44 protein-coding genes (1 of these 44 only partly in view) are annotated in these 45,103 nt (G+C 60.8%); 39 read left to right on the top strand and 5 right to left on the bottom strand.

Annotation, left to right across the window (positions count from 1 at the left end):
• The 7 genes in view from dnaJ to era are tightly spaced (at most 41 nt apart) and all read left to right on the top strand, a layout consistent with a single transcriptional unit that may run on beyond the window.
• Positions 1–436, top strand: the final stretch of a protein-coding gene (gene dnaJ / locus C2L71_RS04690; RefSeq protein WP_103264607.1) for a molecular chaperone DnaJ. 701 nt of this gene lie to the left of the window's left edge; only the last 436 of its 1,137 coding nucleotides appear in the window; its start codon lies beyond the left edge, outside the window; it ends in the stop codon at positions 434–436.
• A gap of 9 nt (positions 437–445) precedes the next feature.
• Positions 446–1,357 carry an RsmE family RNA methyltransferase gene (locus tag C2L71_RS04695; protein ID WP_103264608.1) on the top strand — a complete coding sequence of 304 codons (912 nt, stop codon included), beginning with the start codon at positions 446–448 and terminating at the stop codon, positions 1,355–1,357.
• Positions 1,357–2,652 (top strand): MiaB/RimO family radical SAM methylthiotransferase, encoded by a 1,296-nt coding sequence (locus tag C2L71_RS04700; protein WP_103264609.1) that lies wholly within the window; start codon positions 1,357–1,359, stop codon positions 2,650–2,652. The genes C2L71_RS04695 and C2L71_RS04700 overlap by 1 nt, the downstream gene beginning before the upstream one ends.
• A 41-nt stretch (positions 2,653–2,693) precedes the next feature.
• Positions 2,694–3,650 (top strand): PhoH family protein, encoded by a 957-nt coding sequence (locus C2L71_RS04705; RefSeq protein ID WP_103264672.1) that lies wholly within the window; start codon positions 2,694–2,696, stop codon positions 3,648–3,650.
• Between the two features lie 5 nt (positions 3,651–3,655).
• Positions 3,656–4,117, top strand: a complete 462-nt coding sequence (ybeY, locus tag C2L71_RS04710; RefSeq protein WP_103264610.1) for an rRNA maturation RNase YbeY — start codon at positions 3,656–3,658, stop codon at positions 4,115–4,117.
• Between the two features lie 21 nt (positions 4,118–4,138).
• Positions 4,139–4,624: a diacylglycerol kinase family protein gene (locus C2L71_RS04715; RefSeq protein WP_103264611.1), complete on the top strand. Its 486-nt coding sequence runs from the start codon at positions 4,139–4,141 to the stop codon at positions 4,622–4,624.
• 13 nt (positions 4,625–4,637) lie between these two features.
• Positions 4,638–5,549, top strand: coding sequence for a GTPase Era (gene era, locus C2L71_RS04720; protein ID WP_103264612.1), 912 nt, complete (start codon positions 4,638–4,640; stop codon positions 5,547–5,549).
• A gap of 148 nt (positions 5,550–5,697) precedes the next feature.
• Here the strand turns inward: era and C2L71_RS04725 are convergent, their stop codons facing one another.
• Positions 5,698–6,870 (bottom strand): CapA family protein, encoded by a 1,173-nt coding sequence (locus C2L71_RS04725; protein ID WP_204600456.1) that lies wholly within the window; start codon positions 6,868–6,870, stop codon positions 5,698–5,700.
• Positions 6,871–7,155: 285 nt separating this feature from the next.
• On the opposite strand from C2L71_RS04725, the gene C2L71_RS04730 reads away from it, so the two are divergent.
• From C2L71_RS04730 to C2L71_RS04740, 3 genes are read left to right on the top strand one after another with little or no spacing between them, the layout of a single operon-like run.
• Positions 7,156–8,751, top strand: coding sequence for a PASTA domain-containing protein (locus C2L71_RS04730; protein WP_103264614.1), 1,596 nt, complete (start codon positions 7,156–7,158; stop codon positions 8,749–8,751).
• Positions 8,752–8,761: 10 nt separating this feature from the next.
• Positions 8,762–9,529 (top strand): DNA repair protein RecO, encoded by a 768-nt coding sequence (gene recO, locus C2L71_RS04735; protein WP_103264615.1) that lies wholly within the window; start codon positions 8,762–8,764, stop codon positions 9,527–9,529.
• Positions 9,530–9,568: 39 nt separating this feature from the next.
• Positions 9,569–9,853, top strand: coding sequence for a TIGR03905 family TSCPD domain-containing protein (locus tag C2L71_RS04740; RefSeq protein ID WP_476729634.1), 285 nt, complete (start codon positions 9,569–9,571; stop codon positions 9,851–9,853).
• On the opposite strand, the gene C2L71_RS04745 is transcribed toward C2L71_RS04740, so the two are convergent.
• Positions 9,838–10,647, bottom strand: coding sequence for a C39 family peptidase (locus C2L71_RS04745; RefSeq protein WP_239926361.1), 810 nt, complete (start codon positions 10,645–10,647; stop codon positions 9,838–9,840). The two genes, C2L71_RS04740 and C2L71_RS04745, sit on opposite strands and share 16 nt — an antisense overlap.
• 203 nt (positions 10,648–10,850) lie before the next feature.
• Here C2L71_RS04745 and C2L71_RS04750 point away from each other — a divergent pair, with 203 nt between their 5' ends.
• From C2L71_RS04750 to hflX, 21 genes are all read left to right on the top strand, one after another.
• Positions 10,851–11,540, top strand: coding sequence for a response regulator transcription factor (locus C2L71_RS04750; RefSeq protein ID WP_103264617.1), 690 nt, complete (start codon positions 10,851–10,853; stop codon positions 11,538–11,540).
• A gap of 20 nt (positions 11,541–11,560) precedes the next feature.
• A complete protein-coding gene (locus C2L71_RS04755; RefSeq protein WP_103264618.1) occupies positions 11,561–12,712 on the top strand; it encodes a sensor histidine kinase in 1,152 nt (383 codons plus the stop codon).
• A 276-nt stretch (positions 12,713–12,988) separates the two neighbouring features.
• Entirely contained in the window at positions 12,989–13,276 is a 288-nt protein-coding gene (gene rpsO / locus C2L71_RS04760; RefSeq protein WP_103264673.1) for a 30S ribosomal protein S15, read from the top strand.
• A gap of 146 nt (positions 13,277–13,422) precedes the next feature.
• Positions 13,423–15,651 carry a polyribonucleotide nucleotidyltransferase gene (pnp, locus tag C2L71_RS04765; RefSeq protein WP_103264619.1) on the top strand — a complete coding sequence of 743 codons (2,229 nt, stop codon included), beginning with the start codon at positions 13,423–13,425 and terminating at the stop codon, positions 15,649–15,651.
• Positions 15,652–15,820: 169 nt separating this feature from the next.
• Positions 15,821–16,597 (top strand): 4-hydroxy-tetrahydrodipicolinate reductase, encoded by a 777-nt coding sequence (gene dapB / locus C2L71_RS04770; RefSeq protein ID WP_103264620.1) that lies wholly within the window; start codon positions 15,821–15,823, stop codon positions 16,595–16,597.
• Positions 16,598–16,683: 86 nt separating this feature from the next.
• Positions 16,684–17,577 (top strand): 4-hydroxy-tetrahydrodipicolinate synthase, encoded by an 894-nt coding sequence (gene dapA / locus C2L71_RS04775; RefSeq protein ID WP_103264621.1) that lies wholly within the window; start codon positions 16,684–16,686, stop codon positions 17,575–17,577.
• A 191-nt stretch (positions 17,578–17,768) separates the two neighbouring features.
• Complete coding sequence (locus C2L71_RS04780) at positions 17,769–19,646, top strand: ribonuclease J (protein WP_103264622.1); 1,878 nt, start codon at positions 17,769–17,771, stop codon at positions 19,644–19,646.
• Positions 19,647–19,742: 96 nt separating this feature from the next.
• The gene (locus C2L71_RS04785) at positions 19,743–22,286 is read left to right on the top strand and encodes an FtsK/SpoIIIE family DNA translocase (RefSeq protein WP_103264623.1); all 2,544 of its coding nucleotides are present in this window, start codon (positions 19,743–19,745) and stop codon (positions 22,284–22,286) included.
• Between the two features lie 13 nt (positions 22,287–22,299).
• Positions 22,300–23,352 carry a helix-turn-helix domain-containing protein gene (locus C2L71_RS04790; protein ID WP_103264674.1) on the top strand — a complete coding sequence of 351 codons (1,053 nt, stop codon included), beginning with the start codon at positions 22,300–22,302 and terminating at the stop codon, positions 23,350–23,352.
• Positions 23,353–23,485: 133 nt separating this feature from the next.
• Positions 23,486–23,983, top strand: a complete 498-nt coding sequence (locus C2L71_RS04795; protein WP_103264624.1) for a YajQ family cyclic di-GMP-binding protein — start codon at positions 23,486–23,488, stop codon at positions 23,981–23,983.
• A gap of 15 nt (positions 23,984–23,998) precedes the next feature.
• The gene (rimO, locus tag C2L71_RS04800) at positions 23,999–25,396 is read left to right on the top strand and encodes a 30S ribosomal protein S12 methylthiotransferase RimO (RefSeq protein WP_103264625.1); all 1,398 of its coding nucleotides are present in this window, start codon (positions 23,999–24,001) and stop codon (positions 25,394–25,396) included.
• A 4-nt stretch (positions 25,397–25,400) separates the two neighbouring features.
• Complete coding sequence (gene pgsA, locus C2L71_RS04805) at positions 25,401–26,654, top strand: CDP-diacylglycerol--glycerol-3-phosphate 3-phosphatidyltransferase (protein ID WP_103264626.1); 1,254 nt, start codon at positions 25,401–25,403, stop codon at positions 26,652–26,654.
• Positions 26,655–26,895: 241 nt separating this feature from the next.
• Positions 26,896–27,954 (top strand): recombinase RecA, encoded by a 1,059-nt coding sequence (gene recA / locus C2L71_RS04810; protein WP_103264627.1) that lies wholly within the window; start codon positions 26,896–26,898, stop codon positions 27,952–27,954.
• A 1-nt stretch (position 27,955) separates the two neighbouring features.
• A complete protein-coding gene (locus C2L71_RS04815; RefSeq protein WP_103264628.1) occupies positions 27,956–28,615 on the top strand; it encodes a regulatory protein RecX in 660 nt (219 codons plus the stop codon).
• Positions 28,616–28,987: 372 nt separating this feature from the next.
• A complete protein-coding gene (gene rny, locus C2L71_RS04820; RefSeq protein WP_103264629.1) occupies positions 28,988–30,520 on the top strand; it encodes a ribonuclease Y in 1,533 nt (510 codons plus the stop codon).
• A gap of 13 nt (positions 30,521–30,533) precedes the next feature.
• Positions 30,534–31,634 (top strand): ATP-binding protein, encoded by a 1,101-nt coding sequence (locus tag C2L71_RS04825; RefSeq protein ID WP_103264630.1) that lies wholly within the window; start codon positions 30,534–30,536, stop codon positions 31,632–31,634.
• Between the two features lie 197 nt (positions 31,635–31,831).
• A complete protein-coding gene (locus C2L71_RS04830; protein WP_103264631.1) occupies positions 31,832–32,176 on the top strand; it encodes a stage V sporulation protein S in 345 nt (114 codons plus the stop codon).
• Positions 32,177–32,183: 7 nt separating this feature from the next.
• Entirely contained in the window at positions 32,184–33,554 is a 1,371-nt protein-coding gene (gene miaB, locus C2L71_RS04835) for a tRNA (N6-isopentenyl adenosine(37)-C2)-methylthiotransferase MiaB (protein WP_103264632.1), read from the top strand.
• Positions 33,555–33,566: 12 nt separating this feature from the next.
• A complete protein-coding gene (miaA, locus tag C2L71_RS04840) occupies positions 33,567–34,547 on the top strand; it encodes a tRNA (adenosine(37)-N6)-dimethylallyltransferase MiaA (RefSeq protein WP_103264633.1) in 981 nt (326 codons plus the stop codon).
• Positions 34,548–35,079: 532 nt separating this feature from the next.
• The gene (locus C2L71_RS12480; RefSeq protein ID WP_103264636.1) at positions 35,080–35,424 is read left to right on the top strand and encodes a diaminopimelate epimerase; all 345 of its coding nucleotides are present in this window, start codon (positions 35,080–35,082) and stop codon (positions 35,422–35,424) included.
• 157 nt (positions 35,425–35,581) lie between these two features.
• A complete protein-coding gene (hflX, locus tag C2L71_RS04860) occupies positions 35,582–36,895 on the top strand; it encodes a GTPase HflX (protein WP_103264637.1) in 1,314 nt (437 codons plus the stop codon).
• 187 nt (positions 36,896–37,082) lie between these two features.
• Here hflX and lexA read toward each other — a convergent pair whose 3' ends face one another.
• Entirely contained in the window at positions 37,083–37,721 is a 639-nt protein-coding gene (gene lexA / locus C2L71_RS04865) for a transcriptional repressor LexA (RefSeq protein ID WP_103264638.1), read from the bottom strand.
• Between the two features lie 124 nt (positions 37,722–37,845).
• Between lexA and C2L71_RS04870 the strand changes: the two genes are divergently transcribed.
• The 8 genes from C2L71_RS04870 (at position 37,846) to ku (ending at position 44,012) form a co-directional block, all read left to right on the top strand.
• The gene (locus C2L71_RS04870) at positions 37,846–38,181 is read left to right on the top strand and encodes a hypothetical protein (RefSeq protein ID WP_103264639.1); all 336 of its coding nucleotides are present in this window, start codon (positions 37,846–37,848) and stop codon (positions 38,179–38,181) included.
• Positions 38,182–38,498: 317 nt separating this feature from the next.
• Positions 38,499–38,945 (top strand): transcriptional regulator NrdR, encoded by a 447-nt coding sequence (nrdR, locus tag C2L71_RS04875; RefSeq protein ID WP_103264640.1) that lies wholly within the window; start codon positions 38,499–38,501, stop codon positions 38,943–38,945.
• Positions 38,945–39,397: a dUTP diphosphatase gene (gene dut, locus C2L71_RS04880; RefSeq protein WP_187143266.1), complete on the top strand. Its 453-nt coding sequence runs from the start codon at positions 38,945–38,947 to the stop codon at positions 39,395–39,397. Before nrdR ends, dut begins: the two co-directional genes overlap by 1 nt.
• Before the next feature lie 225 nt (positions 39,398–39,622).
• Positions 39,623–40,057 (top strand): MerR family transcriptional regulator, encoded by a 435-nt coding sequence (locus C2L71_RS04885; RefSeq protein WP_103264642.1) that lies wholly within the window; start codon positions 39,623–39,625, stop codon positions 40,055–40,057.
• A gap of 145 nt (positions 40,058–40,202) precedes the next feature.
• A complete protein-coding gene (locus tag C2L71_RS04890; RefSeq protein WP_103264643.1) occupies positions 40,203–40,715 on the top strand; it encodes a YybS family protein in 513 nt (170 codons plus the stop codon).
• A gap of 394 nt (positions 40,716–41,109) precedes the next feature.
• Complete coding sequence (locus C2L71_RS04895; protein ID WP_103264644.1) at positions 41,110–42,000, top strand: DUF5996 family protein; 891 nt, start codon at positions 41,110–41,112, stop codon at positions 41,998–42,000.
• A 195-nt stretch (positions 42,001–42,195) separates the two neighbouring features.
• The gene (locus tag C2L71_RS04900) at positions 42,196–42,762 is read left to right on the top strand and encodes a hypothetical protein (RefSeq protein WP_103264645.1); all 567 of its coding nucleotides are present in this window, start codon (positions 42,196–42,198) and stop codon (positions 42,760–42,762) included.
• Positions 42,763–43,157: 395 nt separating this feature from the next.
• On the top strand, positions 43,158–44,012 hold the full coding sequence (gene ku, locus C2L71_RS04905) for a non-homologous end joining protein Ku (RefSeq protein ID WP_103264646.1): 855 nt from the start codon (positions 43,158–43,160) through the stop codon (positions 44,010–44,012).
• A gap of 13 nt (positions 44,013–44,025) precedes the next feature.
• Here the strand turns inward: ku and C2L71_RS04910 are convergent, their stop codons facing one another.
• Both C2L71_RS04910 and C2L71_RS04915 read right to left on the bottom strand, forming a co-directional pair.
• Entirely contained in the window at positions 44,026–44,565 is a 540-nt protein-coding gene (locus tag C2L71_RS04910) for a phosphatase PAP2 family protein (RefSeq protein WP_103264647.1), read from the bottom strand.
• Between the two features lie 9 nt (positions 44,566–44,574).
• The gene (locus tag C2L71_RS04915) at positions 44,575–44,748 is read right to left on the bottom strand and encodes a hypothetical protein (protein WP_204600457.1); all 174 of its coding nucleotides are present in this window, start codon (positions 44,746–44,748) and stop codon (positions 44,575–44,577) included.
• Between the last annotated feature and the right edge of the window lie 355 nt (positions 44,749–45,103).

Genomic DNA, 45,103 nt, shown 5'->3' on the forward strand with positions numbered 1-45,103 from the left:
GCTGCGTCTTTCCGGATTCGGAGAGGCGGGCATGCACGGTGCGCGCCCAGGCGACCTCATTGTAACCTGCCGCATCCAGCCCCACGAGTTCTTCGAGCGCGACGGCGACAACTTGCATGCACGCGCGAACGTCTCCATTGTGCAAGCAGCACTCGGCGCCGAAATCGAACTCGACGGCATTTTCGAGGACGAGAAAGTGCTCGTCCGCATTCCCGAGGGATGCCAGAACGAGCAGGTCGTGCGCGTGAAGGGCTACGGCATGCCGAAGTTCCGCAGCGAATCGCGCGGAGACATGTTCGTGCACGTGAACGTCGTGGTGCCCAAGAAGGTGACGAAGCGTCAGCGCGAGTTGCTGGAGCAGTTGGCCGAGGAGCTGGGCGAGGACGTGGCCAAGGAGCGGACGCCGTTTCAGAAGCTGCGCGACGCGTTCAACTAGCAGGTAGCGATGTCCCTGCAGCATTTTTACCTTGAAGATCAGGTACTAGGTGAAGAGGTCGGCGAAGTGTTCCCGCTGCGCCTCTCGATCGATGACGCGAAGCACGCCCGCGTGCTCCGGCTCGCATCAAAAGAGCATATCGCGGTAATCGATGCGGTTCAGGATTATTTCGAATGCGAGGTTGTCGCTTTCGATGACGCGCTCCCGCTCGTGCGCATTGCGCGACGCTTCGAAGCGGAGCCGGACGGCCCGACCGTCCTGCTCGTGCAGGGTCTTGCCAAGGGCGACAAAATGGAAACCGTGATCAGACATGCTACCGAGCTGGGCGTTGCAGGGTTCGTGCCTTACACGGCCGATCGATCCATCGTGAAGCTGGACAGAAAGAAGGCCGCGGCGAGAACCGAGCGTTGGCGCGCCGTAGCGAAGAGCGCCGCTATGCAGTCGGGGCAGCGTTCCGTTCCGGAGGTATGCAAGCCGGCGTTACTTGACGAGGTGTGCGGGATTCTCGCGAATGCTTCGGCCGTGCTCGTATGCTGGGAGGATGCCCCTTCGCATGCGAGCATCGACGAAGCCTTGGAACGCGCACTCGCGCGGTGCGGTGCTTCACCTGACGAGGCTCGCGTGGCGGTGGTCGTGGGCCCCGAGGGGGGCCTTGCGAAGCGCGAAGTGGACGCGATGCTTGCCTGCAATTCCCGAGCATCGCTCGTCACGCTCGGTCCGTCTATCCTGCGCACCGAAACGGCCGGCATCGTGGCTCCCGCGATCGTCCTGCATGAGCTCGCACGTTCGACGCGCAAGCTGGATGCCTGGGCAGGCCGGTCGAAACGCGCCGCAGGGCGCGACGTAGACGCATCCTTCGCGCAGGAGGCCGGACGCATCCCGCGGCCTGCTACGATCAGCCGGCCTTTAGAGGGGATCTGATGAACTTCGCTGTCGTCAACCTAGGGTGCAAGGTGAACCGTGTCGAGTCGGACGCGGCGGCTGCCGTGCTTCTCGCGCAGGGGGCCTCGCCTGCGCGCGAGGAGGACGCCGATCTAATCGTGGTGAATACGTGCACGGTCACTGGCGAGGCCGAAAAGAAGACGCGCAAGGCCGTCCGCCGCGCATTGCGCACGAACCCGACTGCGACTGTCGTCGTCACGGGTTGCGCCGCCGCCGTCGACGCAGCGTTCTACGAAAGTTTGGACGAGCGCGTAGAATGCGTGGCCAAGGCGGCGCTGTCCGCTCGTGTGAGAAAACTCGCCAACGACATGGGCGCTCGCTCTCCGCTCGTCGCGTCGCTGCCGGTGGGCGCGGGTTTCCGCTCGCGCGTCGGTGTGAAGGTGCAGGACGGCTGCGACAACGCGTGTACGTACTGCATCGTGCACGTTGCGCGCGGTCGCGCGACGAGCAGGCCTGCCGACGAAGTGACGGCCGAATGCGTCGCTCTCGCAGCGGCAGGCGTCAGAGAAATCGTGCTTACAGGCATCAACCTGGGATCGTATTGCGATGGCGCGAAGCGCGATGCGTCCGCGATGCGCTTGGCCGGCCTGCTGCGCCGCTTGCTCGGCGAGACGGAACGCCTGCGCGCACCGGGCGAGTTGCCGTGTCGCTTCCGTATTTCGAGTGTCGAACCTCGCGACGTGGATGATGCGCTTGTCGATCTTCTCGCCACCGCCGACGGCCGCATCTGCCGCCATCTGCATCTACCGCTCCAATCTGGCAGTTCGAAGGTGCTGCGCGAGATGGCACGCCCCTACGATGCGGATCAGTTCCGCGCGCTCGTCGAGCGCCTCCATGCCGCCGTGCCCGGGCTCGCGCTATCCACCGATATCATTGCGGGATTTCCAGGCGAGACCGACGTCGAGTTCCAGGAGACGCTCGATGTGGCGCGAGCCTGTCGTTTCGCGAAGATCCACGCCTTTCCCTACTCCCGGCGCGACGGCACACCCGCCGCCGAGCGCACAGACCAGGTACCGCCCGAGGTTAAGGCTGCGCGTGCTGCGGCCTTGCGCTCCCTCGGCGACGAGCTGCGCACGGCCGAGCGAATCCGTCGCGTCGGAACCGTCGAACTCGCTCTGGTCGAGGAGGCCGGCATCGCGATGACGGAAAGCTACTTCGAGGTCGCGGCTCCCACCGGAATTCCGGTGGGAGCGCTCACGAAGGTGACGATCGATGGCGCATCGCCCCCGTCAGAAGCCATGCGCGTTCGCTGTTTGCCCTTGTCGGTTCAGTGACAAGGGCGCACGGCAGGAGGGGGCATGGTACAATGCTGCCTATGACAGATCAGACGCAAATTACTTTGACCGCCCCGCAGAGTGTGAACATGGCGCTTGTCGTGGGTCCGGCAGACGAGCTGCTCCATCTCGTGCAAGATGCGTTCCAAGCGCGCATCACCGTCCGTGGGGACTCTATCGTGCTCGAGGGCGACCCCCTTGAAGTGCAATCGCTCACTGCATTGTTCAGCGATCTTATCAAGCTGGTCGAAGACGGCGGCGAGCCGAGCGTTGGCTACGTGCGCCGTACGATCGACCTGTTGCATACGGCCGAGTTCTCTCCTCAAGCATTGCGCGAGGACATCCTGCTCACGTACCGCGGTCGCGCTATCCGTCCGAAGACGGCGGGCCAGAAACGCTACGTCGACGCCATCCGCGAGAACACCATCACCTTCGGCATCGGGCCGGCGGGCACCGGCAAGACCTATCTTGCCATGGCTATGGCCGTGGCTGCGCTCAAACGCAAGGAGGTGGGGCGCATCATCCTCACGCGCCCGGTAGTGGAAGCGGGGGAGAGCCTGGGCTACCTGCCGGGGACCCTCACCGAGAAGGTGGATCCTTATATTCGGCCGCTCTATGACGCGCTGTTCGATATGACCGACATGGAACGCGCCCAGCAGCTCATCGAAGGCGGGGTCATCGAGATCGCTCCGCTCGCGTTTATGCGCGGACGCACGTTGAACGATAGCTTCATCATTCTCGATGAAGCGCAGAATACCACGCCTGAACAGATGAAGATGTTTCTCACGCGCCTCGGCTTTGGCTCGAAGATGGTCGTGACCGGCGACGTTACGCAACTCGACCTTCCAAAGGGCATTTCGGGCCTCAAGGGGGTTCGCAGCATTCTCGAAGGACTCGACGATATCGCATTCTGCGATTTCACCGGCAAGGACGTGGTGCGCCATTCGCTTGTAGCGGCCATCGTCGCCGCATACGACCAAGCGAGCAGAAAGGCTTGACGACAATGGATATCCAAATCAGCTACGACTACCGCAAAGAGGATCTTGAGAAGCTACCGCTCGAGGAGCTTACGCGGTTCGTGCTCGCACGCGAGGACAAACCCTTCAATACGGAGGTATCAATCAGCTTCGTCACCGACGAGGCCATCGCGGAGCTCAACGAGAAATACCGCGGCAAGACCGGCCCTACCGACGTGCTTTCCTTTGAATGCGACGGCGTGGACGACGACTTGTCCGCCATGACGCTGGCCGAGGACCCCATCTTCGAACTCGGCGACGTCGTGATCGCTCCCGATGTCGCCAGCCGGCAGACCCGCGAATTCGGCACCACGTTCGAAGAAGAAATCAGTTTGCTTCTCGTACACGGCCTTTTGCATCTCTGCGGCTACGACCATGTGGAGGACGACGAGGCGGAGGTCATGGAAAAGCGCGAGGCCGAGATTCTCGAAGCTTGGTCTAAGCGCTAGGTACGCGAGACGGGATTGGGGATGAACGCTTCAAACGCTGTGGGCGGAGAAAACCGTCCGGTCGGTGACCCCGAGGTCCGCGATGAGCCGGGTTTCGGCGAGGAAGGGTTCGTCCGAAACGAGGCGGACAAGGCATCACACTCAAGGTTTTCGCTGGTCAACGCTTTCGCCTGTGCGATAAGCGGGCTGTTATACGCCCTGAAGACCCAACGCAACATGAAAATCCACGTAGCTGCGGCCGTCTTGGCTGTGATCCTTGGCTTCGTCCTGGCCATCGACCCGCTCTCATGGGCTGCCGTCGCCGTGTGCATCGCACTCGTGCCGGCCGTCGAATGCGTCAACACGGCACTTGAATCCGTGGTGGATCTCGTATCTCCGGGTTATGCCGACCTTGCCAAACACGCGAAGGACTGCGCTGCCGGCGCCGTGCTCCTCTGCGCAATCGGCTCTCTGATCGTGGCTTGCGCCGTGTTCCTCCCGCCGGCGTTCGCTTTGTTCTGCCAATAACGAAAGGAATCCCTTGGAAGCTTCCGATCCCGATTTTCGTTCCGGATTCGTCACGCTTGTCGGCCGCCCGAACGCCGGCAAGTCGACGCTCGTGAACGCCATCATGGGCAAAAAGATCGCCATCACCTCCAATACCGTACAGACGACGAGGCATCGATTCCGCACGGTGCTCACGCGCGACGATTACCAGCTCATACTGGTGGACACGCCGGGTCTGCACAAGCCTCATGATGCCCTTGGAGAAGAGCTGAACACCTCCGCCTTGAAGGCGCTTGAGGATGTGGACGTGGCCGCCATGCTCGTGGATTCCTCGAAGCCGGTCGGCACGGGGGATGAATGGGTGGCAGCACAGCTTGCGCATGTGCGTGCCAAGAAAGTGCTCGTGCTGTCGAAGATCGACCTCGTGGACTCAGAGCGGCTGGCGGCGCAGCAAGAAGCGGCAACGAAACTCGCTCCATGGGACGCAGTCGTGGCCTTGTCGTCCGAGACGGGTGCGGGTGTTCGGGAGTTCGTCGACACGGTAGCCGGCATGCTGCCGCCAGGGCCGGCGTGGTTCCCGAAAGATATGGAGACTGACCAGCCTCTCGAAGTCGTCGTCGCCGAGTTCGTTCGCGAGAAGATCCTGCGCACTTTTCGCGACGAAGTGCCGCATGCCATCGGCGTACGCGTCGAGGAGTTGGAATACGTCAAAAAAAAGGATCTCACTCGTATCTATGCCATCGTGTACGTGGAGCGCGACAGCCAAAAAGGCATCATTATTGGCAAGAAAGGCGCCGCTATCAAGCAAATCGGCATCGAAGCGCGCGCCGACCTCGAACAACTACTCGGAACGCGCGTCTATTTGGATCTGTCGGTGAAAGTGAAGAAGAATTGGAGGCGCGACGCGAGTCAGATTCGCCGCTTCGGCTACGGCGAAGGCGCGTAATGGCCTGCGGCTATCCCGAAGCGGATGGTCGAGTGCTTTGCGGAAGAAGAGCTCTGAGGTTCTGAGGTTCTTTTCGATCCGCGTCCGAACGTATGCTCGCGCTGCAGGCGTGGATCTGCTGGACGTGAGGTGCCCCGGCCCGGATCGTCTAGTCTTGGAGCGCCGCCGAGCGTTCGGCAATGGCGGCGTTGCTTTCGCGTACCTTCGCTTCGATGCGCTCTTTCTCGGACCCTTCGGCCGGAGTGGGCTGGTAGTTATTGCGTTCGCTTGTCGAGGAGATGGAGCAGGCAATGATGTCCACAGCGTCGTCGTCCGCGACTTCATCACCGGCGACGGCGAACGTCTGCTGAAACATCAGGCAGTCCTTGTCGTCGGGGTCGCTGTTGCCTCCAAAGCAGAAGTTCCCCAGACTGTAGACAATGTAGCGCCCCTTGTATTTCTCATAGCCCTGGATGACGTGGGGATGCGAGCCTATCACAAGATGCGCGCCGGCATCGATGGCGCTGTGCGCAAGCTCGATCTGAACATCGTCTGGCACGTATTCCCGTTCGACCCCCCAGTGTGCATATACGGCTATGATCCGGGCACCCGCTTCTTGCGCTGCCCGGATGTTAGCCGTCATCTCGTCTTCGACATCGATTCCTAGAGCGAGTTCGTACGTGCCGATGAGGGCCACTTTTACGCCTTTCACGTCGAAGTAGGCGATGCGCTCGTAGCCAAACGTCGAAATGCCGGCACCCTCGAGCGTCGCGATCGTGTCGGCGTAGCTTTGCTCGCCGTAGTCTTTCGAATGGTTGTTCGCCATGGACGCTGCCTCGACATCGCCCTGAACGAGCACCTGAGCGTATTCCGCATCCCCTTTGAAAGCGAACGTCTTGTCCTGACGATCAGAGGATTCGGTCAAAGTCCCCTCCATGTTCACGATGGAGAGATCGTCGGCGGCGAAGATGCCCGCCACATTGGAGAAAAACCACGAAGGATCGTCCACGCTGTCGTAGCGCGCGTTGAAACTCGTGCTCCGATCGAAGCTTTCATCGGTGCCGAGCGTGCAATCGCCCGCGAATGTGAGGGTGATTGCAGTCGGATCCGAAGACGCCGTCTCGCCTCCGGTGTTATCCGCCGGTGCTTGCGCAGGCGCGCTCGAAAAAGCGCCTGCAGCGAAGACGACGAGAACGACGACGACCGCGATCAGGGCAACGCCGGCAACGACCCAGGTCGGATGCAAACCGCGGCGCTGGATGGATGCGCCCCCCAGAACGGCCGGCGTCGTCGATGCGCCCCTGCGCGACGGCTGCGAGCCGACGCGGCGCGCAGCGCGCACGGAAGGTCGCTTTATCGGTTTGGATCGCTCGTTTCTCATGCGATCAGAATACACCATGGCGAAGGCAAACAGAACTGGGCAGGAATCGCCGGCTGCTCGCGCTCTCGGACGGCTTTACTAGCTTCTTGAGCGTTCGCCGCAGCGCGATCGGCGAGCGCCCGGGAAGTTCTGCAAGTATTGTCATGAACCGGGGAAACGAGGGGTTGCCCGGCGTCGTGCGACCGGTTTTCAGCTACAATCTTCGCATACCGCCGTTTCGAAGGAGCTTCGAGGGAGTATGAGAGCATGATCTGTCCGAACTGCCAATCCGATAACCGGGACAGTGCAAAATTCTGCAATGAGTGCGGGTTTCCGCTCTCTGGCAAGATCGCCGAAGTGGCGGCTGCGACTTCAGTCTCGGCCGCGCGCACAGATGCGCTGGAGCCTGAAAGCGACATCCGGGGCGCGGCGCAGAGCGACTCGGATGCGCCGCCGAAGCCCTCTTCCGCATTGGACGAGGCCGGCGGCGCATCCGAAGCCGAGGCGCGTTCCGCATCGCTCGATGCGCTCGAAGGGGACTTCGAGCCGGTCCCAGACGAAGATTCGCGGCCGTCTGCGAACGTCCGCCCGAACTCGTCGGGTCCTATTGATCCAGCGCAGCTCCCCGCCATCAATGTCGCCGGCATTAACGTCGACGAGAATGGCAACGCCTTCGACTTTTCCGACATCGAGGAGGAGGACGACCGGGAGGCGACCATCGACGAACATGCAGCGGCCTCCCAGGCGACGCGCGCCTTCGAACGACCCTCCTCGACTGACGCCTCACACTGTTCTGAAGACGAGGAACGGCTTGTGGATTCCGACTACGTGGCGCCTCGGGCTTCATGGCTCTCGGGCGATACGATGGAGATGCCGCGCATCGACGGGGGGGAGGCGCCGCAGCAGAAGGAGTATCGTGCCCCTGACCCCCGCAAGAAAAAGAACGGCAAGAAGAACGCGATCGTCATCATCTTGGCCGTACTGCTCGCGCTTGCGGCAGGTGCGGCGGGCATCACGTACTATCTTGAGCTGTGGGGCGGCAAGATGCTGCCCGACGTTGTGGGAAGAACCCAAGCCGACGCGACCTATCTGCTTGAGGAAAAGGGCTTCTCGGTGCGGGCTACGCAGGTGAAGTCCGATGAAACCGAGGGCGTTGTGCTGCTGATGGATCCGAGCGCCGGTGCTCGGCAGGAAGAGGGCACCGAAGTCGTGATTCACGTCTCGGCAGCCCGCTTGGTGCCGTCTGTTGTGGGCATGCAGCGCGACGAAGCCGCCGCGCTGTTCGAGCAGGAAGGATTCGACAACATCGAGTTCGTCACGCAGAAGTCTGACGAGCATGCGGGAACGGTGCTGGCCGTCTCACCCGAGCCTGAGACAAAGGGCAAAGCCGCGACTCCCATCACGATAACCGTCTCTGTTCCTTTCACGGTACCTGATGTCGTCGGTATGAAGTGGGACGAGGCAAAGGCGGCGCTCGAGGCGGAAGGATACGTGGCCGACGCAGCCTACGTCTACGACGACAGCGTGGAGGAAGGGACGGCCGTGGCCGTGGATCCCGGCGCCGGATCCGAGCTAGCTTCCGGTTCGACGGTGACCGTGTCGTTGGCGAAGTCGCGCGGCTCGGAACTCGAAAGCGCTGCGCGGAGCTACCTCGAGGGCGTCGGCACGGTTACTATCGACGGTGTTGCCTACGAGATCGAATCGGTGGACGGCGTCTCCTATGAAGGCAACGAGACCACTGCCTTCGCCATCACCGGACGCGCGGTCACAACGCTCGATGGCGAGACGGTGTACGGATCCTCGAAGCGGAAAACAGGCACGATTGTATGGAATGGCGACAACGAGATCGTCAGCTTAGGCTAGGCGCGCTTCTATGGCCTCCGCGACCTATGACGTGCGCGGCATCGTGTTGCGCAAAACGAAGCTCGGCGAGAGCGATCTCGTTTTGACACTCATCGTCGAGGACGGCTCGCAGATTCGTGCGGTGGCGAAAGGCGCCCGCAAACCGACAAGCTTCGCGTCGCGCCTAGAGCTCTATTCCGCAGTGGATGCTCTCGTCGCACGAGGGAGAAGCCTCGACATCGTGAAGGAAGCGCGCCTCGTCGAAAGCAACGAACGGCTGCGCCGGGATTTGGAGCATGCGGCAGGAGCCGCCCCCATGGCCGAGCTGCTCGACCGTATCACTCAGCTGGGACTCGAGAACCCGCGTCTGTTCGATCTTTCCCGCACCGCGTTCCGAAGCCTTTGCCGCGTCACCGCTTCCCAAGTGCCTGCCATTACAGCCGCGCATCTACTCAAGACGCTCGCCTTCGCAGGACTGCGGCCCAGCTTGGATGTCTGCGTCGGCTGCGGCAGACCGCTCGAAGCTGATTCCATTGACAGCCTGGTGCCGGTTTCGTTCCGCGAGGGGGGCATCGTGTGCACCGCCTGCAATGCGAGCATCGAGACCGTGCTTGAGCCCATGCCTGCGATCGCCTGGTGCCGCACGCTCCTCGCGTCGACGTTCGCTGAGATCGAGGCTATGGACGCGGGCCCTGCCGCGGGGTTCGCGGCGCTCGGATTCTGCCGGCAATGGATACGCGATCACGTCGGATCCGACTTGAAATCCCTGAACTTCCTGTTCACCTGCGGGTTGTTCTAGGCCGTCTGCGCCGCCCCGCCTTGGCGCCCTCGCGGCGCTGTGGCAGAATACAGCTCGAATGAGAGGAGCGCTATCATGTACACGTACACTCCCCGCGGTGTCTGCTCGCACGAGATCCACATCGAGCTCGACGGAGATCGCGTCTCCCACGTGGACTTCGTCGGCGGTTGCAACGGCAACCTGAAAGCCGTGTCGAAGCTCATCGAGGGCATGAGCGTGGAGGAGGTGGCCGCCGTGCTTGAGGGGAACACCTGCGGACGGCGGTCGACTTCCTGCGCCGATCAGCTCGTGCGCGGCCTGCGCAAAGCTCAGGCCGCAGAATAAGCCCAAAGATTACGCGCCTGGCCGAGGATGTCGTCGAAGCTCCAAGTCCGATTCGTGCGCTCCGGGCTGTTGGGATCGCGGACGATGAGCTTGCCGTTCTCGTCGATCCCAACAAGAACGATGAAGTGACCCGTCGTTGTGAAATCGCCTGGTCCCATGCTGCAGATGACGTACGATCCGCCGAGAAGGGCTTGGCGGACACTCATCTCGTCCGCGGGCAGCTCTTCGGCCGAAAGGCCGATCTGCGACGCTCCTTCGGTCATGAACGACCAGGTCGTACCTTCAGGCGTGATGCACCCCATGCGCTCCGATATCGCGCCAATGTCGGTTGGGAGCAGGTCGTTGCGGCCCGTGAGCCCGATGTAGACCATGGCCATGCAGGTAGGTCCGCACCCTGATTCCGCGAAGCTGTCGTCGCCGTAGCGCGCGTCAGCCCAGGCGACGTCGCGTTGGTACAGCTTGGGAACGTCGCCCGCATGCCAGTCGCTCTTCGGCGTGCTCTGCGGCGCATTCGAGCTTGTGTCGGGCGCGCCGCCGGCATGCGCCGACGCAGATGAAAGGGCGAGCCACGTCGCAGACGCAAACGCGACGACAGCGAGGAGGGCGGCTGCGGTAGCGCCGATGCGCCGCAAGCTTCGGCGCCGCACGAAGCGACGGTACGTTGCGGAGCCTCGGCTGTATCCCGCTGCGGGATCGAAGAGAGCCTGCCTTCCGCGCTGGTGCGCGCCGCCGACCGTTCTGGGGTGCACGGTGCGACGTCGCGCCCCTGCGGCGAACCCGTTCGAATACGTCATGAGCCTCTCCCTTCGCAAATGTATTTTCCAAGCGGCGTCTTCGTATCCAGTATCGCCGCATGCATCGTTGCCGTCCCGGAAGAAGCGGGAACCGATTTCTGAAGGTTCCTCCTGGTCTCTTAAAAATTCCTTAAAGCAACGAGCGCTGCGGGGGCGAGGGCGCTCGACCTGATACCATAAAGGCGACGATAGCGAGAGGAGCGATGGTGGGAGAAAGCAAGCGCATCGCGGTATGCGATGACGAGACGGCAATCGCCGATCTGGTCGGACAGCTGCTTACGGAATCGGGATTCGAGCCGCACGTGTTCTATGCCGGCGCCGATCTGCTGGAGGTGCACGAGCGCGCGCCCTTCGACCTCGTCATCCTCGACATCATGATGCCCTGTCTCGATGGGTTTTCCTGCTGCCGCGAGATTCGCCGGCGAAGCGACGCTCCCATCATCTTCCTCACTGCAAAAGACGAGGAGATCGACAAGGTGGTGGGCTTCGAGCTGGGAGCTGACGACTACGTGGTGAAGCCCTTCAAGCCTCGCGAGCTTATGGCTCGCGTGAAAGCCCGCATTCGCCGCGCGTCCCGGCCGGCGGAGACTCCCGGCGTGCTCGAAGCGCACGGCATCACCGTAGACGAAGGATCGTTCGAGGCGGCGCTGCATGGCGAGGCGCTCTCGCTCACGCCGAAGGAATTTGCCATCCTCGCCTGCCTCGTCCGCCATGCTGGGCGCCCCCTTCCTTCGAAGGATCTCTTCGAAACCGTGTGGAAGGAAGAAGCGAACGCCCAGAGCGCGGGCACCGTCATGGTGCACGTGCGCCACCTCCGCAAGAAGCTCGCCGCCGTCGACTCGTCCCAAGAGTTTATCGAGACCGTGTGGGGCGTGGGCTACCGCATCGGATAGCGTATTCGGAAGGGAACCTCATGACCGCCGATTCCACTCAGAAAAAGCAGCTCGTATCCGCTGTACTCAAGCGGCAGGTGCTCTACATCGCAGGGTTCACGGCCGGTTTCGCTGCGGCACTCTGGGCCTTCCTCACGTTCTTCAAGCCTTTCGTGTCGGATATCCTCTACGCGTTCGTGGGACAGAGTTGGACGCTCTACAGCATGGTCACGGTGCTGTTCTGGCCGCTTGTGGTCATCTGCTACTTCAGTGGGATCTACCTCGTCGTCCGCGCCGGCGTTAACCAGGCGTTCAGATACTTCGATCTGCTGCTCGCCTCGGTCGAGAGCATCCTGGCCAAGCGCGACGAGCCCGTATCGCTTCCGCCCGAACTGGCCGCAACGGCCCTCGCGCTCAACCAGGTGAAGACGGAGCAGGACCGTGCGGAGCGCGCCGCGAAAGCGGCCGAGGAGCGCAAGAACGAGCTCGTCGCCTACCTCGCGCACGACATCAAGACCCCCATCACGTCCATCATCGGATACCTCACCCTGCTCGGAGACTCACCCGACCTTCCCGTGGACGTGCGAGCGCGCTATACGGGCATCGCCTTGGATAAGGCCTACAAACTCGAGGAGCTGCTCGAGGAGTTCTTCGAGATCACTCGCTACAACCTGCAGAGCATCCCCATTGAGCGCTCGCGCTTTGACGGCGCGCTGTTCTGCAACCAGGTGATCGACGAGTTCTATCCGCTCGCGGAGGGCAGGGGGCTGAGCCTGTCGTATGCCGGCCCCGCCGAGCTGGAGGTGTTCGCTGATGCCGGGCGGGTCGCCCGCATACTCAACAACGTAATGAAGAACGCCGTCGCCTATGCAGACGCCGGAACCGAGGTCGCAGTGCACACAGCGCTCGCCACCGGCGCCGACGGCTTTGTCTGGTGGCAGATCACGGTCACCGACCGGGGAAGGGAGCTGTCGCCTGCGCACCTCGAGCGCATCTTCGAGAAATTCTTCCGTGCCGACGAAGCGCGCGCTTCGTCGGCCGGAGGGGCGGGACTGGGCCTGGCCATCGCCCGTGAGATCGCCCGCGCCCACGGAGGCGATATCTACGCGGCGAGCGACGCTGGCCTCACGTCTTTCACCATCTGGATACCGCAGGGGCCGAGCGTGGCCGTCCGCGCGCCTTCGGCGAGCTAACGAGCGCCTCTTCGCATAGGCTCCGCTTCCGGGCGAGGCGAGAGAAAACGAGGTGCCTTTGTGGGTAACCTGTGGCGCGCATGCTTGCGCGCTTGCCGGCATCCGGGCCTTCGCCTACAATAAGCGAGCTGCGAAAACGCAGGCGCTTCCCGCTTGGTCCGCATGTCTCACCGCATGCCCACCCAGAGGGGAGTACGAATGGCGCGCAGCCGGTTCGGGCAGCGCGCGAGCATGCGGCGTCAAAGAGGCGACCGCAAACGAAAGGTGGAGAAGCACATGGCAAGCAAACTGAGCATCACCAAGGAGCGCACGGCGGAACTCGTGAAAGAGTTCGGCAAGGGCGAAGGCGACTCCGGCAGTCCGGAGGTGCAGATCGCCATCCTCACGGAGCGCATCCGCAACCTCACCGAGCACCTCAAGGTGCACAAGAAGGACAAGCACACCCAGCGCGGTCTGATGATGCTCATCGGCAAGCGCCGCGGCCTCTTGAAATACGTCAAGAACCGCGATATCGAGGAATACCGCGCACTTATCAAGAAGCTCGGCATCCGCGATAACATCTAGCAACGAGGGCCCGCTTCGGCGGGCCTTTGTATAGCGGTCGGAGGCGCAAGGGCGCTTCTGCTCGCGGAGGCGCGAAACGTGAGTAGCCGCCGCCGAAGAAGCTTGAGCGCACTAGGGCGCCCAAGAGGAAGAGAAAGAACGAACGCATGGAAAAAATCGTCGAATCCTTCGAACTGTACGGCAAAGAGTATCGTCTTGAGACGGGCGAGCTCGCCAAACAGGCGACCGGATCGGTTGTCGTGACGCAAGGCGACACGACCGTCCTTGTGACCGCGGTTATTTCGAAGGAAGAGAAGGACTACGACTTCTTCCCGCTCACCGTCGACTTCATTGAGAAGATGTACGCCGTGGGACGCATACCCGGCGGCTACCTCAAGCGCGAGGCGCGCCCGTCCGACAAGGGCACGCTCACGGCGCGCATGGTCGATCGTCCCATCCGTCCCGGTTTCGTGGACGGTTTCAAGCGCGAAGTCCATATCGTGTGCACGACGCTCGTCGTCGACAGCGTCAACCCGCCCGACACCATCTGCGTCATGGGCGCAAGCGCGGCCCTCATGCTGGGCGCCGCTCCCTTCGACGGTCCCGCCGCCTGCGTGCGCATCGGCCGCGACGTCGAGACGGGCGAGTTCATCGTAAACCCGACGTTCGAGGAGTCGGAACGCTCCGATCTTGAACTTACCATCGCCGGCACGGCCGACTACATCTCCATGGTGGAGGCCGGCGCCGACGAGATCTCCGAAGAGGACATGCTGGCCGCCATGACGTTCGGCCAGGAAGCCATCGCCGCGTTCTGCGAGGCTCAAGCGCGCTTCCTTGATCGCGCGAACATCGAGCCGGTCGAGTGGCCCATCCATGTCGCCGACCCGGCCATCGCCGAGCGCGTCGCGCCGTTCATGGCCGAGATGTCCGCCGCGCTGCACGACGCCGACAAGCTGTCGCGCATGGGCAAGGTGGAGGAGCTCAAGGCCCGCATCAAGGAGGAGCAGTTCTCCGACGAGGAGCGCGCCGTGTGGAAGGGCGACATCGCCGCCGAGCTCAAGAAGCTCGAGAAGAAAGCCATGCGCGCCATGGTGATCGAGACGGGCGAGCGCGCCGACGGCCGCCGTCCCGAAGACATCCGCCCGCTCTACATCGTGCCGGGCTACCTGCCCCGCGTGCACGGCTCGGGCCTGTTCCAGCGCGGCCAGACGCAAGCGCTCTCCGTCTGCACGCTCGGCATGCTCAACGAGTGGCAGCGCCTCGACACCATCGACCCCGCCGAGGGCAAGCGCTACATGCACCAGTACAACTTCCCGCCGTATTGCACGGGCGAGACCGGCCGCATGGGCGCCCCGAAGCGCCGTGAGATCGGCCACGGCGCGCTGGCCGAGCGCGCCCTCATCCCGGTGCTGCCGAGCGAGGACGAGTTCCCCTACGCCATCCGCGTGGTGTCCGAGGTCCTCGAGTCGAACGGCTCGTCGTCCATGGCCTCCACCTGCGGCTCCACGCTCGCCCTCATGGACGCCGGCGTGCCCATCAAGGCGCCCGTGTCGGGCATCGCCATGGGCCTCATCAAGGAGGGCGACGACGTGGTCATCCTCTCCGACATCCAGGGCATCGAGGACTTCCTCGGCGACATGGACTTCAAGGTGTGCGGCACGGAGAAGGGCATCACCGCCCTGCAGATGGACAACAAGGCCCGCGGTCTGTCCGTCGACATCCTCGCCCGTGCGCTCAAGCAGGCGAGCGAGGGCCGGGCTTTCATCCTGAACGCGATGCTCGAGAAGATTGCCGAACCGCGCGAGGAGCTTTCGCAGTTCGCACCCCGCATCGAGACCATCCATATCCCCGTGGACAAGATCCGCGACGTCATCGGCAGCGGCGGCAAGGTGGTGCGCGGCATCCAGGAGGAGACGGGCGCCAGCATCGATATTCAAGAAGACGGCACCATCCACATCGCGGCTATCGAGGGCCTGGCCGGCGATGCGGCGAAAGCCATGATTCTCGGCATCGTGAAAGAGCCCGAGGTGGGAGAGGAATTCGACGGCGAAGTCGTAGGCATCAAGGACTTCGGCGCGTTCGTCAAGCTCACGCCGGGTAAGGACGGTCTGCTTCATATCTCGCGCGTGGCCAACGGCCGCGTGGGCAAGGTTGAGGACGTCCTTAGCCTTGGCGATATCGTGAAGGTGAAAGTGCTCGAGGTCGATCCGAACTCGGGTAAGATATCGCTCGACCGCCTTGACAAACCGGATGCTCCGGCCGCGCTGCCGACCGCCGGCCATGGCCGTCATGGCTCCGAGCACCCGACGAGCGACCGCGACAACCGACCAGGCCGCAGTGGCCGCTCTGAGCGCGGCGGCAACGGACGCACGCCGCGCAGGCGCCACGAAGGCTAGCACGTAGCAGCAGGGCCGCGTTCGCGCGGCCCTTTTCATGGGCGGTGGTAACGAGGGGCGCCGCCTCCACTTCGTAGAGCGGCGAGTGCCGATCACGTAACAGCCAATGCTCGCTTCGGCTGCAGCGTGTTAAGATTATCGGCACGCTACACGAAAGGCAGGGAGCATCATGATCAGAGTTGCAGTGGCGGGGTGCGCAGGGCGCATGGGCACGGCGGTTGTCGAAGCGGTTGGCACCGCGGACGATATGGAACTCGTCTGCGGCATCGATCCGCACGCCAGCGGACAAGGTGAAGCGTATCCCGTGTTCGCAACGATTGCCGAGGCCCTCGAGAACGCGGACTTCGATGTCGTAGTCGACTTCACGCAGCCTTCCGTCGTGGCCGACAACCTGCGCGCGGCGCTGCCAGCAGGAGTCGACTGCGTCGTGGGCACAACCGGACTCTCAAACGAGACGCTCGAAGAGCTCGCCGCGCTTGCGTCCGAGGAAACCTGCCTCTTCTACGCACCGAACTTCACCACGGGCGCCGTACTCATGATGGAGTTCGCGAAGGCTGCAGCACCATATTTTCCCGAGGCGGAAGTCATGGAGTTCCATCATTGCAACAAGAAAGACGCTCCTTCTGGCACAGCCGTGCGCACGGCTCAGATCATCGCCGAGGCGCGCGAGGGTCGCGCAAGCGAGGCGCCGGGCAAAGAGACCGAAATCGAAGGGTGCGAGGGAGCACGCGGCGCCCTCGTCGACGGCGTGCCGGTGCATTCGGTGCGTTCGATGGGCTACGTAGCCAGCCAGGAGGTGGTATTTGGCTCGTTCGGGCAGACGCTCTCCATCCGCCACGACAGCTGGGACCGCGGCTCCTACATGCCGGGCGTGCTCCTGGGCATTCGCAGTGTGGGCTCGCGATCGGGCCTGATTGTAGGTTTGGAGAACTTCATGGCGCGTTAGGACGCGTCATGGCATAATATCCGTACGAGTACGATTGTTCGATGGGTGCGGCGCGGCGCTGCACCGGTGGAAGGCAAGGTGGACGCATGTCGCAAGAGCCCCGTTTCGGCCGTATGATTCCGGCCATGGTTACGCCGTTTGACGAAAACCGGGAGCTCGATCTCGACAAAGCTCAAGCGCTCGCCGTGCGCCTCGTCGACGGCGGCAGCGACTCGCTCATCATTAACGGCACGACAGGCGAGAGTCCGACTGTGTTCTACCCGCAGAAGATAAAGCTGTTCAGCGCCGTGGTGGAAGCCGTTGGCGACCGCGTGCCCGTCATCGCGAACGTCGGTGACAACTGCACAGCCGACACGGTGGACTTCGCCCGCGACGTGGCCAAGCTCGGCGTCGACGGCTTCATGTGCGTGGTGCCCTACTACAACAAGCCCCCGCAGGAGGGCATGTACCGGCATTTCCGCACCATCGCCAACGCGGTGGAGCTGCCCATCATCCTGTACAACATCCCGAGCCGCTGCGTGGTGAACATGGAAGCCGAGACCACGCTGCGCCTGGCGCGCGACTGTGCCAACATCGTGGCCGTGAAGGAGGCGTCCGGCAAGATGGACCAGGTCAGAACCATCGTAAACGGCGCACCTGAAGGTTTCGCCGTGTACTCCGGCGACGACTCGGCCACGTTCGACATCATGAAGCTGGGCGGTGCCGGAGTCGTCTCCACCATCGGCAACGTAGCGCCCGCGCGTATGAAGGAGATTGTGGATTTGTGCGCCGCAGGCGACTGGGAGGCCGCAGCCGCGGCCAACGAGCGCTTGATGCCGCTTATGACAGGGCTGTTCGAGACCTCGAACCCCATCCTCGTCAAAGAGGCATTGAAGCTGCTGGGCTTCCCTGTGGGAGGCGTGCGCCTGCCACTGGTAGACGCTACGCCGGCGCAGTCCGAGCGTCTCGCGCAGACCATGCGCGACGTGGGAGTGCTTTAAAACACCGCCGCATCGCGGAAGCGCAGCATCAAAACGGAAGGAAGCGTCGCGCAGGCGACGCATAGACATATAACCGCGCGGAGCGGATCCCCGGATGAAACGCGCCGAAGCGCAATCGACGGGCCGAGGGCAAGCCGGATCGCCGGCTCCCCGTGCATAGGCAGCCGTTCCCGCCCGAACGAAGGAACGATATGGAAGAAAGAACCCCGCGATCTCAGCGCGGAACTGATCGTACGCGCAAAAGCGCCCCGAAAAACGACCGTTCTAGCCAAGCGTCCGAGGGAACGCGCTCGTACAAGCATGTGAAGCTCGAGCATAAGCGCCCCCAGCTCTCGAAGGCGGGACAGAGCGGTCAGCAGCGCCAAGGCGGTCAGCAGAACGCTCGGCGCAGCTTCGCCTCCCCTCAGAAGGATCCGAACGCAACACTCAAGATCATACCGCTCGGCGGCCTCGACGCCATCGGCAAGAACATGACGGCTTTCGAATGCAAAGGCGATATGATCCTCGACGATGCAGGACTCATGTTTCCCGATGACAACCATCCTGGCGTCGATCTCATCCTGCCCGATTATACGTATGTGCTTGAGAACGCTGAAAAACTGCGCGGCATCATCATCACACATGGTCACGAGGACCATACCGGCTCGCTGCCCTATCTCATGAAGGATCTCGACCGGCAGATACCTATCTACGGCACGAAGATGACGCTCGGGCTTATCGAGGGCAAGTTTGCCGAGCACAAGATCAAGAACGCAAAGCTCGTCGAAATCAAACCCGGAGACCAGGTGAAGCTCGGCTGCTTCACCGCAGAGTTCTTCGCCGTGAACCACTCCATTCCCGGAGCGGTGGGCGTGTTCTTCCAAAGCCCTGCCGGCAACGTTTTGCATACGGGCGACTTCAAGCTCGACCAGACGCCGATAGACGGGGTGACGACCGATTTCGGGGCGCTGTCGAAGTTCAGCGGCATCGGCGTGGATCTCATGATGAGCGACTCCACGAACGCGCAGAACCCCAATTTCACGCCGTCGGAGGCCGAGGTGGGCAAGGAGCTGGCGAAGATCATCGCGCAGGCGAAGGGGCGCGTCATCATCGCGTCGTTCGCAAGCCACATCCACCGCATGCAACAAATCTGCGACGCGGCGGTGGCCAACGGCCGCAAGGTAGTGGTCACGGGCCGCTCGATGATCCAGAACACCGATATCGCGCGGCGCTTGGGCTACCTGAGCATCAGCGACGCCGACCTCATCGACGCCTACGATCTCAAAGGCATACCAGCAGATCAAGTAGTCATTATGTGCACGGGCAGCCAGGGCGAGCCGCTGTCGGCGCTCGCACGCATCGCCAACGGCGAGCATCGCACCATCCAGATGGACGAGGGAGACACGGTCATCGTGTCGGCCACGCCGGTTCCCGGCAACGAGAAGGCGGTCACCCGCGTCATCAACGGTCTGGCCAAGATCGGCGCCGACGTGTACGACAAGAGCCGTGCGCGCGTGCACGTATCGGGGCATGCCGGCGCTGAGGAGCTGAAGCTCGTGCTGTCCATCGTGCAGCCGAAGGCCTTCATGCCAGTACACGGCGAGGCCACGCACCTGCGCGCCCACGCGAAGCTTGCTGAAGCGACCGGCGTTCCGCATGAGAACGTGTTCATCTGCGAGAACGGCGAGAGCCTGGAGCTTTCCGCGCGGGGCGTGCGCCGCGGCGCCGTCGTGCAGAGCGGCATCGTGTTTGTGGACGGCCTCTCGGTAGGGGACACCTCGCAGGGCGTGCTCGATGAGCGCAGCGCCCTCGCAGCCCAGGGTTTCGCATCCGTGGCAGCCGCCATCTCGGGAAAGCGCAAGAGCCTTGCAGGAGCCGTGCAGCTCGAGATGCACGGCATCACGGGCGGAGACGACGAGTTCCTCGTGCATGAAGCACAGGCTTCGGTAAAGAGCGCGCTTGAGAGATCGCTTGGCAAAGGCGGCGGTTCGAAGGAGCTCAAGAAGGCCGCCCGCGACGCGCTGCTGTCGCTGCTCTGGGAGCGCACGAAGACACGTCCGATGGTCATCGTGAACTTGCTCGAAGTTTAGGCTATAATGGCCGAAACGCACCCTGGAGGAGCCTGTTCGGCGTCGTGGCGCATGGCTTCTCGAAACGCAGATCAAACGCAGCAAAAGGAGTAGGGCGTGGCCCGTCAATCAGCATCCGCTACCAAATCGAAGGCGAAAGCGCGCCCCTCGTCGCCCGCCAAGCATAAGGGCCGCGCGGCGTCGCCTTCCGAGAAGGCGACGAAGAACGGAAAAGGCGCGCGCCCGGAAGTCGAGGATCGGCGTCTGCTCGATGAGCGGACCCGGCGTGACATCGCGGGCGTCGCCTTCGCTGTATTGGCGGTTGTGCTGTTCGTGGCGGCCGTGCTGCCTGCGAATGCGCTCGTCACGTCGTTCGTCTCGACCGCCCTGCACCTCACGCTCGGACTGGGCGCCTATCTGTTGCCGTTCCTGCTCCTCATCGTCGGCGCGAGCTTCCTCGCACGCTTCGAGCGGGAACGTGTTCCTTTGCGTGTGGCCGTGGGTCTCGTCTTGATCTTTGTCGCCGTGCTCGCGCTGCTGGCGCTGTTCACCCCCGAGGGCGGTTCCGATCCGGCCGCGCTCCTGTTCGAACCCGATCAGCTGTCCGCGCGGGGCGGCTACGTGGGAGCGGGCATCGCCTGGGCGGGCCTGATGCTGTTCGGCCAGGTCATCTCATGCATCATTATGTTCGGTGTGATTGCAGTTGGACTTCTTGTCATCGGTTTCTCGCTTTCGGGCCTTGTTGAGCGCGTGCAGGACGCGCGCCGGGCTCGGGCCGAAGACGGCGACAGCGTCCTCCCGGCGCCCCCATTCGCCCGCGTAAGCCGCTCGGGCGCTGCGAAACCCCCTATCATTCCCATCATGGGAGAAGCGCAGGAAGCGGCAGCGACAAGCGCGCTGCCACGCGGCCTCAACGCAGGCGACTCCTCGGGTCGCCGCTCCAAGCCGCGGCGCGCATCCCAACCGCTGGCGACGCAGGAGCTGCCCGGCCGTGCAGCCCGAAGCGAGGAAACGGAAGCTGAACCCGCACAGATGCTTACGCGCAAGCTCGGAAGCAAACGGGGCGAATCCTCGAGCAAGCCGGAGAAGACTGCGGCCGCCCCGTCGAACTCCACGCCGCTCGCAGCGCCGCGACCTGCCGACGGGTTCGAGCTACCTCCCCTGGATCTGCTGGCTACCTCCAAGAACACCAAGAAGGATCAGGCTTCCGACGCCGAGCTGAAAGAAACGGCGGCCTGCTTGCAAGAGACGCTCGAAGATTTCAGCATCATGGCCGAGGTCGTGGGCTGGGTTGCCGGGCCGACGGTCACTCTGTTCAAGGTGGATCTGCCTGCAGGCGTGCGCGTTAGCCGCATCACGGCCCTCGAGGACGACATCGCGCTCGCGCTCGCTGCTCCCGGAGTGCGCATCTTTGCGCCGATCCCCGGTACGAACTATGTCGGCATCGAAGTGCCCAACCGAACGCGGCAAAACGTGCTTTTGGGCGACGTGCTCAAAGATGCAGGCGCCGGCCCGCTGCAAATCGCCATCGGAAAAGACGTCGAAGGACGCTCCATCGTATCCGATTTGGCAAAGATGCCGCACCTCCTCATCGGCGGTACCACCGGATCCGGCAAATCGGTGTCCATCAATGCCATGATCATGTCTATCCTCATGCGCGCCACCCCCGCCGAGGTGCGCTTCATCATGGTTGACCCCAAGCGCGTCGAGTTCACGCCCTACAACGGCATCCCGCATCTCTATGTGCCGGTGGTCACCGAACCTCGCGAGGCCGCGAGCGCGCTATCGTGGGGAGTGGCGGAAATGGAGCGGCGCCTTAAGGTGTTCAGCAAGGCGGGCGCACGCAATATCGGGCAGTACAACGCAAAGGTCCAGGCAGAAATCGCCGCACAGGAGAAGGCGCGCGAAGCCGGCGAAGAGCCTCCCGCGGGCGAGCTGGGCGCGGAACTGCCTTACATCGTTATCATCATCGACGAGCTTGCCGACCTCATGATGAACGTCGGCAAGGAGGTGGAGTTTTCCATCAGCCGCATCGCGCAGCTGGCGCGCGCGGCTGGCATCCATCTCATCGTGGCCACGCAGCGCCCCTCCACGAATGTGGTGACGGGTCTCATCAAGGCGAACATCACGAACCGCATCGCGTTCAACGTGGCCAGCGGAATCGACAGCCGCGTGGTTCTCGATACACCGGGTGCAGAAAACCTCATCGGGCTGGGCGACCTTTTGCTGTCGAAGCCCGAATACGCCAAACCTCAACGCATCCAGGGCTGCTACGTATCCGAAGACGAGATCAATGCGGTCGTCGGCATGCTCAAGAAGCAGGGCGAACCCGAGTACCACTCGGAGATTCTTGCGACGAACCTCATCACGCTCGGAGCGTCCCAGCCTGACGGCAGCGGCGGGTCCGGCTCTTCGGACGACCCGCTTATTTGGGAGGCAGCCGAGATCGTCGTCTCGAGCGGCTTGGGTTCAACATCGAACATCCAGCGACGCCTCAAAGTGGGCTATTCGCGCGCAGGGCGTATAATGGACATGTTGGAGGAGAAGGGCGTTGTGGGCCCGCCGAACGGCAGCAAGCCCCGCGACGTGCTCGTGGACGCCATGGAACTCGAGACGCTGAAGGCCTTCGAGGCCAACGATGGTTCGGGACCGGACAAGTGACGAGGTGGCGCAGGTGACATTCGGAACGATTCTGCGGGACGCCCGCGAACGCAAGGGCTACGACCTGGCATCGGCCGCTCGGCGGCTGCGCATTCGCCCCGATATCCTCCGTGCCATCGAGGAGGGCGATTTCGCGTCCATGCCCCCGCGTGGCTACACGCGCAACATGGTGAACGCCTACGCTCGTCTCGTCGGGCTTAACCCGACCGAGCTTACGCGTATGTACCTCGATGAGGCCTATGCATATCAGGTAGGAAGGGCTCGCAACCAAGCACAACCGGCCACAGGCTTCAATATGGGCGGATCATCGCGCACGAGGGCATCCCGCCAGCGCGACCACGGCGCAGAGCAAGAGCGCGAGCGGGAACCCCGGCAGAACGCATTCGGACGCACGCTCTACGATGACCGGCACGACTACGGGACGCGTGCGGGAGGGTCTTCGCGCCTGTATTCCGAGGACCGCACACATCCTAGCCGCCATGGGGCGCTGCCGAGCACCCAATACACGAACTTTTACGCGGGGCCGAAGGCGACAGGCGCTGTGCAGTCGAAGCTTCCGTTCATCGTAGCCGGTGCTGGCGTGCTCGTGCTGCTTCTTGTCGTACTGCTGCTCGTATTCAGCTGCGGGAACAAGGAGTCCGAGTCGGATGTTCCGAACGTCCCTATCACCGGGTTGACCGACACGACGCAGCAGGGTGGAGGCGACGAGGGCGGTGAGCCGCAGCCTGCTCCGGTCGCAACACCGCCATCGAAGGCGACGTTCTCCTATCAGGTGGCCGACGGAAGCACCGCATACATCGAAGTGTACGAAGGCGACGGCGGCGCCACGGTAGCCGAAGACATCTCCGGCCCGGCCGAGCGTTCGTTCGACGTCTCCAGCACGCTCAAGTTCGTCACCACCAATCCCGAGGCAGTGACGATATCCGTCGACGGGGCGGAGGTCGAACCGACCGACGAGCGGGGATCGGGCGTCTACAGCTACACGGTAGACTTCGCCGCTATCCTCGCCCAATGGAACGAAGAGCACGCCGGCGACGACGGAGGAGCGGATCCTGCGGCGTCCTGACCGAATCTCGCCGCCGCTGCTGTGGAACCCCTCTGAAAGAGCGGGTCGGAGCCTCGAAAATGCGCTATGCTGTGCGCGAGCAAATCATGAGCGGCCCGCCAGCGCGGGCCGCCTTGTACGGAAGGGAGCACTCATGGCGAAGGAATCCAGTTTCGACGTCGTATCCACCGTGGACATGCAAGAGGTTGACAATGCCTTCCAGCAGGCTAAGAAGGAGTTGTCGCAGCGCTACGACCTCAAAGACTCGGGTGCAGAGATATCGCTCGATAAAGCGGGCAAAGCCATTACGGTGGCGGCGCCGGCCGATTTTGTAGCGAAGCAGGTCATTGACGTCATCAGCTCGAAGTTCGTGCGCCGCGGCATCGATCTAACCGCTGTCAAGTGGAGCGATCCAGAAGCGGCTGCCGGTCAAAGCGTGCGCCAGAAAGCCACCATCGTCGAGGGCATCGACAAGGAGGTGGCAAGCAGGATTAACAAGGATATAAAAGCCACGAAAATGAAGGTGAAGGTGCAGATCGAAGGCGACAAACTGCGCGTCAGCTCGCCGTCGCGCGACGCGCTTCAGGAAGTTATCGCCTTTTTGAAAAACAACGACTACGGTCAGCCGCTTCAGTATGTCAACTACCGCTAGGACGGTCGCTTCATCATGATACCTTCACCTGATGCGACACCCGAATCGCCGCGCGTCGCGTTCGTCACGCTCGGATGCGCAAAGAACGAGGTGGATACGGAACACATGCGCACGCAGCTTATCAGTGCAGGATTCATGATCGAGGACGATCCGGCCTGTGCCGACGCTGTAGTGGTGAACACCTGCTCGTTCATTCAGAGCGCCACCGAGGAGAGCCTCGAAGCCATCTTCGATGTGGCGGGACTTGCCAACATCGCAGCAGGTGCCCCGCTCATCGTTGCAGGATGCATGCCTGCACGTTATGGTGACGATCTGGCTGACGAGCTTGTCGAAGCGCAGGCGTTCGTCCCCTGCAGCCGCGAGGATGACATAGCCTTGGTGCTCGCGAAAGCCTTGGGGCGCCAGCTCGAGCATCGCGCATTGTCCTGCTCGCCGCGTTCCGTCACACCGTCAAGCGAAAGCGCTCCTGTCATCCCGGATGGAGCGTTTCCAGACGCGCAAACGGATGACTTTTCTTGGGCAGCGCATCGAAGAGCGCCCTTTGCCTACGTGAAGATATCCGACGGCTGCGACCGCTTTTGCTCGTACTGCACCATCCCGTTCATTCGCGGTCGCTATCACAGCTTCCCCTTTGCTCACGTACGTGCGGAGGTTGCAGCGCACGCCGCCGCAGGTACGCGCGAAATCGTGCTCATCGCGCAAGACACGGGGCGCTGGGGCGAGGACTTCGATGACGCCTCGTCGCTTGCCGAACTCGTATCCGCGCTGGCGGAGGAGTTTCCCGACGTGTGGTTCCGCGTCCTATACCTCCAACCGGAAGGCGTGACCGACGATTATCTTGAGGCAGTCGCGTCACACGCCAACGTGTGCCCCTATTTCGACATTCCGCTCCAGCACGTCGATGCGGGCATCCTGCGCGCTATGAACCGCACAGGATCGCGCGAGGAGTTCCGCTCGCTTGTGGAGCACGTGCTGTCGCGCGTGCCGGACGCCACGCTGCGCACGACGCTCATCGCCGGCTTCCCCGGCGAGACGGACGAGCAGTTCGAAGAGCTGTGCGCTTTCGTCGAGGAAGGCCTGTTCGACTACGTGGGCGTATTTCCGTTTTCACGAGAAGAGGGCACGCGCGCCTTCGATCTGCCTGGCCAGGTGGATGAGGACGAAAAGGCCGACCGTGCGCAGCGTTTGCGCGATCTGGCCGACACCGTCTGCTGCCCGCGCATTGCCGCGCGCGTCGGACGCGAGATGGACGTGCTTGTGGAAGGCGTCGAAGAAGACGGCCAGCTGTTCGGACGCGCTATGTGCCAGGCTCCCGAAGTTGACGGCGTCACGTACCTCGCTGCAGGCGAAGCGGGAGATATCCGCCGCGTCGTCATAACCGACACGCTGCTCTACGAAATGGAAGGGGAGTGAGGCGATGACTCCGAATGGCGCTGCGCACGAGCGGCTTTGGACTCCGGCGAACATCGTCACATTGCTGCGCATCTGCCTCGTGCCCGTGTTCGTCGTCGCCATCATTAGTCCGTGGCCGGCCTACTTCCCGTTCTGGCCGGATGCCGAGACGGCTAAGCCATGGGTTGCCGCTGGCATCTTCATCCTCCTGGCCGCCACCGACGGGCTCGACGGGTATCTGGCCCGCAGCCGCGGCGAGGTGACGAACTTCGGAAAGTTTATCGACCCCCTGGCTGACAAGATCCTTGTGGCAGCGGCGCTGCTCGCGCTGATCGAACTGGGGGTTCTGCCCTCATGGGTGGCGCTCGTCATCCTCGCGCGCGAGTTTATCGTCTCAGGCATTCGCATGGTTGCGGCAAGCCAGGGCGTGGTCATAGCCGCCAGCTGGTACGGCAAAGCGAAGACGGTCACGCAGATCGTCGCCATCGTCTTGTTCATCGTCAAGGACAGCGTGGTCATCACCGATCCGCAGGGTGTGCTACACAACCCTCTCTACCTCTTCTCATGGGCTGTCATGCTGGCAGCGCTCGCGCTTACCATCGTCTCGATGCTCGACTACTTCGTAAAGGCCAAAGAACTGCTGGGCTTCACTCCGTCGGGTCGGCGCGCTGCGCGCGTCGAGGAACATGACGCCGGACAACCCGATTCGATATTCCTCGACGAGGCCGAGCAGCGGGTTCTTTCTGACGACATGGTCGCGAGCATCGAACTCGAGGCACTGAATGCGCTGGCGACGACGGTGCTCTCGGCTGCATGTGCCGCCGGCAGGACCATCGGTACCGCCGAAAGCCTAACCGGCGGTCTGATCGCCGCTACGCTCGTCAACGTGCCGGGAAGTTCCGAATCCGTAACGGGGGGCGTGGTGAGCTACACCGAGGACGTGAAACACGGGATTCTCGGCGTTGGCCGCGAGACGCTTGCACTCTGCGGCCCGGTCAGCGAGGAGACTGCTTGCGCCATGGCTGAGGGGGCCCGCCGCCAACTTGGCTGCGATATCGCGGTTTCGGCGACCGGAATTGCCGGTCCGGGAGGAGCCGAGCCGGGCAAGCCGGTGGGAACCGTGTGGATCGGCCGTGCCGATACGGCGCTCACCTGCGCCCGCTGCTGCCATTTTCCCGGCACGCGCGAGCAGGTGCGCCTGCTCACCGTGCGCGCGGCGCTTGAGTTTCTGCTGGAGGTCCTCGAGGGTGCGGCCGCAGATAGCCTGCGCGATCGTTGAGCCTTTCCTTCGCCGATAATCCGCTAGCTGCGCGCTTGATGTGCGCTGGAAGCGCATTCGATTCCGACGGATCAGCAGGCAATACATGCAAGATGCCGGCCATCTGCGCGCTGAGAGGACACGCTATGCTGGTTTGGCAAGCTCGTTTCGCGAAAATGCTTGACGCTCAAACATATGTTCGTGTACTATAGATACTGGAATCAGGCCGCACTGCGCATACGGCAGGAAGAGAAGGAAGCGCATGAACGACGAAAAATCGAAGATGCTCAAACTCACGACCGACCAGATCGAAACGAAGTTTGGCAAAGGCTCGATCATGAAGTTCGGCGAGGGTGGACATGACCTAAACATCGGAGTCATTCCCACGGGAGCCCTGCCACTCGATGCAGCGCTCGGCATCGGGGGCGTTCCCCGCGGACGCATCGTAGAGATATACGGCCCCGAGTCAAGCGGCAAGACAACGCTCGCCCTCCAGATCATTGCGGAAGCGCAGGCTATGGGGGGCATCGTGGCCTTTATCGACGCTGAGCATGCGCTCGATCCCGTATATGCGGCGCGGCTCGGCGTGGATATTGACGAAGTGCTCATCTCCCAGCCCGACACAGGCGAGCAGGCGCTCGAGATCTGCGACATGCTCGTGCGCTCGGGTGCAATCGATGCAATTGTCGTCGACTCCGTCGCAGCGCTCGTGCCCCGCGCAGAGATCGAAGGCGAGATCGGCGACACAACGGTAGGCCTGCAGGCGCGCCTCATGTCCCAAGCCCTGCGCAAACTGGCCGGTTCGCTCTCGAAATCGAATACCACCTGCATCTTCATCAACCAGCTACGCGAGAAGATCGGCGTAATGTTCGGCAACCCGGAAACGACAACCGGCGGTCGCGCGCTCAAGTTCTTCTCGAGTGTGCGCATCGACATCCGCCGTATCGACTCCATCAAGAACGGCGGCGAGATCGTGGGCAACCGCGTGCGCGCCAAAGTGGTGAAGAACAAAGTGGCGCCGCCGTTTCGCCAAGCTGAGTTCGACCTCATGTACGGCGAGGGCATTTCGAGAGAAGGCTGCATCGTCGATATGGCCGTTGAAGCCGGCGTAGCCAAGAAGAGCGGCGCGTGGTATACCTACGGCGAGGAGCGCCTCGGCCAGGGTCGTGAAGCAGCAAAGCAGACGCTGCGCGAGAATCCCGACTTGCGCGATGAGCTGGAGACGAAGGTGCGCGAAGCCTTCGAAATCCCCATCGTCACGCGCACGACCGAGGAAGCCGATGCTTTGACGCCTGTCGCCAAGCCAACCAAGAAAAAGTAACATGGCCGATGACGAGGTGAAAGCCCGCCTACGCGCTCAAATCGCAGCTATCGAAAGTAGCGGCCGCGCGGCGGGCGAGGGCGGAAGAGAGCGCAGCCTCGAACCTGCCGTGTCGGCTCGTTCATTGCCGCTCGATGGCGAGGACGCGTCCGATAGGGGGCATGCGCAGGTCTCCCGCCCCCCGAAAGCCGGCGAGGATGGCACGGAGAGCGAGCAGGAGCGGGCCTTCCGCAAAATCGAGCGGCTCGCCTGTCATCGCGAGCAGGCGAGCGAAGCGCTGCGAGGTCGACTTACGAGAGAGGGCTTTGAAGCCGCAGCCGTCGACGAGGCCCTTGCGCGTGCCGAGCGTTGCGGGCTCGTGGACGACTGCCGATATGCGGAGGTGCTCGTTCGCAGCCGCCTTGCGCAGGGACGAGGTCGGCGGGGCATCGCAGCCGAGCTGGCTGGTCTCGGCATCGATGCGGAGGTGGTCGCGCCGCTCTCGAACGGCTCCATGGAGGACGGCGGCGAGGTCGAGCGTGCGCTCGACCTTCTTCATCGCAAGCCCCCTCGAGCGAAGAACCGCCGGGAAGCCGCCTACCGTCGACTCATACAGAAGGGCTTCGCCGCAGACATCGCCGTAACGGCCGCGCGCTTGTGGTGCGACGAAAATCCTGGCTGATATGCGCAAGTTCGCTCGGAACGTCCGACTGGTGCAGCTGAGGAGCGCTTTCCGCATATTCCGTTTTGCCGGCCTATTCGACCGCCGGCGGCCGAATAGGCGCTCTTATCGCATACCCGACTTCGTCAGCCTTGCTTTGCAGCGGCGGTTTTCGGGTAATTTTTTGTCAGGGCTTTTACAAACCGGTCACAAGCCCTATCATATGTTATAGCTTGAGTGATACGTGCCCGAACGGGTACTTCTAGTATAGATAAGTTCATAGACGTCGCTTGTTTTGCGCGCGTTCGCTCATGCCCGGTTTTGCCGGGATTTTTTATGCCTTTACCGAACGAACAGAACAACATCGAACATGCGAAACGAAAGGGGGAGCGTATGCCCGAAGCAATCTGGCTTCTTGTCGGGGCCATCATCGGCATCGCCCTCGGCTTCGTCATCACCCGCTTTTTGGTCAACGCGTCCACCAAGCGTGCGGCCCAAGAAGCGGAATCAGTGGTTGCCGATGCCAAGCGGCAGGCCGAGACGCTGCGCCGCGAGGCCGTCGTCGAAGCAAAGGACGAAGCTCTGAGAATCAAGCAGGAAGCCCAAGCGGAAAACAAGGAACGCATGCGCGAAGTGCGCACGGCAGAGAACCGTATTTCCCAGCGCGAGGAATCGCTCGACCGTCGCGTCGAATCGCTCGATGCGCGCGAGCATCAGATCTCGTCGATGCAAGGCCAGCTCGAGCGCCGCGAGCGCGACCTCGATGCGCTCGAGCACGAGGTGGGCCGACGGTTGGAGCGTGCGGCCGGCATGACGCCCGAAGAGGCGAAGGCCGAGCTGCTCAACACCCTCAAGGACGAAGTGGTTCACGAGCAGGCCTCCATCATCCGCGACGCCGAGGCGCGTACCAAAGCCGAAGCGGACAAGAAAGCGCGCTCGATCTTGAGCCTCGCCATCCAGCGCGTAGCAGCCGACCACTCAGCGGAGACCACCGTATCCACCATCCATATCCCCTCCGACGACCTGAAAGGACGCATCATTGGCCGGGAGGGGCGCAATATCCGCTCGTTCGAACAGCTGACTGGGACGAACCTTATCATCGACGATACGCCCGAGTGCGTTACAATTTCATGTTTCGACCCAGTTCGACGCGAGATTGGTCGCGTGACGATGGAGAACCTTGTCGCCGACGGCCGCATCCATCCTGCGCGCATCGAGGAGATGTTCGGCAAAGCCGAATCCTTCGTCAACCAGCGTGTTCAGGAGGCTGGCGAGCAGGCAGCCTTCGATACCGGCATCCATGATCTGCATCCGGAGATCGTGCGCACGCTCGGCCGCTTGCGCTACCGCACCTCCTACGGACAGAACGTGCTTAACCATTCCCTCGAAGTCGCCTACCTCGCAGGCGTCATGGCCGCAGAACTGGGCCTTGATCCCATACCGGCGAAGCGTGCGGGACTTCTGCATGACCTCGGCAAGGCCGTCGACCACGAAGTCGAGGGCAGCCACGCCGTCATCGGCGCCGATCTTGCACGCCGCTTCGGGGAGAAAGCCGATATCGTCCACGCCATCGAGGCGCACCACAACGATGTCGAACCTTCGAGCGTGCTCGACGTGCTCATCCAGGCCGCCGACGCCGTGTCCGCCGCTCGTCCCGGTGCGCGCAAGGAAACGCTCGACGCCTACGTCAAGCGTTTGGAGAAGCTCGAGGAAATCGCGAATTCCTATAAGGGCGTCGAGCGTACCTATGCCATTCAAGCGGGCCGAGAGGTTCGCGTCATGGTAGAGCCCGATACGGTGGACGAAGCGGCTACGACCGTGCTCGCCCATGACATCGCTCAACGAATCGAGAACGAGATGCAGTACCCTGGCCAGGTGAAGGTCGTGGTTATTCGCGAGAGCCGCGCGGTCGGCATCGCGAAGTAAAGGCGCGTTCGGCATGGCCGATAAAGCGCTCGAGAACTTTATAGAAAATGTCTGCGGCGATAGCCATCTCCGGGTCGAGGCCGACCTCGGGGATGGCTTTGTCCGTCTGAGGAGCGCCGAAGCCGAGCGGCGCCAAGCCGTCCACGACATCCGCTCCACTGAGGATGTCGTGATCGAGTTGCTGCGCAACGCGCGCGATGCCAATGCTCGGAGCATTTTCGTGGCGGCGACGCGAGAGGAACGACGGCGGCGCATCGTCATGGTGGACGATGGTGACGGTATACCGCCTGCTATGCATGAGCGGATATTCGAGCCGCGCGTTACGTCAAAACTCGACACCATGCATATGGACAAGTGGGGCGTGCACGGTCGGGGCATGGCGCTGTACTCTATCGCCGTGAACGCCGAAACAGCTCGGATCGCCGCATCGGATGTCGGCAAGGGCTCTGCATTCGTGGTGGAGACCGATCTCGATCGGATAGGGGAGAAGACCGACCAGTCTACGTTCCCCATTTTCGAGCGCATGGAATCGGGCAGTGTCGCCGTGCGCGGCCCGAAGAACATCCTGCGTACCGCATGCGAGTTCGCGCTCGAGAGCCGCCGGTCGTGTACGGTCTACCTCGGATCGGCAACCGACATAACAGCCACGCTCTACGAGTTCGGACTGTCGTCACTTACCTCCGCCATGCGCGCTTTCTGCGCAGATACCACCCGGCTTCCTGTCTGTACACGTCTTGCAGCGGCGCCTGACCCGGCCGAACTTGCTGACGAGTCCGCCAAACTTGGTCTTGCTATCTCCGAGCGCTCAGCCCGACGCATCATGGATGGCGGCATCGCTCCGCTTGAGCCGCTGCTTGCGCGCGTTCGTATAGGCGAAGAAGGCGAGGAGAAACCGCATCCGGCGCGCATTCTTTCAGAGGCATCCCCATCTGCTGACGCCGATCAACGCGGTCTGAAGCTTTCTCAGGACGATTTGGCTGCGTTTTCTGATCGTATTCGCGCCGCTTACGCCGAACTAGCACGCGACTACTATCTGGAGCCGGAGGTTCGTCCAGAGGTCAGGGTGGGCAAAGACGCCATTCGTATTTCCATCCCCGTCCAGAAACTCCGCTGAAGCCGTCGAAGCTGCGCAGGGGAGGCTCTCGGTCGGCCTTGCAACTCTCCTCAATCTCACCATATGCGCAGGTTGCGAACGATACGTCGAATAGGTAGAATAACAGAACGAGATCGCACCTCGAGACATGCGGCACACGGCATAGTACCCGCACTACAACAGAAGCTCATTCGAACCAGCAACGACGAAGGATATGCATGCCAACAACTGATCACAGGCCGGAGCCCGGCTGCTTGAAGGTTTCATCGAAGTCTTCCCCCGCATCTGTCGCCGGCGCCATAGCCGGCATGATCAAAGACGGCGTTTGCGTAGAGATACAAGCCGTTGGCGCCGGGGCGGTGAATCAGGCAGTGAAAGCCATCGCCATATCACGCGGCTTTCTATCTCCGGTCGGCATTGAAATATCCTGCGTGCCCTCGTTCACCGACATCGTCATCGACGGAGAGTACCGCACCGCTATCCGTTTCACCGTCGAACCTCGTTACACGCGCGGCGTCGCTTCCGGCATTTCCGATGGCCCGGACACGACCACGAATCTCTAGTACGCTTATGCAGACCCCGTTCATGAACCTCACGTTCTGTATTCGCACGTTCGGATGTCAGATGAACAAACACGACTCCGAGCGCATCGCGGGCATGCTCGAAGGACTTGGTGCGTTGGCGGTCGAATCGGTCGAGGAGGCCGACATCGTTGCGTTCATGACCTGCTGCGTGCGCGAAGCAGCCGATACGCGTCTCTACGGTCAGGTCGCATCGCTCAAGAACATACCGCTGCGCTCGGGAACGCCGCTTTCCAAGCGTATCGTAGCCGTGGGAGGGTGCATCGGCCAACGTGATGGGGAGCGCCTTGTAGAAAAGCTTCCTCATCTTGACGTGGTATTCGGAACGCACAACCTCGCCTCGTTGCCGCGCCTTCTGCAGTCGGCGGTGGAGAAGGGCGGGCACCATGTGGAAGTGCTCGATGCGGCTTCATCGTTTGCATCAGAGCTGCCCGCTTCGCGCGAACATGAGTGGGCCGCGTGGCTGCCCATCACCATCGGCTGCAACAACTTCTGCACGTACTGCATCGTACCCTATGTGCGCGGTCGGGAAAAGTCGCGCCCACTCGAGGATATCGTCGAGGAAGCTGAGCGCTACGTGGCCGCTGGCGTCAAGGAAATCACCTTGCTCGGACAGAACGTGAACTCCTACGGGCGCGACTTGTACGGTTCCCCCCGATTCGCCGCAGTACTTGACGCACTCGACGCGACTGGAGTGGAGCGCCTTCGTTTCGCAACGAGTCATCCGAGGGATCTTACCGACGAGGTCATCGGCAAGTTCGCTACGCTTCGCTCCCTCATGCCCGCATTGCACCTGCCCGTACAGTCGGGTTCGGACACCGTGCTGGCCGCCATGAACCGTCGCTACACGCGCGACCATTACCGCGCCCTTGTCGCGAAGCTGCGCGATGCAGTGGGCGACATCGCATTGTCTACCGACGTCATCGTCGGATTCCCGGGCGAGACGGCAAAAGACTTCGAAGACACGTATCGCCTCGTTGACGAAGTAGGATACCACCAGGTTTTCACGTTCATCTACTCGAAGCGAGAAGGCACGCCTGCTGCATCAATGAACGATCCGACTCCGCGCGAGACCATCCAGGCGCGCTTCGACCGTCTGGTCGACATCGTGCAGAAGCGCGCCTTTGAGGCCAACCAACGCGATCTGAACACGGTTGTCGACGTGCTCGTCGAAGGCGCTTCGAAGCGCGATACGGGGCTGCTATCGGGTCGCAGTCCCAAGAATCAGACCGTCCATGCGCCGCTGCCTCCAGGCGTCTCTGCCGAGGATCTTGCTGGCAGCATCGTGCGCGTGCGCGTGGACGAGGCCAAGACATGGTATCTTGCCGGCCGCCTCCTCGATCCTCCGACGCGCCCCTGAACGGCGTCATCCATGCATTCTGACCAGACGAAGGCGTCTGCTTCACTCGACCTCTCCGCACCTGTTGTCTGCATTGTCGGCCCTACTGCTTCAGGCAAGACCGCGCTCGCACAAGCGCTTGCGCTCGAGTTGAACGGGGAAGTGGTGAGCGCTGATTCCATGCAGGTTTACCGAGGTATGGATATCGGAACGGGCAAGCTTCCCGTCCCTGAGCGCCTCGTGCCGCATCACGGTTTCGACCTTGTGGATCCGGGGCAGCCATACTCTGCAGCCCTTTTCCAGGATTACGCTCGCGAATGCTTCCGCGACATCGATGCGCGGGGCAGGCGCTGCGTGCTATGCGGGGGTACGGGCTTCTACGTACGTGCCGCGATCGACGCATACGAGTTCCCAAAAGGCGAACAGGTGGGCAATGCGGTGCGCGAGCGGCTCAACCGGTTCGCCGAGGAGCGTGGAGCCCAAGCTGTATGGGAGCTTCTTCGCGACCGCGATCCTGAAAGCGCGGCCCTCATTCCGCCAGCCGACACCAAGCGCGTTGTGCGCGCCTTCGAGCTGCTCGACGAGAACGAAAGCTACGCTGCACAACGTGCAAAACTAGCCGCTCTCCCGCAACTCGTGCCCGCTTCTCTCATCGGCTTGGCGGTCGATCCCGACATCCTTCGCGAACGCATTGACGCGCGGGTGGACGCTATGGTGCAGGCGGGACTCGTCTCCGAGGTTAAAGGTCTGTTAAACCACGGCTTCCGCACGGGTGTCACCGCGCCCCAAGCGATAGGATACAAGGAGATCGTCGCTGCGCTTGAACACGACACGACGATGGAGGAGGCAATCGAGCGCATCAAGACGGCCACACGGCGCTACGCTAAACGCCAGCGCACATGGTTCCGCAAGGACAAGCGCATTCGCTGGATCGACGCAAACGAACAGGAAGTCGACCCGCTTGTCGAACAAGCGCTTGCTGCTCTCAGGGAAGCAGACGCCAGCCGAACATAAAGGAGCAGGGAGACAGTCAATGGAACTCGAATTCGCCAGACTACGCGGACTCGGCAATGACTTCATCTTCATCGACGATCGTCCATGCGCTATAGAGCTCACTGTAGAGCAGGTCGCATGCCTGTGCGATCGCCACGTCGGAATCGGCGCGGACGGAGTGGTGCTCGTACGCCCTCCCGCCATCCCAGCTGCGCGGCCTTATGCATTACATTAACGCCGATAGCACGCTGGCGCAGTTGTGCGGCAACGGCATCCGATGCTTTGCGAAATATCTCGTTGATCGCGGCCTTATAGCCGCGGCGGAGGACCATCTGACGGCGAGGCGCTTTCCAGGTCGAAGCCCATCAGCTTTGAGGTCGACACGCAGAAGAAGCTGGAGCGTACGACTGTTGATATGGGCCGGCCCCTTCTCGATCTTACCATCATACCGGTCACGGCCAAGGCGAATGCCGTAAGCTCGCAAGGCTCCGCATACGTCTGCGATCTGCCGATGGAATCTCCCTAGGGAACATTCGCATTCACGTGCGTATCGATGGGCAACCCGCATGCCGTCTGCTTCGTCGACGATTTTCTTTCATTGTCGGACGAGCTGTTCGCCGACCCTGCATCCAAAGGTCTCCGCACCTTCGTCGTTGCGAGAGTCGGGGTATTCTTCGAATCCCACCGGCTTTTCCCGGAAAAGTCGAACATCGAGTTTGCCGTCATACAAGCGAACAACATCGTCATGCGCGTATTCGAGCGTGGTTGCGGCGAGACGAAAGGCTGCTCGAAGCCGTACGTCGCATCAAGGAAACAATGCTGTATCGTTTATAGCTCTAGCATCGGATATGGTATGATGAGCGACAAGGGCGATCATGCCCGTATCGCGCCCGAGTGACGATGAGGAGCAGCCGCATGCAGACAAAACCGGCCTTTGCATAGAAATTCTTCGATGCGACGTACCTGATCAGGGCGTCGCCGCATCGGTTACGATGCATACCATGCACGCGTCATCCTCTGATGACGCTGAGGTCTGTTTTGAAAGGATTGCCCCCATGTCCGAATTTGAATCCGTCATCACGCGGGGGATGACCCCCATCTCCGAGCAGCATCGCGAGCGAGCCGTTCTTGTTGGCGTCGACCGACCGGGCGCCAACTGGCCGATCGATTCGTCGCTTGCCGAACTCGAACGCCTTGTCGATACAGCCGGGGCCGATGTTGTAGCCACCACGACCCAAAAACTCAACACGCCGAATCCGCGTACCTTCGTGGGCACGGGAAAAGCCGAGGAAGTTGCTGAGCTTGCTCGAGCTCATAGCGCCGATCTTGTTGTGTTCGATGACGAACTCTCGCCGTCGCAGCAAGCCAACCTTGAGAAGACGGTGGGCAAGCCTGTGAAGATAATTGACCGCACAGCGCTTATCCTCGACATCTTTGCGCTTCATGCCAACAGCAAGGAAGGCCGCTTACAGGTGCGCCTCGCACAAAACCAATATTTGCTGCCGCGGTTGCGCGGTATGTGGGCGCACCTTGCTTCGAACCGAATGGGCGGTGGCGTAGGCTCCCGCTTCGGAGAGGGGGAGAGCCAGCTCGAGGTTGACCGGCGCATGGTGCGCAAGCGCATCACCTCCATCAAGCGCGAGCTCAAGCATCTGGCTGAGGTTCGGGCCGTACAGCGTGAGAGCCGCTACGAAAGCGGCATGTACAAGGTGGCTCTTGCCGGCTACACCAATGCCGGCAAGTCGAGCTTGATCAATCGACTGACGAATGCCGATGTCCTCGCCTACGACAAATTGTTCGCCACGCTCGACTCGACGACCCGCAAGTTCGAGCTGCCGGAAGGCCGCGAGATCACAATTACCGACACTGTTGGATTCATCCAGAAACTCCCCACGACGCTCGTCGAAGCGTTCAAGTCGACACTCGACGAGATTACGGGGGCTGATCTCGTCTTGCACGTTGTCGACGCCTCTTCCGACCAGTACGAAGCCCAGATAGCTGCTGTCGAGGATGTTCTCGGGCAGATCGGGGCCCAGAACATCAAGCGTGTGCTGGTGTTTAACAAGTGCGATGTGCTTGATAACGAAGGACTCGCGGCACTGCGATCTCGTTACGCACAGGCGCAGTTCGTCTCGGCGGCAACAGGAGAGGGAGTTGACGAGCTCGTTTCCCATATAGCCCGCGTCGCGTCGTCGCACGACACGCATATGGACGTGGTCATACCTTACGATCGCGGGGATTTGGTATCCGTTGCCCACGAGCGTTGCCGTATTCTCTCGGAAACGCATGAGGAAGCCGGCACGCACATTGTCATGCTGGCCGCTCCTTCATACGCCGGCCTATTCCGCGCGTTCTCGGAAAGCAACTGAAGCATTCGACGTATTCAGAAGGCGAGCTTTTCGACCAACACGCATCCAGTCTCGCTGGACTATGCGGCCAACCTATCAAGTCGACCACATGCACGCACCGACCCGGTTGATCGAGCGCATTCAGACATCGACTCGCCGATTGCAAACCGGCGAGTCGGCTTCTTTCATACAATATCGACCAAGATTATCAAAGCCGACGGAACACCGCGACAACCTTGCCCGCAATCGAGCAATCAGTCGTGATGATAGGCTCCATCGTGGAGTTCTCCGGCTGCAGACGCACGTGCCCCTGTTCTTTGTAGAACCGCTTGACCGTTGCACCGTCATCGACCAGAGCGACCACGATATCGCCGTTGTCGGCGACGGGCTGCTCCTTCACGACCACGTAGTCGCCATCGTTGATGCCCGCTTCGATCATCGACTCGCCGCGTACCGACAGCAAAAACGAAGGGGAGTCGCCCACGATATCGGTCGGAAGCGAAAGCGTGTCGGTTATGTTCTCTTCAGCAAGGATGGGCGAACCGGCCGCAACGTTACCGACGAGCGGAACGTTCACGATCTTGCTGAACGAAGGTTGGATGACATTCGTGGCAAGCGCCGCGTCCTCAAGCGGATACGTAAGCGCTATCGAGCGCGATTTGAGCGGATCGCGCTTGATGAGTCCCTTCTGTTCGAGCGCCTTAAGATGCACGTGGACGGTTGAAGGGGAGGAAAGCCCGAGGCTCTGGCATACTTCGCGCACGGTAGGACCATACCCCTTCTCCCTGATGCACTCCTCGATGCAGTCGAGCACCGCTTGCTGGCGCTTCGTTACCTTCTCGGCCATAGGGTCGTCCTTTCGTCGTCCGATACTACTAACGAACAAATGTTTTAAAGTCTCTTGACATGAACCTTTGTTCGACCTATTATATACGCGAACAAAGGTTCTACGCAAGAGCAGGAGGGTAAAAATGAAGAAATATGCGACGAAATATCTTGTCGAGGGAACGTCCGCTCTTCGCTTGGAAGCGATCGAGACCGCCGAGCACGAGGCCGAGATTATCGTATTTCCCGGGCCGTACCAAAGCGATCATCCGTCGAACCCAAGTTCAGACAGTTCCTGCTTCGGAGATCATAGTAAACTCGGCCGAATCGATAGGAACGTTCTCAGATCGCAGTTCGTCACAGAGCTGCGATCAGGAGACGCAGCGGGAAAACCCTTCGATCGTATGAACCTCCTGCAGGCGACCGTTGGCGGATTCACGCTCTGCGCAACGGCGTTTTTTGGGTTGTTCCTTGCTTTATAACACACCCTCATGGAGGACATCAACAAAAGCCTTCCGTCGCTCTGCTTGCGATGATCGAATCGCTTTTGATATTTCCCCTCCGAGGTTCTTGAAGTCGACCAGCCCCATCGGCCGGCATCGACTACGCGAGGGCGATGCGCGCCCGACCTTCTCATAAAGGATCGGGACATAGCCGCAGGCACCGACATGAACACATTGGGTATGGACATGTCCGAACCATCATCGGCCTTGACGCTCTTTCCAATGATTTCATCGATTTCATTGAACCACAATATCTAGTATGTTAGGGTGGAAAAAACGCTGACAGAAGGAGTGCCATGCGCTGTCCATCCTGCGGTCATTCCGAATCGAAAGTTGTCGATTCTCGACCATCCGAAGACGGTGCGACCATTCGTCGGCGCCGTGAATGCCTCGAATGCGGTCATCGCTTCACTACCTATGAGCGGCTTGGCGACAGTCCGCTTATAGTCATCAAGTCCGATGGATCGTCTGAAGTCTACGATCGCGAAAAACTTATGAGAGGCCTGCTTATCGCCTGTGCAAAAAGACCTATTTCTCCAGAACAGGTAGCGACGCTCATCGAGAGCATCGAGTCTGAACTCCGCAATGCATCAAAGAACGAGATCAAGTCCAAAGAGCTCGGCGATATGGCTCTTGTCCGCCTTGCAAAGCTCGACGATGTCGCGTATGTACGCTTCGCAAGCGTATACAAGGACTTCCAGAACATCGAGGAATTCGCTGCCGCATTGGAAGGGATGAGCTGATGGAGGGCATTGCCGTGCCGCTCAAACAGCTCGATCCGGAGCTGCCAATCCCTGCATACGCCTATCCCGGCGATGCTGGTGTCGATTTGCGCTCAACGATCGATCTGGTTCTGCATCCGTTCGAACGAGCACTCGTACCCTGCGGCATTGCCGTGTCTATTCCGAGAGGGTACGCTGGTTTTGTCCTGCCCCGAAGCGGACTTGCTATAAAGCATGGCGTTTCGCTAGTAAATGCTCCCGGTCTTATCGACAGCGGTTACCGAGGCGAGCTGCAGTCTGTTCTCGTCAATCTGGACGCGCACAAGCCTTTTGAGATCAAGCGCGGAGACCGCATCGCTCAACTCGTCATCATGCGCGTATCCGAGGCAACGTTTGAACTGCACGAGAAACTTCCTGAAACGAAGAGGGGATCTGGGGGCTTCGGCAGCAGCGGAGTAAGCCTCTCGGTATAAACCGATGCCGTACTCTACTGAGAGCTGCTTACAACAGTATGACTGAAATCGAGGCCGGTCTTGTGGTGTCTATTGACTTAGAGTAACTCTAAGTCAATAGACCAAGAGATTCCGTATCCATTCTCGAAGGAACGATGAGATCGTCGAGCATAACCGAACGCTTGATCCCATGCGCATAGGCACATAAGATATCTTAGAGTTACTCTAACCGAGGAGGCGCCGGCGATGTATTACGAAGAACATCGGTGCAAAGAGCACGAAGAAGATGCGGACGCGGTTGCGCGTTATGGCATTGCCGATGTTGTCGATTCGACGGGAATCTCAGCATACACCATACGCTATTACGACAAATGCGGGTTTTTTCCGGACTTGGCGCGGGATCACCGTGGCGTTCGGTCTTTCTCGCAAATCGATATTGCCCAATTGCACTTTGTTGATGCGTTGAGAAAAAGTGGGCTGTCAATCGAGGGCATCCAATACTATGTGCGCTTGCAGAAACGTGGTGCATCGACTCGTTCTGAGCGTCTCGAAATCGTGCGCGCACAAGAAACGGTGCTTGAATACCAGCGCGCCGAGCTCAATGAAAGTCTCAAGCGGCTTCATGCCGCAGGTATGGAATTGTCTGCAAATAAAAGCTCCGATGAACCCTCCGTGGTATAGTTATCGCTCGAACTGGTCGAAAAACCCTTGTTTTCGACGACCTAGGAGCCGTCGGAGGACAAAACGGGGCCTTAGAACGGCTCTCAGAGCTTTGTATTTAAATCACCAGGTCAGAAGGCTATAAATGAATTGAGGAGCATCAGGTATGACCGAGGACAAACATAGGCCGCCCGAACCTCCACCCGCACCCTCGCAAGAAGGGACCGATAACGGCAACCAGGATACCAGTGGGTTCCGGCGACCGACCGACCTCGATTCCCGTGACTTGCAAAGTCCCCGTATGCCTCAGCCGAACATGAACGATGCCCGGGAGTTCAAAACTGCTCAGAATTTCATTCTCGCTGCAAGCATCATCGGCCCCATATCCTTGATTCTTGCAAGCCTGCTATTCAGCGCGATAGGCATCGTATGCGGCTACATTGGATTCAGAAAGCTGAAAGCCCTCGAGGCCAAGCGTTCTGAGATCAGCGCTGCCGCTGGACGAATGAAGCGTTCGGCGATCTTCGCCATGGCCGTCTGTGGCGTGACTGGAGTCCTCAATCTGGCACTGGTTTGGATGCTCTTCCCGACGTTCATGGGCATGGTGGAATCAGGTGATTATGGCGGGCTGCTTCCAGGTGGTTCAACGGGCGCAGAAACGAATTCAACCTGGGGCTAATATGATTTTGATTGCATAGTGCTTATATGCAAATGCAATCCTGCACCATTTCGAAGCTCCGCACCTCAAGTCCCGCAACCATGGACGGTTGCGGGACTTGTTTTATAAAAAGAACCAGATGAATAGCAGGACGCCGCTTTCGATTTCGCTCCTCTTCGGAGCACTCTCCCCTTTTAAGATACTGATTTATTGATAATGTATCTTATGTAAAGTTAGATGGATTCTACTCGGGTCCTCTTGCACCCCATGAGTCGATACATGCATGCCAGCCCCCATGCCAAACTCCCTATGGTATTCCGCAAAGGTATCGAAGCGTCCGTCAAACGGTAACGAATATCAAGCGGAAGGATCCCTCGCTCCAATGATCCGCTAGGATCGCCGACGAGGTGATCGCATGAAGGTGTTGAAGTATAAGGAATGGCGCGAGACGTGCATCGCACTGCATATGATGCTGCAGATGATGGGCAAGGTAAAACTGGAGACGATGCCGCCGCAACCAGAGTGGCGACACGTCGTGCTCTTCGCTGAACCCGACGGATTCACAACAGGACTCGTTCCAGCCGGCAAAGACGGATTCGAGATCCAACTCGATCTCGCCGATGCCTGCGTAAAAACGACTACGGCGAGCGACGCATCTGCCTTCTCATTCTCCGGTGTCGTATCCGTGGCCGATCTGTACAAGCTCTTCAAGTCGATGCTTGCCGATGTCGGCCATCCGTGCGAGATCAACCCCATTCCCCAGGAGATGTTCACTGCAACTCCTTTCGACGAGCAGCATGCAAGCATCGATTTCGACGTTCCCTGCGCTCGACGCGCCTTTCATCAGTTTCTGTTCGCCCGAAACGCCTTGGAGCGTTTCTCGGCGCCCTACCGAGGAAAACGAACCCATCCCGCTTTGTACTGGGGCACGTTTGACATGACCACCACCCTGTTCTCGGGAAAGCCCTGCCCTTATCGCACGGACGGCTCCCTCGTTGAGCGAGCGGCTTTCGACGAACAGTTCATCGAATTCGGATTCTGGACGGGCGACGAGAGCACGAATGACCCTTCGTTCTTCGTACTCGCCTACCCGTTCCTCACCGACGGCTCGTCTGATGAAGTGCGCCCTCGCCAAGCATTCTTCGATCCGGAACAAACGGAATACTTCCTTCGACTTGAAGACGTCTTGAAAGCCGACGACCCGCAGGAAACCGTTGTCCGCTTCTGTCAGGACGCGTTCAGGAACATTGCAAAACGCCAGCAATGGGATGACGCCGCTTGGCTCTTCAAGCCCCTTTTGACCTGACAAGCATGCAGAAGCGTATCGGTCTGCCCATGATTCAAGATCCAGCTTAGAGTTACTCTATGGACTCTATCCCCTCCTGTCGCTTTCGGGCCGTGAAGACAACCCGTCTCCAGGCTCGCTAGCCGATTATCCATCGACGAAAAGGAGTACATACCGTATTCTGATTTGATCAGACAAGGAGAAAGGGAGATTCCAATGGCTTGTATCAAGAAAGTCGCCACGACGTTTTTTGCGTCGATCCTGCTTGCCATGGGCGCAATGGCGCTCGTCGGCTGCGGGCAGAACGACGAGGAGATCATTCGCGAAGGGGTATCGGCTGAACTCGACAAACTGAAGAACCTCGACGAAGAAACGCTCAATCTTCTTGCCTCGGAGGCGGGAGCGGACGACCTCTCAAGTTACGGCATCGATGCGAAGGAATTCGTGTCGAGCTATTTGGCGGGTTTCGACTACCGCATCGAGAGCGTGAACGTCGACGGCGATAATGCGACAGCAACCGTAGTGCTCACGTGCAAGAGCTTCAGCCAGTACACGAACAGCCTGGAGGAAGCCGTTACGACGCTCGCCGAAGATGAAAGCATCCAGTCGATGAGCACTGATGAGCAGAACATGAAGTTCGGCGAAACGATCATGAGTTCGCTGAACGAGTTATCGGCCGTCGAGACCAGTCCGATCGAACTAGCCTTCGCGCGAGAAGGCAATTCCTGGAGCACTACCCAAGAAGCCGAGCAGGCGATTACGAACGCACTGTTCAATAACTAGCGCTCTGCGTTACAGTTCGAATACCGATCGGCAACCATTATGTCTGCTGATAGAAGTGGATCAAAATCGGTGATAGAGTTATCTGCGGACGGTAACGCGTCAGAATTTGCAAGGAGGAATCATGGGGTACCTGGTTTCCCTGTTGTGCTTCGCGGGCGCCCTGCTGTGCGCATCGCTCGTACGGCGCCTTGCATAGGACGAACAGGAAGTATGGAACGAGCCGGCGATAAGCCGGCTCGTTCCATATGCGCTACTCACTCCCCTGCCTGCAGAGGTGCGCATCCAGCGAACAACACCTTAATAGCGATTCCCTTTCGAGTTCTCCAGCCAAGCCCTGCAGCCATCCGAACACGCTAGCATGCAGACTTCGGAACATCCGAAGGATAGGAGCTTTTATGGCCGCTCGGAAAGGTGCGATCGCTTTCGGCCTCGTATACATACCCGTCGAACTCTACGCGGCGACGCAAGATGATGCGGTGCGATTCAATCAACTCGCCAAGGACAGCATGAAACGCGTGCGGTACGTCAAGACGTGTCCCGACTGCAAGCGGGAGCTCAGGCCCGAGGACATAGTGAAGGGCTATCAGTACGAGAAGGGCAAGTATGTTGTTGTCACCGACGAGGAACTCGAAGCCATCAAAACCTCTGCAGATCGTGCTATGAAGATCGTGCAATTCTCCGACATCGAAGAGGTTCCACCCCTCTATTTCGAAAAACCGTACCAGGTCATTGCTCAGGCCGGTGGAGAAAAACCGCTCGAACTGCTGAGACGCGCCATGGCAGACGAGGGGAAAATCGCCATCGGCACCACGGTGATGGGCAACTCCGAAACACCCATCGCGCTCATCCCCTACGAAGACGACCTCGTCATGATGACGCTCCATTTCCAAAGCGAGGTCAAAGATATTCCGAAGTCATTGCAGCATCCCGACGTCGCCGACGAAGAGCTCTCGATGGCCCGCAAGCTCATTGAGAGCATGACCGAGCCATTCGATCCCGCGCGTTTCAAAAACTCGTACCAAGAGAAGCTCATGGATCTCATCCAGCGTAAAGTCGCTGGTCAACAAGTTGTAACCGAGAAACCAGCAGAGCAGCCTTCAAACATAATCAATCTCATGGACGCTCTTTCGGCAAGCTTGAAAGCCCGCGAAGAAGCTGAAACCTCCCCAGTCGACGCCGATGACGCTACGAACAAAGAACCGCCTGCGAAAAGGCCTCCCCGACGACGTGCCCCGAAAAAGACCGCATAGATCGACGGCGACCTCAATCCGGCTGCTGCGGCACAAGCTTCTTTGCGATGACCACAGCGGAAACGCCGACAACAATGCCGATCACTGCGCCAACAAGGATGTCGCTTGGATAGTGCACGTACAGGTACAGACGCGAAAATGCGATCAGACACGCGGCGGCTACAGCAGCCGCCTTGAGCACCGTGGCAAGCCGTCCCTTGTCCGGCAAACAGCACAGCGCAGCAGCTGCGGCGAACGATACCATGGAGTGGTTCGACGGAAACGACGAACCTAACGGTGGCGGTATGAGCAAGCCTAGGAACTCGTAGGCTACGAAAGGCCTTACACGGCCGAACAGTGGCTTCAGCACGAGGGCGCCGAGAACTGCCGACGCAACGATGGCGAGGAGCACCCCGATACCATAGACGCGCCGCTTCGGCTGAGCAATGAGAACGACAGCCGCCGCAAACCAAATGACCGCAAGATCACCGAGATGCGTGGCGAAGACCATGAAGGAATCCATGAACGGCGAGCCCAAATGCTCCTGTATGGCATCGAGTATGGCGCTATCCATTCGAAGCCCCTAGACGATCCGACCACGAGCATCGGGACCGAGCCACGCGAGCAGCCATGCACAACCGGCTTGCACGTCATCGTAGGTTGCTTCGAAGTCGCCCGTGCACCAGGAGTCGGCGACATCGCATCCGCTCCCAGCGAACTCAAACAGTTTGCACAGTCTTCGATGCGGCACGCTCATCGCACACCCCTTTCGCCGTTCTTGCGAACAGAGGGCGCGGCCGCATCGTCCGGTTCGAGCACCTCGCCGTAGCGCGCGTACAGCTCCGGAACGGCACGCTTCACGCTTACCGGCTTAAACGTCGTCGCATCGACGAGGCAATGGGTGCTCCGTCCTGTACAGCAGGGCTTCGCAACATCGGGGTCCTCCCCCTTTCGGAACACCTCATAGGCGTAAACGGTCTTTAGGGGTAACGTACAATTTTTTGCGCACTTTGACAGCAGGATAGCGTCCAGATAGGAAGGAGGGCACGGCCCGCCCCGGTATGATTCGAGTTGTCGAGACAAGAAGCATATTGGAGGAGAGCCATGCCCGA

It is taken from the genome of Enteroscipio rubneri (genome assembly GCF_002899715.1).
Classification (GTDB): Bacteria; Actinomycetota; Coriobacteriia; order Coriobacteriales; family Eggerthellaceae; genus Enteroscipio; species Enteroscipio rubneri.

Coding starts and splice junctions, on each gene's coding strand:
- rny (WP_103264629.1), top strand. CDS start 28,988: ATGCCCGAAGCAATCTGGCTTCTTGTCGGGGCCATCATCGGCATCGCC.
- dapA (WP_103264621.1), top strand. CDS start 16,684: ATGTCGCAAGAGCCCCGTTTCGGCCGTATGATTCCGGCCATGGTTACG.
- C2L71_RS04745 (WP_239926361.1), bottom strand. CDS start 10,647: ATGACGTATTCGAACGGGTTCGCCGCAGGGGCGCGACGTCGCACCGTG.
- C2L71_RS04915 (WP_204600457.1), bottom strand. CDS start 44,748: ATGAGCGTGCCGCATCGAAGACTGTGCAAACTGTTTGAGTTCGCTGGG.
- C2L71_RS04870 (WP_103264639.1), top strand. CDS start 37,846: ATGAAGAAATATGCGACGAAATATCTTGTCGAGGGAACGTCCGCTCTT.
- miaB (WP_103264632.1), top strand. CDS start 32,184: ATGCAGACCCCGTTCATGAACCTCACGTTCTGTATTCGCACGTTCGGA.
- C2L71_RS04895 (WP_103264644.1), top strand. CDS start 41,110: ATGAAGGTGTTGAAGTATAAGGAATGGCGCGAGACGTGCATCGCACTG.
- C2L71_RS04780 (WP_103264622.1), top strand. CDS start 17,769: ATGGAAGAAAGAACCCCGCGATCTCAGCGCGGAACTGATCGTACGCGC.
- C2L71_RS04695 (WP_103264608.1), top strand. CDS start 446: ATGTCCCTGCAGCATTTTTACCTTGAAGATCAGGTACTAGGTGAAGAG.
- nrdR (WP_103264640.1), top strand. CDS start 38,499: ATGCGCTGTCCATCCTGCGGTCATTCCGAATCGAAAGTTGTCGATTCT.
- C2L71_RS04890 (WP_103264643.1), top strand. CDS start 40,203: ATGACCGAGGACAAACATAGGCCGCCCGAACCTCCACCCGCACCCTCG.
- pgsA (WP_103264626.1), top strand. CDS start 25,401: ATGACTCCGAATGGCGCTGCGCACGAGCGGCTTTGGACTCCGGCGAAC.
- rimO (WP_103264625.1), top strand. CDS start 23,999: ATGATACCTTCACCTGATGCGACACCCGAATCGCCGCGCGTCGCGTTC.
- C2L71_RS04715 (WP_103264611.1), top strand. CDS start 4,139: ATGAACGCTTCAAACGCTGTGGGCGGAGAAAACCGTCCGGTCGGTGAC.
- dapB (WP_103264620.1), top strand. CDS start 15,821: ATGATCAGAGTTGCAGTGGCGGGGTGCGCAGGGCGCATGGGCACGGCG.
- recO (WP_103264615.1), top strand. CDS start 8,762: ATGGCCTCCGCGACCTATGACGTGCGCGGCATCGTGTTGCGCAAAACG.
- lexA (WP_103264638.1), bottom strand. CDS start 37,721: ATGGCCGAGAAGGTAACGAAGCGCCAGCAAGCGGTGCTCGACTGCATC.
- hflX (WP_103264637.1), top strand. CDS start 35,582: ATGTCCGAATTTGAATCCGTCATCACGCGGGGGATGACCCCCATCTCC.
- C2L71_RS04815 (WP_103264628.1), top strand. CDS start 27,956: ATGGCCGATGACGAGGTGAAAGCCCGCCTACGCGCTCAAATCGCAGCT.
- C2L71_RS04700 (WP_103264609.1), top strand. CDS start 1,357: ATGAACTTCGCTGTCGTCAACCTAGGGTGCAAGGTGAACCGTGTCGAG.
- C2L71_RS12480 (WP_103264636.1), top strand. CDS start 35,080: ATGGGCAACCCGCATGCCGTCTGCTTCGTCGACGATTTTCTTTCATTG.
- pnp (WP_103264619.1), top strand. CDS start 13,423: ATGGAAAAAATCGTCGAATCCTTCGAACTGTACGGCAAAGAGTATCGT.
- recA (WP_103264627.1), top strand. CDS start 26,896: ATGAACGACGAAAAATCGAAGATGCTCAAACTCACGACCGACCAGATC.
- C2L71_RS04910 (WP_103264647.1), bottom strand. CDS start 44,565: ATGGATAGCGCCATACTCGATGCCATACAGGAGCATTTGGGCTCGCCG.
- C2L71_RS04750 (WP_103264617.1), top strand. CDS start 10,851: ATGGTGGGAGAAAGCAAGCGCATCGCGGTATGCGATGACGAGACGGCA.
- C2L71_RS04705 (WP_103264672.1), top strand. CDS start 2,694: ATGACAGATCAGACGCAAATTACTTTGACCGCCCCGCAGAGTGTGAAC.
- C2L71_RS04795 (WP_103264624.1), top strand. CDS start 23,486: ATGGCGAAGGAATCCAGTTTCGACGTCGTATCCACCGTGGACATGCAA.
- C2L71_RS04730 (WP_103264614.1), top strand. CDS start 7,156: ATGATCTGTCCGAACTGCCAATCCGATAACCGGGACAGTGCAAAATTC.
- ku (WP_103264646.1), top strand. CDS start 43,158: ATGGCCGCTCGGAAAGGTGCGATCGCTTTCGGCCTCGTATACATACCC.
- C2L71_RS04825 (WP_103264630.1), top strand. CDS start 30,534: ATGGCCGATAAAGCGCTCGAGAACTTTATAGAAAATGTCTGCGGCGAT.
- C2L71_RS04900 (WP_103264645.1), top strand. CDS start 42,196: ATGGCTTGTATCAAGAAAGTCGCCACGACGTTTTTTGCGTCGATCCTG.
- ybeY (WP_103264610.1), top strand. CDS start 3,656: ATGGATATCCAAATCAGCTACGACTACCGCAAAGAGGATCTTGAGAAG.
- rpsO (WP_103264673.1), top strand. CDS start 12,989: ATGGCAAGCAAACTGAGCATCACCAAGGAGCGCACGGCGGAACTCGTG.
- C2L71_RS04830 (WP_103264631.1), top strand. CDS start 31,832: ATGCCAACAACTGATCACAGGCCGGAGCCCGGCTGCTTGAAGGTTTCA.
- dut (WP_187143266.1), top strand. CDS start 38,945: ATGGAGGGCATTGCCGTGCCGCTCAAACAGCTCGATCCGGAGCTGCCA.
- miaA (WP_103264633.1), top strand. CDS start 33,567: ATGCATTCTGACCAGACGAAGGCGTCTGCTTCACTCGACCTCTCCGCA.
- C2L71_RS04755 (WP_103264618.1), top strand. CDS start 11,561: ATGACCGCCGATTCCACTCAGAAAAAGCAGCTCGTATCCGCTGTACTC.
- C2L71_RS04885 (WP_103264642.1), top strand. CDS start 39,623: ATGTATTACGAAGAACATCGGTGCAAAGAGCACGAAGAAGATGCGGAC.